A 57671-nucleotide genomic window follows, 5' to 3' on the forward strand; every position below is an offset into this window, starting at 1 on the left:
CATCGCGCGGTTCTCCGATAACAAGGTATTCCTGGAAGCCGGACAAACCTTCGTTCTCGACGCCAGCATGGACAAGAATGCCGGCAACGCAGAGCGGGTGGGCATCGACTACGAGCAACTGATTGAAGACGTTGCTCCGGGCGACATCCTGGTGCTGGACGACGGCCGCATCGAGATGGAAGTGATGTCGGTAGACGAGCACAGCATTACGTCCAAGGTGCTTATTGGCGGCCCATTATCCAACAACAAAGGCCTGAACAAGCGCGGCGGAGGGCTATCTGCCGAAGCACTGACCGAGAAAGACAAGCAGGACATTGTCACCGCCGCCAAACTGGGCGCGGACTATGTCGCCGTCTCATTCGTGCGCACCGCCGAAGATATGCACATCGCACGCAGACTGCTGAGCGAAGCCGGCTCGGAAGCAGGCCTGGTAGCCAAAATTGAGCGGGCGGAGCTGGCACACGACGACCAGGCTCTGGATGAGGTCATCCTCGCCTCAGACGCCGTCATGGTCGCTCGGGGCGACCTGGCGGTTGAGATTGGCGATGCCGAACTGGTAGCGGTTCAAAAGCACATCATCGCCCGCGCCCGGGTACTGAACCGGGCAGTAATCACCGCGACCCAGATGATGGAATCGATGATCACCAACCCGATGCCCACCCGGGCCGAGGTGTCCGACGTCGCGAATGCCGTAATGGACTACACCGACGCGGTCATGCTGTCGGCCGAAACGGCAGTAGGTGACTATCCGAAAGAAGCGGTAGAGGCCATGGTACGCATCTGCCTGGGCGCCGAACGGCATCCCTCCATGCACCAGTCCAAACACCGGATTCACGAGAGCATGGAGCGGGTCGACGAAGCCATCGCTTTGTCTGCCATGTACGCCGCCAACCACCTGCAGGGTGTGCGTGCCATCATCTGCATGACTGAAACGGGCGCCACTCCCAGACTGATGTCCCGCATCAAATCCAGCCTGCCGATCTTTGCTCTGTCGCGCCATCACTCCACCCAGCACCGGGTGGTTCTTTTCCGCGGCGTACAGACCATACCCTTCGATTCGGCCCGGATTGCCAATGAGCAGACCAATGCTGAGGCCGTGGAACAACTGCGCAGACGCGGCGTAGTCGGCGAAGGCGATCTGGTGGTGATTACCAAAGGGGATTACGTCAACGCTCAGGGCGGCACCAACACTATGAAAATCGTGCGCGTTGGCAGCGATATCCGCTAGCCGCCAAGCAGCGCTTGGCACAGCCTTCGGCCAGACAAACAAAACCCACCACGGCGGTGGGTTGTGTGTTTACCGGTTTAAAGGTCGCCCAGGCTTCCCCTGGCAATATCCGACACTGCCGGCCAGTCTTTACCGGCAATGGCCTCTGCCGGCGTGAGCCAGGACCCACCAACAGCACGGACATTCGGCAACGCCAGATAGTCTCTGGCTGTCTGCCGGCTAATGCCACCCGTCGGACAAAAGACGACGTCGGGAAATGGCCCGCTGAAGGCCTTAAGCGCAGGGATACCCCCTGCCACTTCCGCCGGGAAAAACTTGAACTCCCGATAGCCCAACGCATACCCCATCATCAGCTCGGACACCGTCGAAACCCCTGGCAACAGCGGTGCCTCGGAGGTAACACCGAACTCCAGAATGGCCTCAGTAACCCCGGGGGTAATCACAAACTGCGCACCAGCAGACTCCACCTGTCGATACTGGGCAATACTGGTAACCGTTCCTGCACCAACCCAGGCTTCGGGAATGGCTTTCCTGACCTTTTCAATGGCACGCACTCCATGCTCGGTGCGCAAGGTGATTTCAAGTACCCGGATACCTCCATCTACCAGCGCACGGCACAGCGGGATGGCATCGTCCGGGTCTTTGATCGCAATCACAGGCACCAGAGGTGAGGCTGCCAGAACGGCCTGCACCCGCTCGCGATGATAGTCCGACAATTGATTCATGGTGATCTCCTAAAGCAGTTAGCGGCGGGACCAGACAAGCAACGCGCCGTCACGGGCTCCAGAACACTTCCAGGCCGGGTTTCAGGAAGGCCCGCACCGGCATGGCAAATACATCATCCAGGGCCGAACACGCCCTTCTGAGTGTATCCAGCTTGTCCTCCCCTTTCAGGTGCAGCGCGGTAAAGCGCGCTTGCGCCAGTACCGCCCGGGTCAGCGTCACCCTGGGCTGAGGCTGGGATTCGGGTGTCATCGCCGCTACCAGACCAGTATTGAACTCATCCATGGCTTCAGGCAGCTCAGGCGCATCCGGAAACAGCGAAGCGGTATGACCGTCATTGCCCATTCCCAGAATCACCACATCCACCGGCAGAACCAGCACCGAAAGCGCCTGCCGAACTGCCTCCAATCCTTGATCCGGAATTTCCCCCGGCTGCTTCAGTGCCAGGTAACGGGCTTTCGCAGCCCTGCCCACTAACAGATTGTTTCTGACCAGGGTTGTGTTACTGGCAGGGTCGCCCTCCGGCACCCAGCGCTCGTCCGCCAGCACAACATCCACTCTGGACCAGTCCAGATCCGCGTCGGACAACGCCTTGAAGAAGGGTAAAGGCGTAGAGCCTCCGGACACCACCAGGCTGGCCCTGGACGCCTGCTCAAGACGACTGGCGAGCACATCAGCGACGGTCGAGGCCAAGGCCCGGGCCACGCGCCCGGCATTATCGTCGGCGTGGAACCCGACCCCCTCTGGCAAGCGAATGTCAGGCATCCTCATACCAGCTCCTCCCATCCCGCGTGATCATGGCAATGGAGGCAACCGGGCCCCAGGTGCCGGCGGCATATCGCTTGGGCGGTTCGCCACTGTCTCGCCAGTTAGCGATGATCTCGTCGACCCAGCGCCAGGCGTATTCCACCTCATCCCTGCGAACAAAAAGGTATTGATTACCTTTCATCACCTCCCACAGCAGACGCTCATAGGCATCCGGAATGCGCTCCGCTTCAAAGGTTTCGGAGAAGGTCAGCTCCAACGGCCCCTGCCGCAATCGCATCCCCTTATCCAGACCCTGATCCTTGGTGAGGATTTTCAGTGCCATTCCCTCATCTGGCTGCAAGCGGATAATCAGTTTGTTGTTGGCCAAATGCTTCTGGTCCGGGTCAAAAATGTAGTGAGGCGCGGGCTTGAAATGGATGATGATCTGGGAAAGCTTCTCCGGTAGTCGCTTGCCTGTGCGGATGTAAAATGGCACGCCAGACCAGCGCCAGTTGTCGATCTCAGCCTTCAGGGCCACGAAGGTTTCGGTGGCACTGCCCTTGTTGGCATCTTCCTCCTCCAGATAACCCGGAACCGGCTTGCCATTGCTGGTGCCTGCAGTGTACTGACCACGCACGACGTACCGGTCCATCATGTCCGGGGTAATCCGCTTCAGCGCCTTGAGTACCTTTACCTTCTCGTCCCGGATACTATCCGCTGACAGGTCGGCAGGCGGATCCATCGCCATCAGGCACAGCAACTGCAGCAGGTGATTCTGAATCATGTCGCGAATCTGACCGGCCTGATCAAAATAGCCCCAGCGCCCTTCTATACCGACGCTCTCCGCGACGGTAATTTCAACGTGAGAGATATGATTCTGGTCCCACTGGGAGGCAAACAGGTTGTTGGCGAATCTCAGGGCAATCAGGTTCTGCACGGTCTCCTTACCCAGATAGTGATCAATCCGGAACAACTGGTTTTCGTGGTAGACCTCTCCAAGCTCATCGTTGATGACCCGGGAAGACTCAAGGTCGTGGCCAATAGGCTTTTCCACCACCACCCGGGTTTTCTCATTACAACAACTGGTCGCTTTCATATTGCGGGCAATCACGCCATACATCGAAGGCGGCGTGGCCATATAGACGATGAGTTCGTTGTTGGGTTCATCCCGCCACTCACGCAGAGCCCCATAGCCCTCAGGATCTGTGAAATCCAGCAACAGGTAATCCACCCGCTGCAGAAATGCATTCGCAACACCAGCATCAAACTCACGGTCTTTCACATGATAGCGAAGCTTTTCAAACAGTTGCTCCCGGACGTCCGCTGTTGTTGCCTTCGTGCGCGCAATCGCCAGAATGCGACTGCCCTGCGCGAGCAAGCCCGCGCGCTCCAGCTGATACAACGCAGGGAAGAGTTTACGCTGAGCCAGGTCACCCAAGGCGCCAAAAAGCATCAGGTCACACGGGGCATTCGCGTTCTTTACCATGAGTCGCGCCCTCCATGATTTGCCGCTCCACTTCATTCACATTAACAGGAAGTAGTAGTTTTAGAAAAAAAACCGTCAAACTGCTGACTCCCAGCCCTCGGAAAACCACGTTATGACACGTTGACTACCGCAAACACACCAATAAAACGGTATACTCCCGAGTTCTTAGATGATTCGGCCCCCAAGAGATCAACGGAGCATCCATTCATGACAACCAGTCACGCGCACCGGGAAGAGAATCTGCTGGAAGATATTCAGGAACGCCTGGATAATCTGAACAAGTCCGAGCGCAAAGTGGCAGAAGCGATTCTTAAGGACCCCAGCGCTGCAACGCGGTACAGCATTGCAGCCCTGGCCCGGGCGGCCAATGTCAGCGAACCTACTGTAAACCGATTCTGTCGGAGTTTTTCAGCGACGGGCTTCCCGGATTTCAAGATCCGATTAGCACAGAGCATTGCGACAGGAACACCCTATGTCGGCCAGAATATAGAGCCCCACGACACCGTGGCTGAATTCGCTGACAAAATCATGCTCAGCACCATTGCCAACCTGGATAAGTCCCGCCAGTCACTCGATCACAAAGCGCTAGCTTCGGCCATCGACTATCTTATCCAGGCAAAACAGATCCACTTTTTTGGCATGGGCGGCTCCGCGTCGGTCGCACTCGATGCCCAGCACAAGTTTTTTCGATTCAACATTCCGGTAACCTCATACGACGACGCTCTCATGCAGAGAATGGTAGCGGCAGGGGCGCAGGTCGGAGATGTGATCGTGATGATCTCGTACACCGGCCGAACCAAGGAAAGCGTTGATATCGCCAGAGTGGCGCGAGAGAACGGCGCAACGGTTATTGGTATAACAAACCCGGAATCCCCTCTTGCGGAGTTCTGTACGGTGGTGGTTGGCGTCACAACCCCGGAAGACACAGAAGTGTATATGCCCATGTCTTCCAGAATTATTCATTTGACGGTCATCGACATCCTCGCAACCGGTGTAACGCTGAAACGTGGATCGGATTTTCTGGGCCATCTCAAGAAAATCAAGGAAAGTCTGAAAGCTACCCGATACCCGAAAGAATGAACCGCTCACAAAAAAGCCCCCGAAAGGGGGCTTTCTTTTGAGGTCTATAGCAAATCAGTTCCGCTCAACCTCAGCTGTATTGCGAAGGTACTGCTGGTAGGCGGTGTATTCACGCTGCCCCTCCAACTGTGCCAGGAAACGCATCAGCTGTTGGTATTCCGCACCTTCCTGATCAACCTCACCTTCGTTGACGCCGGTCAGGACAATGACAGCAGCCTGGTCGGCCGCTACGGCACGCCCAACGGTTGGCGTTTCACCATCCGGGCGAGCCATTGAAAACACTTCCTGAACCACGCGCGGGCTCAGGCCAGAGCCATTCCGGCCCTGATTCTCAAACTGCTGCCATTCACCGACGCCCAGATCCTCGGCACTGGTACCGGATTCAAGCTGAGCCACGAGCTCATCAACACGGGCTGCCAGCGCTTCCCGCGTTTCGGTTCTCTCCAGAATCCGACGAATTTCCGGCTCCACATCAGCCAACGCCAACTGGCGCGGTTCATGATACTCGCGCACCCGGGCAACTACCGATACGTTATCACCCACGTCGATCAGCTCGGTGTTGTAGCCACCCTCAAGTACATCTTCGGAGAACAGCTGACGTACCAGACCCGCATGATCAAAGGGTGCTGCACCTCCGTCCCTGCTGACACCTTCGACCACCCGAATTTCCAGACCCAGCTCTTCGGCCGGGCCGGCAAGATCGTCGGCAGCGTAGGCCGCATCAGCCAATTGCGAGCGAACTTCCGCAAAACGCTCACTGGCCTTGGTTCTGGCCAACTCCAGTCGCAGCTCTTCACGCAACTCACCAAACGCAGGCACATCGGAACGACGTACGTCTTCCAGTTTGATCAGGTGAATACCAAAGCTGGTCTCAACCGGGCCAGACACTTCGCCTTCATCCAGGGCAAACAGGGCTTCTTCAAAGGCTTCGTCGTAGACACCTCGGCCAGCAAAACCAAGATCACCACCTTCCTGCGCAGATACGGTGTCAACCGAATATTCCTCGGCCAGGGCTGCAAACGATTCACCGTCTGCAAGACGCTGCTGGATGGTTGCGAGAGTCTCCTGCCCGTCATCACCGGCCTCTACAAGAATGTGAGCGGCACGGCGCTCTTCCCGTGCGTATTCTTCAGCACGCTCCTCGTAATAGGCCCGCAATTCATCTTCGGCGACCTCAATGGACTCCGCCAACGCCCCCTGGGACAAGGTAATGTAGGCAGCATCCACCTGCTCTGGCTGACGAAACTGGTCACGGTTCTCGTCGTAGTACGCCTGTACCTCGGCCTCGGTCACATCCACCTGGTCCTGGACGCTGCTGCCATCGAGCATCAGCACGCGGAAGTCACGGGTCTGATTCTGAATGGCCAGCAAATGGGCTGCATTCTCAGGTGCTACAACACCAGTCTGGACGATCGCCGCACGAATCTGGTTGACCACGTAGTTCTTGCGCATGCTTTCGCGGAACTCGGCAACTCCCATACCCAGGTTGCGCACTGTGGCTACAAAACGGTCGCGATTGAACTGGCCGTCAATCTGAAACTGGGGCATCTGGGTTATCAGGGAATCGATGTCGGCATCGGTCAGCTCCAGCCCCTGGCTCTGGGCATCCTGGGTGAGCACGGCCTCCTGTATCAGCGCGTCCAGTACGTCACGACGAATCTGATCCTCATCCAGCAGGGATTGATCCGGATTTTCCATCTGCATCAGGCGCTGCTGACTTTCCATCTGTACGGTACGCAGAAACTCCCGCTCGGTGATGTCCTGGCCGTTAACCGTTGCCACTTCTGGCTCGCCAGTGAAGCCGCCAATGATGGCATCCATTCCCCAGATCGAGAGGGAAATAATCAATAGGCCAACGATAACCTTGGCGATCGTACTCTGGGCGTTATCCCGAATATCTTGAAGCATGTTGTTCTCGAATCCCTGTTCAAGGTTCTGCTGTTGGTAGTGGTGAGGCGAAAGCTGAGTGAGCCACCGTTAACACGCAAAAAGGCGCACCCTTACCGGAATGCGCCTTGAATTCTGATGGCAGCTCCCGAAACCGGGAACTGCCAGAGAAAGAACCGTTACTTAACGGCGTCTTTCAGGGCCTTGCCTGCCTTGAATCCAGGCACTTTAGAGGCCGGAATCTTGATTTCTGCACCAGTCTGCGGGTTGCGACCAGTACGGGCAGCACGCTCTTTCACAGAGAAGGTGCCAAAGCCGATCAGGGTAACCTGGTCGCCTTTCTTCAGTGCACCGGTGATTGAGTTGGTCATGGCATCCAGCGCACGGCCAGCTGCGGCTTTGGAGATGTCTGCGGACTCTGCAATTGCATCGATCAGTTCGGACTTGTTCACACTAAACCCCTTCGATTTCAGGTTGAAGATGTTATAGGTCGGTTTGTTTTTTCGCGGACGTTCTCGACTATCGCATAAGCGATGGGAGAATTCCATTCTTCAGTTTTTTTTTCCTTGCGGCATTAAACCGGTGTTCGGAATAGGCACTTACTGCGCGGGAGCCCTTGGTATTGGCTGCTTCACGGCGAAACAGTTATACCAACGGGCTCTCAGGCGTGTCAACAACTCATCCGGTGTTTAATGTGTATTTATGCGCTCTGCAGCGTCGCCGGAATCATCAGAAGTGGCCGATTTGCCGGTTTCCTTGTCAGCATTTTCAGCCCGGGGATCCGGCTGGTAAGCCAGCGCAATATCCAGAACCTCATCAATCCACTTGACCGGACGAATCTCCAGCGATTCTTTGATGTTGGCCGGTATCTCTTTGAGATCCCTGACATTTTCATCCGGGATAATGACAGTCTTGATGCCGCCGCGATGGGCTGCCAGCAGCTTTTCCTTCAAGCCGCCGATCGCCAGAACGCGACCTCGCAAGGTGATTTCACCGGTCATCGCCACATCCGCCCGAACGGGAATTCGGGTCAGTGCAGAAACCAGTGCTGTACACATGCCAATACCGGCACTCGGGCCATCTTTCGGGGTTGCCCCCTCTGGTACGTGCACGTGAAGATCGTGTTTTTCGTGGAAATCATCCGCCACACCCAGGCCGGCCGCCCTGCTCCGGACCACTGTAAGTGCCGTCTGAATGGATTCCTGCATAACGTCACCCAGCGAGCCGGTTTTAACGACACGACCCTTACCTGGCGTCAAAGCGCACTCGATGGTCAACAGCTCGCCCCCGACCTGGGTCCATGCCAGACCGGTCACCTGTCCGATCTGGTTGGTTTCTTCTGCCAGTCCGTATTTGAACTTTTTGACGCCTGAGTAATCCTCCAGAAGATCCGGCGTCAGGGTCACCGAGGCCTTGGTGCTGCTCTCTACGTGCTCACGCACCACCTTACGGCAGATCTTGGCGATTTCGCGCTCAAGACCCCGTACACCGGCTTCCCGAGTGTAGTAGCGGATCAGGTCCCGAATGGTCTCTTCCGGCAGTTTCAGTTCGTCCTTGCGCAGACCATTGGCCTTGAGCTGCTTGGGCAGAAGGTAACGCAACGCAATATTGACCTTCTCATCTTCGGTGTATCCGGGAATCCGGATGATCTCCATGCGGTCCAGCAGTGCCGGTGGAATATCCATGGAGTTGGAGGTACACACGAACATCACATCAGAGAGGTCGTAATCGACCTCCAGGTAGTGGTCATTGAACGTATGGTTCTGTTCCGGGTCCAACACCTCAAGCAGAGCCGAGGCCGGATCGCCACGATGGTCCATGCCCATCTTGTCGATTTCGTCGAACAGGAAAAGCGGGTTCTTCACACCCACCTTGGAAAGCTTCTGCAACAACTTGCCCGGCAGCGCGCCGATGTAAGTCTTACGGTGGCCTCGTATCTCGGCTTCGTCACGCACACCACCCAGCGCCATGCGGGTGTATTTGCGATTGGTAGCCTTGGCGATGGACTGGCCAAGGGAGGTCTTGCCAACCCCGGGAGGCCCTACCAGGCAAAGCACAGGCCCTTTCACCTTCTTGACCCGACTCTGAACCGCCAGATACTCCAGAATACGCTTCTTCACCTCGTCCAGGCCGTAGTGATCCCGGTCCAGGATTTCACGGGCCTTTTCAAGGTCGTGACGAACCCGACTGCGCTTCTTCCAAGGGACCGCCAGCATCCAGTCAATGTAGCCGCGCACCACGGTAGCTTCCGCGGACATCGGAGACATCATCTTGAGCTTGTTCAGCTCTGCTTCGGTTTTCTTCCGGGCCTCTTCCGGCAGACCGGCTTCCTCAAGCTTCTGCTCGAGTTCCTCGAAATCGTTATTACCCTCACCGAGCTGGCCCATTTCCTTCTGGATCGCTTTCATCTGCTCGTTCAGGTAATACTCGCGCTGACTGCGCTCCATCTGCTTTTTCACACGGCCACGGATGCGCTTCTCCACTTCGATCAGATCAATCTCACCGTCCAGCTTGCCCAGCAAAAGATCAACCCGCTTACGAACGTCCAGAGCTTCCAGCAACTCCTGTTTCTCGGGAATCCGCATCTCCAGATGCGCGGCCATGGTATCGACCAGACGCTCAATCTCGTGGATGCCGGTCAAGGCATTGGAAACCTCAGATGGCACCTTTTTGGACAGCTTCACGTACTTCTCGAATTCGTCCATCAGGGTCTTGGTGAGGACGTCTTCCTCGCGCTCCGGCAAGGATTCCTCATCCATCAGAATGGCCTGGCCGGACAGGTAATCGCCTTCCTCGATGTCAGAAATGCTGGCTCGGGAATTACCCTCTACCAGAACCTTGACGGTGCCATCCGGCAGCCGAAGCATCTGCAGCACGGTCGCCAGGGTGCCCATGGCAAACACATCCTTCGGGCCCGGCTCGTCGGTGGAGGCATCTTTCTGGGCTACCAGCAGGATTTCCTTGCTGCCCTCCATTGCCGCTTCCAGCGCCTGAATGGATTTTTCGCGGCCCACAAACAGCGGAACCACCATGTGCGGGAACACCACCACATCACGCAAAGGAAGCAGCGGGTATTCGTGCACAGTTTCATCAGGTATACGGGTCATGGGGAATCCTCTGACAGTATTTCTTTCAGCATATCACCCAACATTGGGGCGCTGACAAAAATTGCAATCTTTTTACGATGGGAAATATCAGGGAGCAAACGATATGGGCCTGAGATGAAAAAGGGGCGTTGAACGCCCCTTTTATATTACCCAGTATTCTACGCCCTGTGCCCGTTCAGTCTTCGGGCACCGCCTTGGCGTGATCGCTGCTGGCGTAGATCTTGAAGGGCTCTGAATCCCCCTTGATCACACTCTCATCGATCACCACCTTGGAGACATCATGCTCAGAGGGAATCTGATACATGGTATCCAGCAGGGTCGCTTCCATTATCGACCGCAGACCACGGGCACCGGTCTTGCGCTCCATGGCTTTTCTGGCCACTGCGCGCAGGGCGTCTTCCCGGAAGTCCAGCTCCACCCCTTCCATATCAAACAGCTTCTGATACTGCTTGGTCAGGGCGTTCTTGGGCTCGGTCAGAATCTGCACCAGTGCTTCTTCATCCAGTTCGGTCAACGTGGCCACCACAGGCAGACGGCCGACGAATTCCGGAATCAGGCCAAACTTCACCAGATCCTCGGTCTCGACTTCGCGAATGATATCGCCAGTGCTCTTGCTGTCGTCCTGGCTCTTGACTGTAGCCGAGAAGCCAATGGAACTGCGCTCAGAGCGTTCCTGGATAACCTTGTCGAGGCCGGCGAAGGCACCGCCACAGATAAACAGGATGTTACCGGTATCCACCTGCAGGAATTCCTGCTGGGGGTGTTTACGCCCACCCTGAGGAGGAACCGAAGCGACAGTACCCTCGATCAGCTTCAGCAAAGCCTGCTGAACACCCTCACCCGATACATCCCGGGTAATGGACGGGTTATCGGACTTGCGTGAAATCTTGTCGATCTCGTCGATGTAGACAATACCGCGCTGGGCCTTTTCGACATCGTAGTCGCACTTCTGCAGCAGTTTCTGGATGATGTTTTCAACATCTTCACCCACATAGCCTGCTTCGGTCAGCGTGGTCGCATCCGCGATGGTAAACGGAACATTCAGCATGCGCGCAAGGGTTTCCGCCAACAGGGTCTTACCGCTACCGGTGGGACCGATCAGCAGAATGTTGCTTTTGCCCAGCTCGACATCACTCTTGCCCTCGCCGTAGCGAAGGCGCTTGTAGTGGTTATACACCGCTACAGACAGAACGACCTTGGCGCGATCCTGGCCAATAACATATTCATTCAGAGTCTCACGGATCTCTGCCGGCGTGGGCAGGCGGTCGCTGGCCTCCTCCGGGGCGTTCTCCTGAATCTCTTCCCGGATAATGTCATTGCACAGATCAACGCACTCGTCGCAGATGAACACCGAGGGCCCTGCAATGAGCTTACGGACTTCATGCTGGCTCTTTCCACAAAACGAGCAGTAGAGCAACTTGCCGTTATCGTCGCCTCTGCCGTTTCTTTCATCTGCCATTGAAATACCTCTGTTCTTCGTTGGCCGGTGTCATCAGTGTGTACGCCGGCCGGTAGTGATGCGATGACTTTCAGTATTATTTATTCGATACGCGCTTATCAAGTATTGTATCGATCAACCCGTACTCTTTGGCCTGGGCAGGATCCATGAAATTATCACGGTCGGTATCCCGGGCGATGGTCTCGATGTCCTGACCCGTGTGCTCCGCAAGCAGCTCGTTGAGCGTGTTGCGGATTTTCAGGATCTCACGGGTATGGATCTCGATGTCCGTCGCCTGCCCCTGATAGCCGCCCAGCGGCTGATGAATCATTACACGGGAGTGTGGCAGGCAGGCACGCTTGCCCTTCGCGCCACCCGACAACAGGAAAGCACCCATGCTGGCTGCCTGACCGATGCAAAGCGTTGCTACGTCCGGCTTCACGAACTGCATGGTGTCGTAAATGGACATGCCGGCGGAAACGGAGCCACCCGGACTGTTGATATAAAGATGGATATCCTTGTCCGGATTTTCGGATTCCAGGAACAGCAACTGGGCAACCACGAGGTTTGCCATGTGATCTTCAACCGGGCCAACCAGAAAGATCACCCGCTCCTTGAGCAGACGGGAATAAATGTCGAACGAACGTTCGCCGCGTGCCGTCTGTTCAATAACAATCGGCACCAGGCCTGAGCTGGTTATCATTGTAGGGCCATCAAACGGTTTCTGCGTCATGTGCGCCTGAACTCCTTATGGACAATGGTTTGGACTCCTGCTTCAACGGGAGCCCGTTGTATTCCGGTACCCCATATACTCTGCCAGCAGATCGCCCAGATGAAAACAGCCGGACACGCCGGCTGCTTCCAGAACACGGCACCGGGCCAGAGCCCGGCGGCCATCAGCGCTGGGGCTGACCGGCCTGCACCGCTTCCTCGTACTTCATCTTCTTCTCTTTTACCTTGGCCGCGCCAAGCACAAAATCAACCACGGCATCTTCCAGCACAGAAGACTCAACCTGGGCCTTCTGATCCGGATTGCTGTTGAAGTGTGCAACAACCTCGTCCGGCTGTTCATACGTAGAAGCGATCTCCTGGATCTTTTCTTCCACTTTCGCTTCGTCAGCCTTCAGGTCATTTTTCTTGACCACTTCCTGGAACAGCAGACCCGTCTTCACGCGACGCTTCGCCTGCTCTTCGAAGATTTCCTTCGGCAATTGCTGGAAATCCACCTGCCCGCCAAAGCGCTGAACGGCGTCCTGACGCAGGCGATCAATTTCCTGGTCAACGAGAGCCGCAGGTACTTCCAGCTCGGTAGTCTCCAGCAGACCATCTACAACGTCGTTCTTGACCTTGTTGGATACTGCCTGCTTGAGCTCGCGCTCCATGTTCTTCTTCACTTCCTCGCGGAAAGCGACTTCGTCTTCAGCTTCGATGCCGAAACGCTTGAAGAATTCTTGATCCAGCTCCGGCAGCTGCGGCTCTTCTACCTTGTGGATAGTGATCGCGAACTTGGCATCTTTACCCGCCAGGTCTTCGTTATGGTAGTCCTCAGGGAAAGTGACATCGATTTCCAGCTCTTCGCCGGCTTTACCGCCCACGATGCCTTTCTCGAAACCGGGGATCATCTGGCCAGAGCCCAGGGTCAGACGATGGCCTTCAGCAGAGCCACCTTCGAATTCTTCACCGTCGATAGAGCCTTTGAAGTCGATAGTCACAATGTCCTTGTTCTTGGACTTGCGCTTGACCTCTTTCATGGTGGCCTGCTGGCGACGCAGGTTATCGATCATATTGTCGATATCCTTGTCGGCAACTTCAGACACCGGCTTCTCAACGTTGATCTTGCTCAGATCACCCAGCTCAATTTCCGGCAGAACCTCAAAAATCGCGACAAACTCGAGATCCTTGCCTTCTTCCATGGTCTTCGGCTCCAACTTGGGCCAACCAGCCGGATTGATATCCTGCTCCTGCAGCGCCTTGATGTAGTTGTCGCGCATAGCCTCGCCAACCACTTCCTGGCGGATGCTGTCACCAAAACGACGCTTGACCACGCTCATGGGAACCTTGCCAGGGCGGAAACCGTTCAGGCGCACGGTGCGAGCAGTTTCCTGCAGGCGTTTCTGAACCGCCTGGTCGATTTCCTGGGCGGGCACACCAATCGTCATGCGACGCTCGATGTTGGAGGTCGTTTCAACAGACACTTGCATGGAAGTTCCTCAAATTACAGATTCTGTAGGTGAATGAAAATTAAACCAAAATCCCGGCAGGAGCAGCTCACTCCAAAGGGACGCAAAATTAAAAGCCGGTAGTTTATCACGGTTTGCCCCGCCGAGAGAATCACCCGGCCACCCTGAATATGAGTTTGAGACGCGCCTGACAACGCGGTACGGGAACACAATGGGGACAAATCAGAAAAAAGAAAGGGTGGTGCGAGAGGAGAGACTTGAACTCTCACGGGTTGCCCCGCTGGAACCTAAATCCAGTGCGTCTACCAATTCCGCCACTCTCGCATATCCGGCGCAGCTCTGAACCATAACAGGGAATCAGGGTGCTCGGAAACAAACAAGGGGAAAAGTGGGGTGGACGAAGGGGTTCGAACCCTCGACCGCAGGAGTCACAATCCTGAGCTCTACCAACTGAGCTACGTCCACCACATCAGGGATGTGCCTATCGGCACACTACTGCTTACTTCAACTTTGCTGGTTCGGCGAGTCCGGTACCAATCTGCGATTAACGAGATGGCGCGCCCGGCAGGACTCGAACCTGCGACCATCCGCTTAGAAGGCGGATGCTCTATCCAGCTGAGCTACGGGCGCTTGACCGTTCGCCCACCTGAATATCCAGAAAGTGGTCGGGGTAGAGAGATTCGAACTCCCGACATCCTGCTCCCAAAGCAGGCGCGCTACCAGACTGCGCTATACCCCGTTAACTGAACAACAAGTGCCTCAGCAAAGTTGGCGCGCATATTACCGGCGCCGATCGCGTCCGTCAACACGGAATTGAAAATTCCTTGCCGAGACAGCTCTATAAGAGACCACTCGAAACCACAGGAGTTCCCGACCGCTCCCTCCACATTGGCGTTAACCCTGAAGCATGAGACAATGCCCGGCCTTCACTTCCTTACGCCCAAACCGACAAGACGGAAACATGAGCGCCAAACTGATTAATGGAAAAGAAATTGCTGCCCAGGTCCGGCAACAGGTGGCCGCCGGGGTCGAAGCCAGAAAACAGAAGGGCCTGAGAGCGCCAGGCCTGGCCGTGGTACTGGTCGGTCACGATCCGGCCTCCCAGGTATACGTTGGCAACAAACGCAAGGCCTGCGAACAGGCAGGCATCCTGTCGCTGTCCTATGATTTACCGGAAGACACCTCCCAGGCGGCACTGGAAGCGCTGGTTGACGAGCTGAACGAGAACCCCGCCGTTGACGGCATACTGGTTCAACTGCCCCTGCCCTCGCACCTGGATGCTGATCCGATTCTGGTAAAGATACGGCCCGACAAGGACGTAGATGGCTTTCACCCCTACAACATCGGCCGCCTGATGCAGCGCAAGCCTACCCTGCGGCCCTGCACACCGGCAGGCGTCATCACCCTGCTGGACTCCATTGGCACCCCCTACAAAGGCCAGCACGCAGTTATTGTCGGGGCCTCCAACATTGTCGGTCGCCCCATGAGCATGGAACTGCTGCTAAAAGGAGCCACGACAACGGTATGCCATCGATTTACCGACAATCTCGAGAAATTTGTCGGGGAAGCAGACATCCTGGTGGCCGCAGTGGGCAAACCGGGCATCATCAAGGGCGAGTGGGTCAAACCGGGCGCCACCGTCATTGATGTGGGCATTAACCGGATGGATGACGGCAAACTCTGTGGCGATGTCGATTTTGACGCTGCAGCAGAGCGTGCGGCTTACATCACCCCGGTACCGGGCGGCGTCGGCCCCATGACCATTGCCACCCTGCTGGAAAACACCCTTTACGCTGCCAACGTGCTGCACGCCGACACCTGACGCGCCATCCCGCGAATTCTTCGTCAGCGGGGGCAACCCCAATAAAAAACCCCGCCGAAGCGGGGTTTTTTATGGACGGGCGTTTTACTGCCCGTATTTGGCCTTGGCCTTCTGACGGTATGCGTGCAGCAGCGGCTCTGTGTAGCCGGCCGGCTGTTCGCGCCCCTTCAGAACCAGATCCACAGCGGCCTGGAAGGCAATGCTGTCGTCAAAGTTCGGAGCCATGTTGCGATACGCCGCATCACCAGCGTTCTGCTTATCAACAACCGCAGCCATGCGCTTCATGGTTTCCATGATCTGCTCTTCAGAGCAGATGCCGTGGTACAGCCAGTTGGTCAGCAGCTGCGAAGAAATACGCAGTGTCGCACGGTCTTCCATCAGGCCCACATCGTTGATGTCAGGCACCTTGGAGCAGCCCACACCCTGGTCGATCCAACGTACAACGTAGCCAAGGATACCCTGGGCGTTGTTGTCCAGTTCCTGCTGAATGTCCTCGGCGCTCAAGGACGACGGATCCTCCATCACCGGCACAGTCAGGATGTCGTCCAGAGACGCGCGCTGACGGTTAGCCAGCTCTTTCTGCACATCAAACACGTTCACCTGGTGGTAGTGAGTGGCATGCAGGGTAGCGGCTGTCGGAGACGGAACCCAGGCGGTGTTGGCACCAGCCTTCGGATGACCGATCTTGGCCTCCAGCATGCCTGCCATCAGATCCGGCATGGCCCACATACCCTTACCAATCTGGGCAACGCCAGACAGACCGGCTTCCAGGCCGATGTCAACGTTCCACTGCTCGTAAGCGTTGATCCAGGCAGCCTGCTTCATCGGCCCCTTACGGATGAAGGGACCCAACTCCATGGATGTATGAATCTCATCACCGGTGCGATCCAGGAAGCCGGTATTGATAAACACGGTGCGCTCTTTGGCAGCGTGGATGCAGGCCTTCAGGTTCACGGTGGTGCGACGCTCTTCGTCCATGATGCCCACTTTCAGGGTGAAGCGCGGCAGACCAAGAGCGTCTTCAACACGACCGAAGAATTCATTGGTGAACGCCACTTCTTCCGGGCCGTGCTGCTTGGGCTTAACAATGTACACAGAACCCTTGGTGCTGTTCTGGAATTTGCCGTCGCCCTTCAGGTCGTGGATGGCGATCAGGGATGTTACCAGGCCGTCCATCAGACCCTCGGGGATTTCGCTACCATCCTTCAGCAGAATGGCCGGGTTAGTCATCAGGTGGCCAACGTTACGAACGAACAGCAGGCTGCGGCCCTTGAGGGTCAGCTCGCTGCCATCGGCGCCAGTGTAGGTGCGGTCGCCATTCATGCGACGAGTCATCATCTGGCCGCCCTTCTCGAAGGACTCTTCCAGATCGCCCTTCATCAGGCCAAGCCAATTCTTGTAGGCGACAACCTTGTCATCAGCATCTACCGCGGCAACGGAGTCTTCGCAGTCCATGATGGTGGTCAGGGCCGATTCCATCAGAACGTCTTTAACGTGGGCACCGTCATCCTTGCCGATCGGATGGCTGGCATCAATCTGGATTTCGAAATGCATGCCATTCTTCACCAGCAAAACGCCAGTGGGGGCATCGGCAGCGCCGGTGTAACCCACAAAACCGGACTCGTCTTTCAGACCGGTCACGTCACCGTTCTGAAGTTTAACCGCCAGCTTGCCGCCGTCGATATAGTATTTTGCGGCGTCTTTATGGCTACCGGAAGCCAGAGGCGCAGAGCCATCCAGCAGGTTGCGGGCCCACTCAATCACCTTGGCGCCACGAACCGGGTTGTAGCCACGGCCCTTCTCAGCACCGTTTTCCTCAGAAATAGCGTCGGTACCGTACAGGGCATCGTACAGGCTACCCCAGCGAGCGTTAGCCGCGTTCAGGGCGAAACGGGCATTCATGACCGGCACAACCAGCTGCGGGCCGGCCATGGTGGCGATTTCCGGATCCACATTGGAGGTGGAGATTTTGAAATCCGCCGGCTCATCTACCAGGTAGCCGATGTCTTTCAGAAACGCCTTGTACTCGGCCATGTCCAGTTTCTGGCCCTTGTGCTCGCGGTTCCAGGTATCCATTTTTTCCTGGATTTCGTCACGCTTGAGCAGCAGCTCGCGATTGCGCGGAGCGAGCTCGTTCACGATCTTGTCGAACTCGGCCCAGAACTTGTCAGCTTCAATACCGGTGCCCGGAATCGCTTCGTTATTTACAAAATCGTACAGATTCTTGGCGATCTGGATGCCGCCAACTTGAACGCGTTCTGTCATCGTTGCTTGCCTCAATGGGTTTGTAGTTCCCGACTCCCCTGATGGCGCCGATAGCGCGGGGACGTTCTGATTAGAGCGCCGCATTGTACGTGAAATTCCCTACAAGGTCATTCCCACCGGCACAATGCGACATTGCGCGAATCAACTCAGTCCTGGCTCCGGCGCCAGGTGGTTCCTTCACGGCTGTCATCCAGGATAATGCCCTTCTCCAGCAGATCATCGCGAATGCGATCGGCCTCCGCAAAGTCTTTGGCTTTACGGGCATCGGCACGGGCCTGAATCATGGCCTCGATGTCCTCGGCGGTCAGCTCACTGCCGGTATCCGCCTGGAAGAAGGCTTCCGGGTTCTGCTGCAGCAGACCGAGCACAGCACCCAGCCGCACCAGAACGGCCGCGCTGCGCTTGGCGGCTTCTTCATCACCTTCCCGGCGGTAATGATTGATGTCATTCGCCACTGCATGCAGCACGGCAATGGCGCCAGCAGTATTGAAATCATCATCCATTACCTCGGCAAAACGACGGTCGTGGTCCGTTTCCGCTACATCCGCTTCTTTCGCCGGCACGATACCCCGCAGGGCATGATAGAGCTTGGTCAAGGTTCGCCCGGCCTCCGCCAGGTTATCCTCGGAATAGTCCACCTGGCTCCGGTAGTGGCTGGACACCAGGAAATAGCGAACCACTTCCGCCGGGTACTTTTCCAGAATCTCGCGAATGGTAAAAAAGTTGCCCAGCGACTTGGACATCTTTTCCTTGTTCACTCGAATGGCGCCGGCGTGCATCCAGGTGTGCACAAAGGTGTGGCCGGTGGCACATTCCGACTGGGCGATTTCGTTTTCATGGTGCGGGAACAGCAGATCCGGCCCGCCACCGTGAATATCAAAGGTGTCACCCAGGCACTTGGTAGACATGGCGGAGCACTCAATATGCCACCCGGGGCGACCTTCGCCCCACGGCGACTGCCAGCTCACCTCGCCCGGTTTGGCGGCCTTCCAGAGCGCAAAGTCCGCGGGGCTGCGCTTGGCCTCCTGGACATCCACTCGAGCACCGGCCACCAGATCTTCCAGCTTTTTCTTGCTCAGTTTGCCGTAATCCGGGAATGACTCCACAGCAAAGTACACGTCGCCATTATCGGCAGCATATGCGTGGCCGCCAGCGATCAGCTTCTGGATCATGGCAATGATGTCGTCGATAAAGGCAGTCGCCCGGGGCTCCTCATTGGGTGACAGCACGCCGAGCTTTGCCTCATCCTCGTGCATGGCCCGGATCATCCGGTCGGTCAGGTCGGTATACACCTCACCGTTTTCATCAGCCCGGCGCAGGATCTTGTCGTCGATATCGGTAATGTTGCGCACGTAGTGTACGTCGTACCCGCGATGCCGCAGATACCGAGTCACCACGTCAAACGCCACCAGCACCCGAGCATGCCCCAGATGGCAATAGTCGTAGACAGTCATGCCGCACACGTACATACGAACCTTGCCAGGCTCCAGGGTTTTGAACGCTTCCTTTTGCTGTGTCAGCGTATTGTAGATACGCATTACTTGCCTCCCTTACCCCAGGAATCCCGCAGCGTTACGGTACGATTGAACACCGGCTTGCCAGACTTTTCAGTCAGTTCCTGGTCGCAGAAAAAGTATCCCTCGCGCTCGAACTGGTACGGCAGATCGGTACGGGGCTGAGCCAGACTTTTCTCAACGCGGGCACCTTTGAGAACGACCAGAGATTCCGGGTTCAGATGATCCAGAAAATCGCCTTCCTTGTCGCTGTCCGGAGATTCGTGGTTGAACAGGCGGTCGTAAAGATTGATATCCGTCTCCACGCTGTCGCTGGCCGACACCCAGTGAATCACGCCATTGGGTTTGTAGCCCTCCGGGTTCACGCCCAGGGTATTCGGATCGTATTCGCACTTGAGCTCGACAATCTCGCCGCTGCCGTCACGCACAACCGCTTTGCAGGTCATCACGTAACCACCGCGCAGCCGCACCGCCTGGTCCGGGGCCAGCCGCTTCCACTTACGCGGCGGCTCTACCTCGAAATCTTCCCGGTCAATAAACAGGGTCTGACTCCAGGTCACTTCCCGCTCGCCCATATCCGGATTCTGCGGATGCACTGGCAGAGTGAGGGTTTCCGTCTGGTCAGCCGGATAGTTGGTCAGGGTGACCTTGAGCGGACGCATCACGCACATGGCGCGGGGCGCACGGTTATTCAGATCTTCTCGGATAGCGTGCTCCAGCATACCGACATCCACGGTGCCACCGGCCTTGTTCACGCCGATCATGTCGCAGAAGTTGCGAATGGACTCCGGTGTGTAACCACGACGGCGCATGCCGGAAATCGTCGGCATCCGGGGATCGTTCCAGCCGTCCACCACGTTTTCATCCACCAGCCGCTTCAGTTTGCGCTTGCTGGTAATGGTGTAGTTCAGATTCAGCCGGGCAAATTCGATCTGGCGCGGATGACAGGGGATGGTGATATTGTCCAGCACCCAGTCGTAAAGCGGCCGGTGATCCTCGAATTCCAGGGTACACAGGGAATGGGTAATCCCTTCCAGAGCATCGGAGATCGGATGGGTAAAGTCATACATCGGATAGATGCACCACTTGCTGCCGGTCTGGTGATGATCCGCGTAGCGAATCCGGTACAGAATCGGGTCCCGCAGGTTGATATTCGGGGATGCCATATCAATCTTGGCCCGCAACACCAGCTCACCGTTCTGGAACTTGCCGTCGCGCATGTCCCGGAACAGCTGCAGGCTTTCCTCTACCGGGCGATCCCGGTATGGACTGTTCTTGCCGGGCTCTTTCAGGGAACCCCGGTACTCGGCCATCTGTTCAGCGTTAAGAGCACAGACATAAGCCTTATCGTTCTGAATAAGCTCTTCGGCAAAGGCATAGAGCTGATCAAAGTAATCCGACGCGTAACACACCTCGCCGGCCCACTCATAGCCCAGCCACTCCACGTCCTGCTTGATAGCGTCGATATACTCCTGGTTTTCCTTTTCCGGGTTGGTGTCGTCAAAGCGCAGGTTGCACTCACCGTTAAAGGTTTCGGCAATGCCAAAGTTCAAACAGATGGATTTGGCATGGCCAATGTGCAGATAGCCATTGGGCTCCGGGGGAAAACGGGTGACCACCTTGCCGGTGTGCTCCCCTTTGGCAATGGCGTCTTCAATAAGGCTCTGGATAAAGTTGTGGGCTTTCTTCGACTCGGCGCTCATACAATCTCTGTTAACAGGGAATGAATCATGGGAGCTGTCCGGATGCTCCGTTTAAACCGCCTATTATACTCACAAATCCATGCCGGACTCATGCACCGGACGAAACTCTTGAGTACAATAGCCACTTTCAACATTCCGATCCCAAAATACAGGAAACCCTGATGATTCTGCTGCAGACAAACTTCGGTGATATCAAACTGGAACTGGACTACGAAAAAGCCCCGGAAACCGCCAAAAACTTCGAACAGTACGTTCGCGACGGCTTCTACGATGGCCTGATTTTTCACCGCGTTATCAGCAACTTCATGATTCAGGGCGGCGGCTTTGAGCCTGGCATGACGCCGCGCAAAACCCGCGAACCTATCCAGAACGAGGCTGACAACGGCCTGAGCAACATGGTCGGCACCATTGCCATGGCCCGCACCATGGACCCCCACTCCGCCACCGCCCAGTTCTTCATCAACGTTGAGAACAACGGTTTTCTGGACCACACCGCCAAGAACGCCGAGGGCTGGGGCTACTGCGTATTCGGCAAGGTGGCCGAGGGCATGGATACCGTCAACAAGATCCGCGCCGTTCGCACCACCATGCGCGCCGGCCACCAGGACGTCCCGTTTGAGGACGTAGTGATTGAAAAAGCCGAGGTTCTGGAGGACGCGTGACCACGCTGTTTATCTCGGATCTGCACCTGGAAGAATCGCGCCCGGATATTACGGGTGCGTTTCTGACCTTCCTCAGAGACAAGGCTCTGGGCGTTGAGCGTCTTTACATTCTCGGCGACTTTTTTGAAGCCTGGATTGGAGATGACGAGCGCACCCCGCTGCAGGAACAGGTGGCGGCGGCTTTGCGGGAGGTGCGGGACACCGGCACCGACATCTACCTGATGCACGGCAACCGGGACTTTCTAATCGGCGAAGACTTCTGCACGCGCGCCGGCGCCACCCTGCTGGATGATCCGACGGTAGTGGATCTGTATGGCACACCTGCCCTACTGATGCACGGTGACAGCCTCTGCACGGCTGATGTGGAATATCAGAAGTTCCGGGCCAACATGCGTAACCCGCAAACGGTGAAGATGCTTCTCTCCCGCCCACTCAAAGATCGTCAGCTGATGGCACGGCAACTGCGGGAAATCTCCATGGCGAAGAATCAGGGCAAGGCTGAGACCATCATGGATGTCACCCCCGAGGAAGTGGTGAAAGAACTGGAAGCCCATAACGTTCAACTGATGATTCACGGCCACACCCATCGCCCCGCCATTCATGAGCTCGAAGCTAATGGCAAGCGCGCCCGCAGGGTTGTACTGGGAGACTGGGATAAAAACATCTGGTGGCTGGAAGCTCGCCCGGGACAGGAACCCGAGCTGCTCAAGACGCCGTTGTAGCCATCTGGTCTGTGGCGGGCTCCCGGTAGGTTTCCAGCCGTTTTAGCCAACCGGGCAGCCAGCGCTCCCGCTCAATCGGATTTTCGGCATTTCGGGCGCGGCGGGTCAACACCTCCCCCGCCGCTTCCCGGAAAGCGTCAAGAGTCGATTGCCCCGGCTCCGGCTCCATGGCCAGAAGCACCTGCAACAACCCCCAACCCTCACCGTCGTAGCGCTCGGATTCAGCGAGCCCTTCGCCCTTGAAATTGACATAATCCATCAGTGCATAGACGCCACCCGGGGTGGCACTCAGCTCCTCAAGATGACGTTGAACGATTTCCTGACGATGATCGGGAACATCATCCAGAATAGAGCCCAGCGACGCCTGGGCACGGCGAAAAATGAACTCGGCCTGCAAACCCTGCGTGCCTGCCAGAAACTCCCGAAGTTCAGCAACGCGGACAGAATCCTGCATCTTCATAAAGGCCGCACGATCCGGCCAGGGAGCATCCAGCGGATCAAGCCCGCGCAACCAGTCCGGAACCGGCGCCTGGCGCTGATTCATATAGGTAATCAACTGCGGAAAGCTCTCGACAAAACGGCCGTCAACCCCCTCCGGATACCAGATAAAGTGGCCGATCCCCAGAGACGGGAAGGCTTCTCCCTCGTTCCAGTGCACCAGGCACTGGAACCGCCCCGCGCATTCATTCTTGAAAATCCTCTGGCCGACCCAGTCCAGTTGAGCCGGCTCCAGGGCCAGGGAAATATCCACAACCGAAACCGCCCGCCGGGAGGAACCCGAGGGATCATCGGGCGCACCCTGCTCTTCCCCGGAATCACAGCCGGCCAGCAGCAGAGAGCCGGACAGCGCCATCGCCAGACAAGAAAGCCTTGAGGTCACAGCTCCTCCATTGACGGCACCATTACGCCGCATCCTTGACCTTATGTTCAGCCAACTCTGCCTTGATGGCCTCGGGGATGGGAACAGACTTTTCGTTTTCGTAATCGAAGTGAATCAATGTCGCGACACCACGGGCGATCTGCTTGCCATTCTGCCAGGCCTCCTGAACCACCTGGAACGAGCTGTTACCAATATTGCCCACGCCGGTTCTGATCTCAACGGGCATGTGCCAGTAACTCTGGGCCAACAGGTCGATCTCCAGCCGGGCAATGATCAGCGGCCAGGTTTTTACGTCCAGCGACGGATGGAAAATGCGAAAGATCGGAGTACGCCCCTGCTCGAACCAAACCGGCAACGAGGTATTGCTGATATGGCCAAGCGCGTCTGTATCACTGAAGCGAGGCTGAATGTCGAGGGTAAACATGGGCATAGTCCTGCTGTAAAAGAGCGCAAACTATACACACAAATCTTGTCGCAAAAAAAATCCTGTGGCGTTAACCACAGGATTTTCTGCTAGTACTTTAGTCGCAGTTACTGCTCCACAAAAGCCCGCTCAATCACATAGTGGCCCATGTCGCCACCACGGGCTTCGCGGAAGCCCATGTTATCGAGAATGGCGCAGGTGTCTTTCAGCATGCTCGGGCTGCCACAGATCATGAAGCGATCCTGCTCCACGTCGAAATCCGGCAACCCGAGATCCCGTGTGATCTTGCCGGTTTCCATGGCATCCGTCAGCCGGCCCTGGTTGCGGAAGGGCTCCCGGGTCACGGTCGGGTAATACACCAGCTTGCCACTGACCATCTCACCAAAGAATTCGTTCTCCGGCAGCTCTTCAATCTCACTCTGGTAAGCCAGTTCCGAGATATAGCGTACACCGTGGGTCAGAATCACCTTGTCAAAGGCCTCATAAACTTCCGGATCCTTGATGATGCTCATGAACGGTGCCAGCCCGGTGCCGGTGCTGATCAGCCAGAGATTTCGGCCCGGCAGAAGATTATCCAGCACCAGCGTACCCGTCGGCTTGCGGCTGACCAGAATCTCGTCACCCACTTTGATCTGTTGCAGGCGCGAGGTCAGCGGGCCATCAGGAACCTTGATCGAGAAAAACTCCAGCTCTTCTTCATAGTTCGCACTGGCGATACTGTAGGCGCGCATCAAAGGCTTACCGTCCGTCTCCAGACCAATCATCACAAAATGACCATTCTTGAAACGGAAGCCGGGATCCCGACTGGTCTTGAAGCTGAACAGCGTGTCGTTCCAGTGGTGCACACTGGTTACGGTTTCTTTCATCAGGTTGCTCATGGGAGCCCTCGCCTATTAACGTCAGTCCATCAGGAATTGAGAATAGTTTAACCTTTTGCTTGAAATCGACAAAACGGGCTGTTTTCATAAGGCTATTCGATTTTTCCGATAAACAGCTTCCAACGGAAGACGCCTTATGAAATACAGCTTTCGTCAGCTCGAAGTTTTCCTGGCCGCCGCCCATTTCCAGAACATCACCCGGGCTGCCGAATCGCTGGCCATGTCCCAGTCTGCCGCCAGCAGCGCCCTGAAAGAACTGGAGAGTCAGTTCGATATCCAGCTCTTTGACCGCGTGGGCAAACGGCTGCAATTGAACGAACTCGGCCGACTCTACCGCCCCAAGGCAGAGTCCCTGCTGGCGCAGGCTACGGAACTGGAGCAGGCCTTCAGTAAACATTCAGAAGTCGGCGCCCTTAAAGTCGGCGCTACTCTGACTATAGGGAACTATCTGGCCGTGGGCGTGATGGCCAAATACATGAATACCCCTACCCGCCCGAAAGTTTCACTGGAGGTGGCCAACACCAGCGCCATCGCCCGTCGGGTTCGGGATTTCGAACTGGATATCGGTCTGATTGAAGGCGAACTGCAGTCCCCGGAGCTGGAGGTGATTCCCTGGCGGGAAGACGAACTGACGGTATTCTGCTCCCCGACCCACCCCCTGGCCCGGAAGAAATCCCTGACCGACGATGACCTTCGTCAGGCGGTCTGGATTATGAGGGAACAGGGGTCTGGCACACGGCAGAGCTTCGAAAGGGGGATGCACGGCCTGTTACCAGACCTCAACATCCTGCTGGAACTGGAACACACCGAGGCCATCAAACGGGCGGTCGAGGCAGACCTGGGCATTGGATGCCTGTCAAAAGTCGTCCTGGCCGATGCCTTCAAGCGCGGCAGCCTGGTCCCCCTGAGTGTGCCCGACTATCGGAAATTCGACCGCCAGTTCTACTTCATTCTGCACAAACAGAAATACCGCAGCGCCGGAATCGCCCGCTGGATGTCACTTTGCCAGGAGCTTCAGCCTGCCGAAACCGGGCCGCTGTGAAAGCGGAACTCGGAATCCGGGGATTCGATCAGCGTTTGCTCGATGGCCAGGAACTCCGCGACGCGGTCATCCACCGGGCCACCATTGGCCTGCTCGGCCAGCTTCAGGTAATCCTGGTAATGACGCGCCTCGGATTTGAGCAGGCTGTTGTAGAACTCAGCCAGTTTTTCATCCAGCGACGGAGCCAGCGCGGCAAAACGCTCACAGGATCTGGCCTCAATAATGGCACCGACGATCAACACATCTACCAGCCGCCCCGGATCTTCTGTTCGCACCGCTTCCCGCAGGCCGGCGGCATACCGCGCCGGTGACAGGTGGGTATAGGTAACCCCGCGCTTTTTCATGATCGCCAGTACCTGCTCGAAGTGCCTCAGTTCCTCACGGGCCAGACGCGACATCTTGTTGAGCAACTCGGTGTTGTCCACGTAGCGATACATCAGACTCAGCGCGGTGGACGCCGCCTTCTTTTCACAATGCGCATGGTCGATCAGCAGCAGGTCCTGGTTCGCCAGGGCGCTGTCAATCCAGGTTTGCGGGGTACGGCACGGTAGGAAATCGTGAATTTCTTGCAGGGCGTCGTTCATATCGCGGTTCAGGCTGAAAATTCGGGAGGCCGGAGTATAGCGCACTTAACAGATTCCTCCGACCTCTGTCCAACTTAACTTTATAAGGGGTTTCCTATAGAATGCAGCGCCAGATCAAGGAGTCTCTGAATAAATCCTGAAACCCCATCAGTGATTTGAGGCGTTATTCAGAGGCTCCTGCGGCCTTTTCGCCAAAAAACTCCCGCCGGGCATCACGCCCACAGCGCGGAACATTCCAACTGATGAGGGTCCATATCGTGTTAGAAGCCTATCGTGAACACGTTGCCGAACGTGAAGCCCTGGGTATTCCCCCCAAGCCCCTGAACGCCGAGCAGACCGCCGCCCTGGTTGACCTGCTGAAGAACCCGCCGGCCGGTGAAGAAGAAACCCTGGTTTACCTGCTGGAAAACCGCATTCCGCCGGGCGTAGACGAAGCTGCCTACGTTAAGGCCGCTTTCCTGTCTGCCATCGCCAAGGGCGAAGCGACTTCCCCGCTGGTCAGCAAAGAATACTCTGTGAAGCTGCTGGGCATGATGCAGGGCGGTTACAACATCGAGACCCTGGTTGAGCTGCTGGACAACAGCGAGCTGGCCGAACTGGCCGGTGAGCAGCTGAAGAAAACCCTGCTGATGTTCGACGCCTTCAACGACGTGAAGGAAAAGATGGACGCCGGCAACGCCGTCGCCAAGTCTGTGGTTGAGTCCTGGGCCAACGCCGAATGGTTCACCAACAAGAAGAAGGTTCCCGAGAGCACCAAGATGGTGGTGTTCAAGGTTACCGGCGAAACCAACACCGACGACCTGTCTCCGGCCCCGGATGCCTGGTCCCGCCCGGACATCCCGCTGCACGCCCGCGCTGCCTATAAAATGGAACGTGACGGCCTGAAGCCGGAAGAGCCCGGCGTAACTGGCCCGATGAGCCAGATCGACGAAATCAAATCCAAAGGCCTGCCCGTTGCCTTCGTTGGTGACGTAGTTGGTACCGGTTCTTCCCGTAAGTCTGCCACCAACTCTGTTCTGTGGTTCTTCGGTGAAGATATCCCGGGCGTGCCGAACAAGCGTGCCGGCGGTGTCTGTATCGGTAACAAGGTTGCCCCGATCTTCTTCAACACCATGGAAGATGCTGGCGCCCTGGTATTCGAGGCCCCGGTTGACAACATGAACATGGGCGACGTCATCGAAATCCGCCCGTACGAAGGCAAGATCCTGAACGAAGCCGGCGAAACCATCTCCGAGTTCAAGTTCAAATCTGATGTGATCCTGGACGAAGTTCAGGCCGGCGGCCGTATTCCGCTGATCATCGGCCGTGGTCTGACCAACAAGGCCCGCCAGGCTCTGGGCATGGGCGCTACCGACATTTTCCGTCTGCCGAAGGATCCTGAAGCTGGCGACAAGGGTTTCACCCTGGCCCAGAAGATGGTTGGCAAGGCTTGTGGTCTGCCGGAAGGCAAAGGCGTTCGTCCGAACACCTACTGTGAGCCGCACATGACGACCGTAGGCTCCCAGGACACCACTGGCCCAATGACCCGTGACGAGCTGAAAGACCTGGCGTGTCTGGGCTTCCAGGCAGACCTGGTGATGCAGTCCTTCTGTCACACCGCCGCTTATCCGAAGCCGGTTGACGTTGAAATGCAGCACACCCTGCCGGACTTCATCCGCACCCGTGGCGGTGTTTCCCTGCGTCCGGGCGACGGCATCATCCATTCCTGGCTGAACCGCATGCTTCTGCCGGACACCGTAGGTACCGGTGGTGACTCCCACACCCGTTTCCCGATGGGCATCTCCTTCCCGGCCGGTTCTGGCCTGGTGGCATTTGCCGCTGCAACCGGCGTTATGCCGCTGGATATGCCGGAATCGGTTCTGGTTCGCTTCAAAGGCGAAATGCAGCCGGGCATCACCCTGCGTGACCTGGTACATGCCATCCCGCTGTACGGCATCAAGCAGGGCATGCTGACTGTTGAGAAGAAGGGCAAGATCAACGAATTCTCCGGCCGTATCCTGGAGATCGAAGGTCTGGAGCACCTGACTGTCGAGCAGGCGTTCGAACTGTCTGACGCCTCTGCCGAGCGTTCCGCTGCCGGTTGTACCATCAACCTGTCGGAAGACTCCGTGGCTGAGTACCTGCGCTCCAACATCGTTATGCTGCGCTGGATGATTGCTGAGGGTTACGGCGATCCGCGTACCCTGGAGCGTCGCGCCCAGCAGATGGAAGAGTGGCTGAAAGATCCGAAGTTGATGCGTGCTGATAAAGACGCAGAATACGCCCACGTGATCGAAATCGATCTGGCTGACATCAAAGAGCCGATCGTGTGCTGCCCGAACGACCCGGACGATGCCAAGTTCCTGTCCGAAGTGGCTGGTGACAAGGTAGACGAAGTGTTCATCGGTTCCTGCATGACCAACATTGGTCACTTCCGTGCCGCTGGTAAGCTGCTGGAGCAACACAAGGGCGCCCTGAGCACCCGTCTGTGGATGTCTCCGCCCACCAAGATGGATCAGCAGCAGCTGATGGAAGAAGGCTACTTCAACACCTACGGCACCGCCGGTGTTCGCACCGAGATGCCGGGCTGCTCCCTGTGCATGGGTAACCAGGCACGTGTAGCACCGAAGTCAACGGTTCTGTCTACCTCTACCCGTAACTTCCCGAACCGTCTGGGTGATGGTGCCAACGTGTACCTGACCTCCGCGGAACTGGCAGCTGTGGGCGCGGTACTGGGCAAACTCCCGACTCCGGCGGAGTACATGGAGTACGCCAAGGACCTGAACAGCATGTCCAAAGAGATCTACAAGTATCTCAACTTCGACCAGATGGAAGAGTACACTCAGAAGGCGTCTGAGGCTTCCGTAGCCTGAGATCTTCTGAGGTAGCCTACCTCTGATCTGAAAACGCCAGCCTTCGGGCTGGCGTTTTTTTTGGTCCTGACACACAAACCCATGACCAGCGACACTCCATTATTCAAGGACAAAAAAAGGGCTCCCGAAGGAGCCCCTTATTCAGTGCAGGTGAATTATCACCGTTCGATGTGCTGGTACTCACCGGCATCAGAAGTGGCTAGAGTCACCACAACGATAGCGACAAACGCTGCAATGAAGCCCGGAATAATCTCGTACACACCGGGGCCACCCATGAACTCACCGTTCCAGCCCAGAGAGATCCAGATCATCACGGTGGCTGCACCCACAATCAGGCCAGCCAGTGCGCCTGCACCGTTGGTACGCGGCCAGGTCAGAGCCAGAATGATCAGCGGACCAAAGGCAGCACCGAAGCCCGCCCAGGCGTTACTGACCAGTCCCAGAACCTGGGAATCCGGATCAGACGCGATAAAGGCTGCCACCAGGCCAACCGCCACAACACAGGCCCGGCCAACATTGACACACTCTTTATCCGTGGCTTCCTTGCGCAGGAACAGACGGTAGAAGTCTTCGGTCAGCGAGGCGGAGGAAACCAGCAACTGACTGGAGATGGTACTCATGACTGCCGCCAGCAGCGCGGCGTACAGGAAACCGGTAATCAGCGGGTGGAACAGCAGATCTGACAGAACAATGAAAATGGTTTCCGGATCAGCAACGTCCAGGCCATTACGTACAGCGTAGGCACGGCCAAACACACCCAGCGCGATCGCGCCAATCAGGGAGATGCCCATCCAGGACATACCGATATTACGGGCAGTCCCTACCTCACCCACGGTACGGATAGCCATGAAACGTACGATGATGTGCGGCTGGCCGAAATAGCCGAGCCCCCAGGTAACTGCCGACAACCAGCCAATCACCGTGAGCCCTTCCGTCCACGACAGGAGCGTTGGATCCACACTGTTCAGGGTCTCGGAAGCCTGGGCGAAACCACCACCGCCTTCGCCGAACAGCACTACTGCAGGCATGATGACCAGAGCGAGCATCATGATGCAGCCCTGCACGAAGTCCGTCATGCTCACCGCGAGGAAGCCGCCGACCACGGTGTACGCCAGCACCACACCCAGGGTGATCACAATACCGGCGGCGTAGTCGCTCATGCCACCGAAGTTAAAGATACCAGCGAAGGCGCTTTCAAACAGCTTGCCGCCGGCAACCAGGCCAGAGGCGGTATAAACCGCGAAGAACAGCACGATAACGATGGCGGATACTGTGCGCAGCGGCAGAGCCTTGGTTGGGAAACGGTTGGCCAGAAACGCCGGGATGGTGAGTGCATTGCCATAATGCACGGTCTGCTCCCGCAGCCGGGGTGCAACCACAACCCAGTTAATGAAAGCACCAACAAACAGACCGATACCAATCCAGGCCGAGGCCAGACCGGTAACATAGAGGGCGCCGGGCAAACCCAGCAGCAACCACCCACTCATATCTGATGCGCCGGCTGACAACGCCGCAACTTTAGGACTGAGGGCACGGCCCCCCAGCATGTAATCCTCAGCAGTGGCTGATGATGTGCGCATGGCCCAGAGGCCAATTACGATCATCAGGGCGAAATACGCAAATAGACTGATCCAAACTCCAATAGCCATATGGCTCCTCCGGTTTTATGAGTCGGATAAGATCCGCTCGATTGGCACAACACCAGATCAAAGATCGGCACTGTGTGCCGTTTTTTTGTATGTCTCGGATTCGTCAGACCTGTAGCAAGAATCAACTTGCCGGGATTCCTCATTGAATATAGCTGATCGCCAGATCTTTGCGACCAGCCAGCTCAGCTCCGGAGCCTCGGTCCTCGGGCGATATAAATTAGTATTACTACGGATTCGAGGCTTACAAAATCCTACGATTATTTTGCAGAATCCTACGGGACTGACGTCAAAACCTACGAATCCACGCCTGAATCAGGCCACATGTTCATTCAGTTGTAGCCTGGAAGGTGTAATGCCCCGATGTTTTCTGAGCGCGTTGGTCAGCGCACTTTGCGATGAAAAGCCGGTGCGGTAGCTGATTTCAGAAACCGAAAGCGAGGTCGAGGAGAGTAGTCCAACCGCCTGATCGAGCCGGGTTTGCAGCAGAAACTGATGCGGCGTTGTCCCGGTAACCTGCCGGAAAATCTCATGAAACCGGCTCACACTCAGGCATGCGACACCGGCCAGATCCTGAACGGTTATCTTGCGGTGAAGATTGCCGACGATATAGCGGCGGATGTCCTCGGGATTGAGACTGTTTCTGTTACTGGAAACGGGGGGCCGGTCGACGATGCGCTCAGCCATGCAATGAAGAATACTGGCGGCGAGGTGCTGATGCAGCGCCCGGTTATCCGGTGAACGGTCGAATTCACCGGCGGCAAACTGGACCAACCCCTGAATACGGTTATCCATCTGTACCGTACGCGGCTTCTCAAACAGCCGCATCAACTTGTCGTAGTCCGAGTGCAGTGGTGTCGACAGTGCTGCGCAGAAGGGATCAACATTGATGACCAGCACGTGGTTTTGCTGATCACCACAATAATCGTGGCGCGCCTCTGTAGGTACCAGACAGGCTTTCCAGGTGTCGAGGCAGGCACCGGATCCATCAATGCTCAGCTCCGCCTGCCCGCGCACACCGACCACGATCTGGTGGTGTTCATGGTGATGCTGTTGGGCAGCCGTGGGTAGCTTCAAAAGTTTCGCGTTGAGCATTACTACTGAAAGCCGTTATCGAGAATGTTCCTCAATTAAAGCAGAACATTACAAAAAGTGCACGAAAACACCGGGATTCGCCAGCGATCTGTCTGCTGTCAGTCAGAAACCGGCAGTTTTGCCAGTGCGGTCAGGAGGGCTGATACACTCTCGGATACCTGCTCGAGGGGTAAGGCGGCGTTTACCACATGGTAGCGCCCGGGCATTTCCGTCGCGCGCTCCAGATAGGTTTCCCGTATCCGCTGAAAAAATGCCTGCGCCTCCCGCTCAAACCGGTCAAGCTCACCGCGCTTTCGAGCACGAGCCATACCGGTTTCCACAGGTGCATCCAGCAGGATAACGTGGTCCGGACGCATCTCACCCTGAACCAGAGCCTCAAGCAACGCAATCCGTTCTCTGGAGACGCCACGGCCACCTCCCTGATAGGCGAAGGTGGCATCGGTAAACCGGTCACAGAGAACCCACTTACCGGCGGAAAGTGCCGGGAGGATTCTGTTATGGAGGTGCTGAGCCCTGGCGGCAAACATCAGCAGCAGCTCGGTGGTTTCGTGTACTGACTCCTCTCTGGGGGCCAGCAACAGCTCACGGATGCTTTCTGCCATAGGGGTGCCACCTGGCTCACGGGTCACAATGTAATCAATACCAAGCCGTTCCAGGGTTTTCGCAGCGTTATCCAGCTGTGTTGACTTGCCAACCCCTTCGGTACCCTCGAATGTAATGAATCGCCCTCTGGCCAAAATCATTGCTCTCCGTTACTGCTGGTTTCTGAATCCGGGGCCGGGAATGAACGGTAATCTTCCCGGCGGTTCAGCTGGAACTCACGCACGGCTTTCTGGTGCTCGGCAAGCGTACGGGAAAACTTGTGACTGCCATCCCCCCGGGCGACAAAGTACAGGGCATCGCCGTCATCCGGATGCAACGCGGCATGAATGGATTCTCGTCCCGGTAACGCAATAGGCGTTGGCGGCAGGCCATCAATGCGATACGTGTTATAGGGTGTCCAGGTACGAAGATCACTGCGACCAATCCGGCCCCGATATTTGTCACCCATACCGTAAATAACCGTTGGGTCCGTCTGCAGGCGCATACCCTTCTTCAGGCGCCGGACGAACACACCCGCCACCTGTTGTCGCTCGCCGGCCACTCCGGTTTCACGCTCCACAATCGACGCCATGATCAGTGCCTCATAGGCGTTGTCGTACGGAAGCCCTTCCTCACGGTTCTGCCATTCCTCCTCAAGGACCTCGGTCATGATGTTGTAGGCCCTTTTGAGAATATCGAGATCGGTTTCACCACCGTGAAACAGGTAGGTATCCGGGAAAAACCAGCCCTCGGGATGCTGCCCTTCGGCTCCCAGAGCCGCCATGATCTCCTCATCCGTCCAATCGGTGGTCTGCCTGGTGAGCCTGTCGGTGCGCGCCAGCGCTGCCCGCATCTCGGCAAAGGTCCAGCCCTCGATAAACTGCACGGACCAGAGCTTGACCTTACCTTCTACCATCTGGTTGATCATGTCGACCGGGGTCATACCAGAGGTGAACTCGTAGTCCCCAGCCTTGATCAGAGTCTGCTCCGGGTTCAGGCGCCCGTGAATCCGCAGCCAGAGCGGATCATCCACAAATCCTTTCGCAGCCAGCTCCCGCGCAACGCGACCAAACGCCGTACCGGGCTCGACAGAAAACAGAGTGGGCTCGTCAAGGACAACCGGGGTCTCAAGTGTTTTCAAACCCTGCCAGAGCCAGAGACCACTGCCGGTAACCGCCAGAACAGCAAGAGCAACAATACCTACGAGTAGCTTTTTGAACACGCGCATCAATCCGGTCGCTTATGAGGATCGCAAATTGTCGCAAGCCGGTTGCCCACAGGCAAATCAAGGCCCGCCAGATTGCGAACCGGAACAACTCCAAGCACGCTGTTGGTCAGGTACAGACCCTGGCATTCGCGGCCCAGCAGGTCCTCCACCTGCAGTTCACATTCCCGGAACGGCTCACCCGCCGCGAGCAGGCATTCGATCACCTTTCGGCGCATCACACCGGAAACCGCCAACGAGGCCGCCGGAGGTGTTCTCCAACCATCAGGGCCATGCAGGAATAAATTGGTTCTGGTACCTTCAACTACATGCCCTGCCGCGTTGGTCATCAGCAATTCAAACGTTGGATCCTTCATTTCACGGGCCGCCATTACCTGCTCCAGCCGATTGAGGCTCTTGATGCCAGACAGGAGTGGATTGACCGTCAACGGTACCCGGGAGAAGTCCACCATAACCCCGGTTTCGGGCGGTAGCGGAGGAAGAACAGAATGGAACAGATACAGATGGGGGCTGACATCAGCTGCCGGCCGATATCCGCGGCCACCGCTGCCACGGGTTACCACCAGCTTGAGCACCCAGTGGCTGATGCCATGAATGGCGCCATAGCGCTTCATTGCATGGGCAACCGCTGACTCCAGTTCGGGCCGACTCAGCCGAATACCCAGGCGCCCGGCATCCCGCATCAACCGGTCAAGGTGATAGACCAGCAAAGGCGCGGAATCCCCGTTCACACTGATGGTTTCGAACAGGCCATCTCCATATGCCAGCCCCCGGTCACCAGGGAGCAGGCAGTCGTCGTCTGCCCAGTAGAGCTTCAACACCCGGGCTCAACCCTCGTAGCGGCTGACGATCAGGGTCCCGTTGGTGCCGCCAAAGCCGAACGAATTCGACAACGCGACCTTCACATCGGCATCTCTGGATTTGTGCGCCACAAAGTCCAGATCACAACCTTCATCCGGATGATCAAGGTTGATGGTGGGCGGCAACACCCCGTCCCGGACTGCCAATACCGAGAATATAGCCTCAACGGCACCCGCGGCGCCCAGCAGGTGTCCGGTCATGGATTTGGTGCTGCTCATGGCCAGTTTTTCCGCATGGCTGCCAAACACCGATTTGACTGCAGCCACCTCAGCCACATCGCCAACCTGAGTGGAGGTTCCATGGGCATTGATGTATCCGACCAGATCCGGGCTGATGCCGGCATCGCGGATGGCATTTCGCATGGAGCGCGCCGCACCCTCACCATCGGCCGGGGGGGCCGTGATGTGATGGGCGTCATCGCTCATACCAAAGCCGATGACTTCGCCGTAAATGGTTGCTCCTCGCGCCCTGGCGTGTTCCAGCTCTTCCAGAACCACAACGCCGGCGCCATCACTGAGTACAAAGCCGTCACGGTCACGATCCCAGGGGCGACTGGCCTTTTCCGGCTCATCATTGCGGGTCGACAGGGCCCGGGCGGAGGAAAATGCCGCCACGCCGCTGCGTGTGGTCGCCATTTCAGAGCCGCCGGCCAGCATGACATCGGCATCGCCGTAGGCGATGGTTCTGGCGGCATAGCCGATATTGTGTGTTCCAGTGGTACAGGCGGTCACGATCGCAATATTCGGCCCCTTGTAGCCGAAACGGATCGCCGCATTACCGGAAATCATATTGATGACGGATGCCGGCACAAAAAACGGCGAAACCTTGCGCGGGCCGGCCTTATCCATCTGAAGAACGTTCTTTTCGATGTATTCCAGGCCACCGATACCTGAACCTATGGCAATCCCTACCCGCTCCTTGTCGAGCTTGCTGTATTGCTCAAGGCCGCTGTCATCTACCGCCTGCTGCGCTGCAATCAGGCCATAGTGAATAAAGGCATCCAGCTTTCGCGCTTCCTTGCTGGACAACCAGGGCTCGATATCAAGATCCTTGACGGCACCGCCAATGCGAGTGGTGTACTCGGACGCGTCAAAGCGGTCAATCAGTCCGATGCCACTGCGTCCGGCACGAATGGCTTCCCAGGAAGACGTCACATCATTCCCCACCGGAGAAAGCATACCCATTCCCGTGATGACAACCCGTCGCTTGCTCATATCCCCAATCACCCGATTGTTCCGTCTCTGATGGTTCACTGCTGGCCAATGTCCGACCAATAAAAAAGCCGTCCTTCAATAAGCCCAAAGGACGGCTTTTGCCTGGCTATCTGATTCGCAGGGTATCAGGTGTGCGCGACAATGTAGTCGATCGCGTCCTGAACGGTGCCCAGCTTTTCGGCCTCTTCGTCAGGAATCTCTGTCTCGAATTCCTCTTCCAGGGCCATAACCAGCTCAACAGTGTCCAGTGAGTCAGCGCCAAGATCCTCTACAAAAGAAGATGTGTTCTGAACTTCGGACTCTTTCACGCCCAACTGCTCACAAACAATCTTCTTAACGCGCTCTTCAACTGTACTCATAATGTCCTCACTTTATGTGTCAACCAAGCAACTCTATGGCTGCCAGTTTAGTTTAAACCCCACCTGCAAACAAGCAGGGATTCTGTCAAACATGTTGTGCGACAAGGGGTTGCACACCAGCCCGGAACGGACTTAACCCATGTACATGCCGCCATTCACATGAATGGTTTCTCCGGTTACGTAAGCGGCGCCGTCCGATGCCAGGAAAGCCACCACAGCGGCAACCTCCTCCGGCGACCCCAGGCGACCAGCCGGTATGATTTCCAGCATAGCCTCACGCTGCTTATCGTCCAGTTTTTTGGTCATGTCTGTGTCAATAAAACCAGGTGCCACGCAGTTCGCCGTGATACCGCGGTTAGACATTTCCTTGGCCAGGCTACGGGTAAAACCCTCAACACCGGCCTTCGCCGCACAGTAATTGCCCTGCCCGGGATTTCCCATACCAGCAACCACTGAGCTGATATTGATGATTCTGCCCCAACGGGCTTTCGCCATACCACGCAATACCGCCTTGCTGGTGCGATAGACGCTGGACAGGTTGGTTTCCAGAACCTCAGACCAGTCATCGTCTTTCAAGCGCATCAGAAGGTTATCACGGGTGATGCCGGCATTATTGACCAGAATCAGGGGCGCACCTGATTGCTCGGCAAGCTGCTTGAGGCCAGCCTCGATGCTCTCGGGCTCTGCCACATTCATAACAATGCCATAGCCACTGAAACCCGCTTCTTTCAGGCCATCGGTAATGGCCTGGGCCCCCTCGGCACTGGTCGCGGTACCCACCACTTCGGCTCCCTGCCGGGCAAGTTCATGAGCAATGGCTTTGCCAATGCCTCGACTGGCGCCGGTTACCAATGCAACTTTGCCTTCCAAAGACATAATTCACTCCGTGTAATCAGGACTGACCAAAGGCCTTAAGGGCTTCAGCCAGAGAATCAGGACTCTCGATGCCGTGAACCGGCAGAGAACGATCGATACGTTTGATCAAACCGGCCAGTACCTTGCCGGCGCCACACTCAACAGCCACACCCACCCCTTCGGTAGACAGCCGCTGTACCGAGTTTGTCCACAGCACCGGTGAGTATAGCTGCTTGAGCAGATTAGCTTTCAGCACCTCTGCATCCCTTGCCGGCTCAGCATTGACATTCTGGACAACGGGAATGACAGCATCGTTAAACCGAATATCCTCAAGGGCTTCAGCCAACTGTTCCGCCGCCCCCTTCATGAGCGCACAGTGGGAGGGAACCGAAACCGGCAACGGCATGGCCTTGCGGGCACCTTTGGCTTTGCAGGCTTCAATGGCCCTTTCAACGGCCGCTGCGCTACCGGCAATAACCACCTGGCCCGGCGCGTTAAAATTCACTGCGGCAACCACATCACCTTCAGCAGACTCCTCACACGCCGACACCACATCCGAGTCCTCAAGACCCAGAATGGCCGCCATACGCCCCTGCCCTTCAGGCACGGCATCCTGCATCAGTTCACCGCGCAGCTGAACCAGCTTTACAGCTTCAATAAAATCCAGGCTTTCCGCCGCCACCAGGGCGCTGTATTCACCCAGACTGTGGCCAGCAACAAAATCCGGCCGGGGGCCGTCAGATACACACCACTGCCGCCACAGCCCAACACTTGCGGTCAGCAGAGCAGGCTGAGTAACCATGGTTTTATTGAGCTCTTCGGCGGGGCCATGCTGACAAAGATGCCACAGGTCATAGCCAAGAACGTTGGACGCCTCGTCAAACGTTTCGGTGATCATCGGCCACGCTTCAGCGGCAGCAGATAACATGCCGAGTGACTGGGAGCCTTGTCCGGGAAAAACAAACGCTGATTTCATAAGCGGAATCTTATCGTCATTGAAGGGTTACTGAAGATTAGCCAATAGTACAATCAGGGCCAATTATCCGCGAATAAGAGCCGGGATGCGGGACGACTTTAGTCGCGCTCCCGGTAACGAGGAGGGATCATAACATCAGATCATCGAGTCTTTCGTTGATCCTTCGTGGCACTTCCAGCTGAACCTCACGAACGGCCTGCCGGATCGCCGCCAGCATCGCCCGCTCATTGGCGTTGCCGTGACTCTTGATGACCACACCCTGCAACCCGAGCAGACTGGCGCCATTGTGCCTGGAAGGGTCCATCAATTGCAGAAGTCGCCCGATAATCGGCCTGGCCAGCAAGCCCACAAAACGACCGTACATGGAGCGTGTGAATGCCTGCTCCAGCAATTCGATCAACAGGCCGGCAACCCCCTCTCCGGTCTTGAGGGCTATATTGCCCACGAAACCGTCACACACTACAACATCGGCGACATCGCGAAAAAGGTCACTTCCCTCGACATAACCGATGTAGTTGATGGTGTCGCACTGGGCCAGCATGTGTGATGCGAGCCGGACCTGTTCATTACCCTTGATTTCTTCCTCACCGACATTCAGCAGTGCCACCCGTGGCTCGGACTGGCGGCAGATAGCGGATGCCATCAGGGACCCCATCAGGGCGTACTGGTAGAGATTCTCCGCTGTGGAATCGACGTTGGCACCAAGATCCAGGACATGGCAACGGCCACGCAGAGAGGGGATCAGCTTTGCGATGGCAGGACGTTCAATCCCGGGATACATCCGAATGATCGAGCGACCGAATGCCATCAGCGCACCGGTATTTCCGGCACTGACACAGCCCTGCGCTTCTCCGTCCCGCACGAGACTGAGCGCAATGGCCATAGAGGAGTTTTTCTTGTGGCGGAGGGCATGGGAAGGCCGCTCGTTCATACGAACGACGTCGGCAGCCTCAACAATGCGAATACGGGCATGCCCCTCATGCAACAAAGCCTCGAGCTCGCTCCGGATTCCCACCAGAACAAGACTCAAGGCTTCGTTTTCACGCACTGCTTCCAGCGCAGCATGGACGACAACCGCGGCACCGCGATCACCGCTCATAGCATCAATGGCAATGGTGACCGGCGTGTTCACCACTCGTCCATGCGGCACAGGTCAGAAGAAATTCCCGACGAATTACTCGTCGCGAGCCTCAACCACCTGCTTGCCACGGTAGAAACCGTCTGGAGACACGTGATGGCGACGATGAACTTCACCAGTTGTTGCGTCGGTAGACAGAGCAGCAGCACTCAGTGCGTCGTGTGAACGGCGCATGCCACGCTTTGAACGAGTTTTGCGATTTTGCTGTACAGCCATGGTTATGCTCCTGACCTATTTTCGAATACGTTAATGCTTTGTCGTCTTAAGTCCCGCCAGAACACTGAACGGGTTCTCTTTTCTTTGCTCTGTCTCGGGCTCTTCGGCAGCCTCGGGCTCTTCGAGCGCTTCAAGATCTTCTTTTGCCGGACACTCCTCCCGCTCGTGGAGCGGAAATGGCGGCAGCACCAGAAGCAACTCGTCTTCCACCATTGCCCAGAGATCGGCGTTGAAATCTTCTACCAGAAATGGCTCCAACGCTTTCGGCAACCGCTGCGCCTGCTCATCACTGATGACCAGACCGAGATCAAAACGGGATTCCAGAGTCACCTGCATGTCACCCATGCAGCGCTGGCATTCCAGAATGACCGGCGCAGACAACTCACCCGACACTATCCGGCGACGCTCCCCATCCCGATAGAAAGACAGCTTTACGCTGCACTCACCATCTTCTGGCAGTCCCGGCACAGCTTCACGAAAACGAGAAAGCCCCCTGAAAGGAATCACCCCTTCAAGCGTTGTGTTCTGCTCTGCCAACTTGTTTGGGTCGACAGATCTGGGCAGTTCGACGATCGGCGCTTTGGACATAGGCGCGCAATTTTAGGGGCGAGACCCGCCTCTGTCAAAGACTTAATCGACTTTCTACCGGGCCTTTCGCCCGGAATAGGGGTATTTTACGATATCAGCCCGAAAGAACTCCCATATCCAACCGACCGGACCTGAAACCCTATGCTTCCTCCCAAGCTGCTACTGGCCTCTTCCTCACCCTACCGAAAGCAATTGCTGGCCCGGCTCAACCTTGCGTTCGACACTGCCAGCCCCGACATCGACGAAACACCCATTCCAGGAGAAGCAGCCGAAGCCCTGGCCGTCCGACTTGCAGAAAGCAAAGCAAAAGCTCTCGCCCCGCGCTTTCAGGACCATATCATCATCGGCTCCGACCAGGTGGCGGCATTACCGGATGGCAGCCTCCTGAGCAAACCCGGCCGCTACGACACAGCAAAACAGCAATTGATGCGAAGCAGTGGCAACCGGGTGCGCTTTCTCACCGGTCTGGCAGTTCTGGATACCCGAAGCGGCAACCTTCAAACTCACTGCGAACCGTTTGAGGTGCACTTCAGGGACTTACAGGAAGAGGAAATTGAAGGCTACCTGCAGAAAGAGCAGCCTTACGACTGCGCGGGCAGCTTCAAGATGGAAGGTCTTGGCATCGCCCTTTTCAGCCGCCTTCAGGGCGACGATCCCAACAGCCTGATCGGCCTACCGCTGATTGCGCTCACCCGTATACTGAGAGAGCTGGGCATCAATCCATTGCTGGACTGATGCCCGAGGCAACTTATCGGAGCTCCAGTCGTGACTCCATCAACCGGGTTGCGACACCTTCACCAACGGCCACCCCCAGCTGATCCACAAACTCCTGAAAAGGAGAACGGCTGCGACTGTAATCGACAAGCTCCTCTTCGCCCACCAACTGGCGCGCGACCCAGGATGAACTGCCCAGACCATCTACAAGCCCCAGCTCTACCGCCTGCTCACCACTCCAGACCAGGCCACTGAACAGCCTGGGGTCATCCGCCAGGCGATCGCCACGTCCCTGCCTGACCGCTTCGATGAACTGCTTGTGGGTGTTTTCAAGCACACTCTGCCAGAACGCAACCTCTTCCTCCTGCTCCGGCGAGAACGGGTCCAGGAAAGCCTTGTTGTCACCTGCGGTATAGAGACGACGATCCACGCCAATCTTTTCCATCGCCTCAGTGAAGCCAAAACCACCGGCCACTACACCAATCGATCCGACCAGACTGGCCCGGTTGGCGTATATCTCATCGGCTGCTGCGGCAATGTAATAAGCACCCGATGCACCAATATCAGAAATCACCGCGTAGATCTTTTTGTCGGGATACTCCTCCCTCAACCGCTTGATCTCATCATAGACATAGCCGGACTGCACCGGACTGCCGCCCGGACTGTTAATCCGCAGCACAACCGCCTTCGAGCTCTCGGCCTCAAACGCGGCACGCAATGCCCCGACCAGGTTATCTGCACTGGCCAGCTCATCAGCAGCAATCGGGCCATTCACCTCTACCAGCGCGGTATGGCTTCCCACTGTGGCCCCGACGCCTTCTCCGAAGGGCGCACGAATCATGAACAGCAGCGCAAACAGATATCCGAACGTGAGCAGCTTGAAGAAAATACCCCAACGACGACTGCGTCGCTGCTCCGCCTGCAAGGACATCACCAGCTTTTCAATCAGACGCCAATCACGCCCCGTCTCCGGCGGCATCGACGGCTTCCTGCTGCCAAACAAGCCACCTCGGGCGCCCCGGGCTTCTGGCTCAACGGGCTTGTCGCCCCACTCCGACTGCTTATCCGAATCCCACTCGCTCATTCGTATTCCTTACTTGCAACGTCCTGCTGTTAGCGCAGACCCAACACCTTCCGGAGGTCCGCCACTGAATTCACCACCGCATGAGGATCATAGGCCTCAAGCACATCACGCTTATGCACCCCCCACTCCACACCGATGGAGGGCATGCCAATACGCTGAGCCATCTCCAGATCGTAACGGGTATCGCCAATCATCACAGCCTCTTCCGGTTCATAGCCGTAGAACGCCAGGATTTCCTCCAGCATCAACGGATGCGGCTTGGACCGGGTTTCATCCGCACAGCGCGTGATATCAAAATGCGACCCCAGACCACTGGAGGTCAACGCCAATTCAAGACCCCTCCGACTCTTGCCAGTAGCCACCGAACACCCACGCCCGGAACCCCGGAGATCGGCAACCACATCGGCCATGCCGTCGAACACATTCTGGGGCGTGGTCACTTTTTTGAAGAAGTAACCCGCATAGCCCTCACGAATACGAACCATCTCTTCACGACTCAGACCCGGATACAATTTTTCCAACGCCTCGATCATGCCCAGACCAATGATGTCGCGATAGGCTTCTCGCTCCAGCTCGGGATACCCAAGTTCCGTTGCCGCCTGATGCAGACTGTCAGCAATATGGTCCACCGAATCAATCAGCGTTCCGTCCCAGTCAAAAATAACTACCTTTACCTTCATTACGACCGTTTCCCGCTTCGCTTGGCCAATTCTTCGAGCACCCCGGAAAAGGGCTCGTCGTATGATGCTTCCAGCCGCATGGGCTCGCCCGAACCCGGAAGCGAAAACTCAAGAGCCCTGGCATGCAACATCAAGCGCTGCCCACCAATGGCCCGGAAAGCTTTCAGACTGGCATCATCCATATACTTGTCGTCGCCGGCAATCGGATGACCCGCCCAGGCACTGTGCACCCGAATCTGGTGGGTTCTGCCAGTCACCGGAGACGCCTCAACAAGACTATACCCCTGAAACCGCTGTAAACAGGCATATAAAGTCAGGGAGCTCTTACCCTCTTCGCTGACCCGAACCCGGCGCTCGCCATTAGGCATCTCAAAACGCAACAGCGGCTCGGCAACACGATCAACGCCTTCCGGCCAGCTGCCGACCACCAGGGCGTGGTAATACTTGCGAATCCGCTTTTGCCGCAGTTCATCCTGCAAAAACCGCAGGGCTGAACGCTTTTTTGCCACCATCACCAGGCCCGAGGTATCCCGATCCAGACGGTGGACCAACTCCAGGAACCTGGCTTCCGGCCGGGCCGACCGCAACACTTCAATCAACCCGAAACTCAACCCACTTCCGCCATGGACCGCTATACCGGAGGGTTTGTTCACCACCAACATCTCGTCGTTCTCGAAAACGATCGCAGCCTCCATAACCCCCTGCACCCGACTGCCGGGCTTGGGCTGTTCGGCTTTGGCCTGCTGCATCAGGGGCGGAATTCGAACCACATCACCCGGATTAAGGCGGGTATCGGGCTTCACACGCCCTTTGTTCACGCGCACTTCACCCTTTCTGACAATGCGGTAGACAATGCTTTTGGGCACCCCTCTCAACCGCGCCATCAGAAAATTATCCACCCGCTGCCCCGCCATATCCTCATCTACACTAATCCACTGAACCTCTGTCGCCACAGATCCAGGAGCACGTTCAGGCCTCGCTTTGACAGCAGTTTTTCCGACACCACGGGCCTTGCCTATGGCGGGGCGACGGCCCTTTGACTTGCGGGAATCGGAGGTGCGCGACATGAAAATCCTTGTGTTGATGGATTGCGGTGCCGTATGCCCGCCCCGTGAGCCGGGACAGACGCAATTTGGGAGTTGTCTGGCTACGCTGTACCTGTTATATTCCGGCGTGCTCTGCCGTTTGTCTACGGCCTGACGAACTCTGGTCAGAAGCCGGAGCGGCAGCAGTATACCGATACTGATTAAGAGTTTGAACGCTGCAAAACCAATCATTAACGGATGCAGCGGGAAACAGACTCCCGGAACCACAGGCCAGACCGAGAAAGGCTGCGACCTGCTCCGGGAGAGGAAAACCGACTGGAAAACCGTCGGGCGACATCGCGAAGAATCATTGCCACGCAAACCCGGGCCGTCCAGCAAACCAATACGACGTGAGACCCAGGGGCTTGTGTGAACCTGAAACGGATATTATGCGTCAACAGACTCTCACCCTATTCGACCTCGACCTGCCCACCGGCAGGCGGAATGTCGGCGGTGGTCTCAGACACCCAGGATTGCACCCCATAAGGGTTTGATCCGTCTGGCCGCCGGCCTGCCTGCTGTAAAGGGCCCGCGGCACGCAAATCCTGCTTCGCTGATGCGAATCCCCCCGGTTTTCTGTCACCAACAAACGACAGGAACCCTTTCTTTCCATGAAAAGAATGCTGATCAATGCAACTCATCCCGAAGAGTTGCGCGTCGCGCTGGTTGACGGCCAACGGCTGTTCGACCTCGATATCGAATCCAGTACCCGCGAGCAGAAAAAGGCCAACATCTACAAGGGCCGCATTACCCGGGTAGAACCCAGCCTTGAAGCGGCTTTCGTTGACTTTGGCGCAGAGCGCCACGGCTTCCTGCCCCTGAAGGAAATCTCCAAAGAGTATTTCAAGAAGTCGCCCGGGCAGATTGAGGGCAAAATCAACATCAAGGATGTTGTCTCCGAAGGCCAGGAAGTCATTGTTCAGGTCGACAAGGAAGAGCGTGGCAACAAGGGCGCCGCCCTGACCACCTTTATCTCCCTGGCAGGTCGCTACCTGGTGCTGATGCCCAACAACCCCCGCGCCGGTGGCATTTCGCGCCGCATTGAAGGCGAAGAACGGGCCCAGCTCAAAGAAGCGATGAACGGCGTTCAGGTGCCGAAGTCCATGGGCATTATTGTGCGTACGGCCGGCATTGGCCGCACCACCGAAGAGCTCCAGTGGGACCTCGACTACCTGGTACAGTTCTGGGAAGCCATCACCCAGGCGGCTGGCGAGCGCAAAGCGCCTTTCCTGATCCACCAGGAAAGCAATGTCATCATCCGCGCCGTGCGCGATTACCTCCGCCAGGATATCGGCGAAGTCCTGATCGATGCCGATAACGTTTACGAAGACGTGTTGAGCTTCGTTCGTGCGGTCATGCCCACCTTCGAAAACAAGATCAAGCTGTATAAAGACGAGATCCCCCTGTTCAGCCGCTACCAGATCGAAGGCCAGATCGAAACAGCCTTCCAGCGCGAAGTGAAACTGCCATCCGGCGGCTCCATTGTCATCGACCCGACCGAAGCCCTGGTGTCGATCGACATCAACTCTTCCCGGGCTACCAAGGGCCAGGACATTGAAGAAACGGCCCTGCAAACCAATCTTGAAGCGGCTGAGGAAATCGCACGGCAACTGCGCCTGCGTGACATGGGCGGCCTGATCGTTATCGACTTCATCGACATGACCCCGGCCAAGCACCAGCGTGAAGTCGAACAGAAAATGCGCGAAGCCCTGGAAATCGACCGGGCCCGCGTTCAGGTTGGCAAGATATCCCGCTTCGGCCTGCTGGAAATGTCACGTCAGCGCCTGCGTCCCTCCCTGGGCGAGACCCGCAGCGAGGTTTGCCCGCGCTGTGAGGGCCAGGGCACCATCCGAGGTATCGAATCTCTGGCGCTGAGCATCATGCGCCTGATCTACGAAGAATCCTCCAAGGAGAAGACCGCAGAAGTACGCGCCATGGTGCCGGTTTCTGTGGCCACCTTCCTGCTGAACGAAAAGCGCAAGCAGCTGGCTGACATTGAAGCCCGCCAGGGTGTAGCTGTGGTGGTCGCACCTGTGCCCAACATGGAAACACCGCACTTCGAGATTCTGCGCCTGCGTCAGGACGAAACCTCTCCGGAGCATGTCTCCAGTCATCAGGTAGCGCAACAGTACAGCGAGCGCGAGGAAGAGGCAGCGGTAGAAGTTGCAAGTGCCGAGAAACCGGTGCGCGAGCAGGCTGCCGTGAAAGCCATCCGCCCCTCCGCGCCAGCCCCCGCACCAACAGCTGCTGCGCCAACGGCTGCGGCTGAGCAGGAAGAAGGTCTGTTCCGCAAACTGGGCAAGAAGATCGCGTGCTTCTTCCGGGGTGAAGAACCGGAGCAGGAAGCCAGCCGTGACACCAACCGCAACCGGAGTGAAGAGCGTCGCAATCAGGCGCGCCAGGATCGCCGCAAATCCCGCGTTGCCCGCGATGACCAACGCTCCGGCGGCAACCGCAGCGGCAATGATCGCCGTCAGGGTAGCCAGCAGAGCCGTGGCGACGACAACCGGGGCCGCAATCGTGGTGGCCGTGGTGACGATCAGAATCGTGGTGAACGCGGTGGCCAGAACCGTTCCAACCGGGACGACCGCTCTGGCGACAGCAAGGGCAATGAGAACCGCCGGGACAACCGCAAGGACTCCCAGGGCCGCGGCCAGAACCGGAATCGTCCTCAGCGTGACCAGAAAGGCCAGCAGGATAACCGGGAACAGCAGGAGTCCCAGAAGAGCCCTGCCAGCGACAAGCAAGGCGGAGACGACAAGCAGCGCAAACCGCGCCGGCAACGTAACCGGGATGGCTCACCCGCCGAGGCTCCGGTATCTACGCCGGCCGAACGCAAAGCGGAACGCAGCGAGAAGCACCAGAAAGATACCCAGCCGGAAAAAGCGGCTGACAAGACAGCTCCAGTGGATGCTAAATCCGGTGAGCTGCGCGTAGAAAAAGCCGAGCAACCGGCCGCAGCAACGCCGGAAACCAAAACTGCGCCAGAGAGCCGCAAGCCTGAACAACAGGAAAAGGCCGACCAGCCGGAAGCCAAAACCGAACAGCCAGAGCAGAAAGAGGCTCCGTCAGCAGAAGACAAGCCTGAGGCGAAGGAAGATGGCAGCCGCAAAGAGAAGTCTGACGGCCGCAGAGGCCGTAGCTCCGGCCGCCAGCGCAAGCCTCGCTCTGCCGATAGCGTTGAGAAGTCAGCTGCTGCTGAAGACCAGGGCGAAAAGGAGAGCTTGCCGGCAACAGCCGAGCAGAAACAGGCTGTCAAGCCTGAGTCTGCCGAGCAGGTAACCGGAAAGGACGCCGAAAAGCCTGCAGAAAAAGCCAGCGCTGAACCTGCCAAAGACGAGGAAAAAGAACCGGCGAAGGCAGAGCCCAAGGCACCCCAGCAAGCTAAGGCTGAAGTACCGAAGACCGCTGAGCCGAAAACCGGTGCAGCTTCTGACCAGAAGAAGCCTGCCGAGGGCAAAACCGACAAAGCGCCGGAACAGAAGGCCGAGGCCGCGAAACCCGAGCCAAAAGCGGAGACTGCGCCGGAAAAACAGGCCGAATCCGCCAGCGAAAAACCCGCTGACAAACCAGAGCAGCCTTCGGAGCCCGCAAAAGCCAAGCCAGCTCCGGCTAGCGAAAAGCCAGCGGAGCAGAAAGAAGAGGCTCAGGAAGCCAGTGCACCGGAAGGTATCCCGGTGACTCCGGGCCGGGCCTATAATGACCCAAGAGAGGTCCGCAAGCGCCAACGCGCGGCCGAAGAAGCCAAAAAGGCAGAAGAGGCCAAGCAGGCCGGGAGCAACTGATCATGCTGAGCAACTCGGACATCGAAGCGCTGGAAGACATTCTGTTCGCAGAACCCTGGGGTGATCATGCCCTGGACTTTTTCGGGTTCCACGGCGTGGTGTGTGCCAGCGTGATCGGGCCGGTCAGCCTGAAGGCGGAAGATCTCTTCCGCCTTGCCACAGGCACAGATCAGCTGCCGGATACCGGCATTCCTGACACCTTTACCCATTGTGTGAACGAGCTTGCACGCGATATGGCCCACGCCCTGGATATGGGCCAGCCACTGGAGCTGCCAGAGCCGGAAGACGGTGACCCGATGAACGCTCTGGAAAACTGGTGCGCGGGCTTTGTCGATACCTTCCTCGAGCACGAGGAGGCCTGGCTGCAAGCTGCGGATGAGGATGAAGTGGCGGACCTTATGGTGCCGATGCTGACACTGTCCGGCCTGTTTGAGGACGAGGACTTCCAGAAAGTCCGGAATGACGAGAAGCTGTCAGCCAAGATGGCAGAGGCCATCCCGGACTCTCTGACCGATCTCTACCTGCTGTTCCACGCGCCGGACTGAAGCCTCAGGCTTCAATCGGTTGCCGGAAGTGATGCCAGACGGGCTCCAGCCCCTCTGGCATTTTCATTATCCGCCCCAGCTCACACCACGGAGCCCCGGGAAAGTGAAAATCACTGCCCTGCGAGGCCCAGAGTTTTTCCCGCCGCGCCAGCTCGGCCACAAAACCCAGATCGCCGCTGGACTGGCCTGATACTGACACCTCAATGCCCTGCCCTCCGGCACGGCCGAAATCCGCAGTCAGCGCCCTTAAACGGGTTGCGGTAAGACGGTATTTTCTGGGGTGGGCCAGCACAGCAATTCCGCCGGCCGACACAATCCATTGCACCACCTCCGACAACTCCGGCCAACACGCCTTCACATCTCCTGGCTTGCCTGTACCCAGATACCGTTTGAACGCATGCGCCACCTTGGGTACGACACCGTCTTCTACCAGTACCTCGGCAAAATGCGGGCGCCCGGGCACCTCCCCACCGGCCACTTTCGTTGCCCGCTCAAGAAGCTGGTCCACGTTCAGGCGGCTTAGCCTGTCGGCAATCATGTGAGCCCGCTGCCAGCGGTTCTCGTTCTGACGCTCAAGTGCTGAGAGAAACGCAGGATCACGTTCGTCAAAATCGAGCCCAACCACATGAATGGTATGACTGCGCCAGACACAGGAAAGCTCCACGCCGTTAATCAGGGACAAACCGGAACCTGACGTCGCACTTCTCGCCACCTCGAGACCTGCGATGGTGTCATGATCGGTCAATGCCAGATGGCTAACCCCCTGCTCAACGGCTCTGGCTATCAGGGCCTCTGGAGACAGCGCGCCATCGGATGCCGTGCTATGGCAATGCAAATCAATGCACGTTCTGGAGTCTTGGGGTATAGTCACGAACATTCCTGATTAACGAAACGGGCACCAGTGTAGCAGCCTTCAGGCAGTGCCCCTAACCTCAACTGATCACCGATCGGAGAACTCATGTATTACGCCATCATCAGCGAAGACATTGCCAACAGCCTGCCCTTGCGCAAAGAAGCCCGACCCGCGCACCTGGCCCGGCTGGAACAGCTCAAGGCCGAAGGTCGGTTACTGGTAGCCGGCCCCCATCCCGCCATTGATTCGCCCGATCCTGGAGAAGCAGGCTTCAGTGGCAGCCTGGTCATCGCCGAGTTTGAATCGCTGGAGAAGGCTCAGGCCTGGGCCGATGCAGACCCCTACGTCGATGCGGGCGTGTATGAAAAGGTAATCGTCAAACCCTACAAGGTGGTGCTGCCCTGAACGCAGCAGCCGCCAGCATGAGCGGATTGTAACGCTGAGGTGCTTGAATAGCGGCCACCTTGTGACAGAATTGCGGGTTTAAATCATCAGTAATAACACTATCAGGGAACGTACTCCGTGACACCGCTCCGCCTCCTTTTCAGCCTTGTGCTTATTGTCAGCTCCGTTTCCGTTGCGCAGGCGCGCACCGTCTGGGTCGATGATCAGCTTTACCTGCCTGTGCGCTCGGGCGCTGGCAGCCAGTACCGGATCATCGAAAACGCGGTTCCCAGCGGCACGCCACTGGAAGTTCTCGAAACCGGTGAGAGCTATACCCGCGTACGCACCCCGAAAGGCACCGAAGGCTGGGTATCGAGCCAATACCTGAGCAATGAACCCATCGCCGCAGACCAACTACGAAGAGTCAGCCAGCAGCTGGATACGGCACGGGCCGAGCTGACCGAAACACGGCAGCAGCTGGCAACCGTTACCGAAGAACGAAACGCTCTGCAGAATGCCGAGAATAATCTTTCCAATCGGGCGGAAGACCTGCAGACTGAATTGCAACGCATCAAGAATATTGCAGCAGACTCCATCAATCTTGAGCGCCGGAACCGGGAATTACGAGAAGAAAACCAGAAACTGCGTAACGATCTGGAAGTACTGACAGCAGAAAACGAGCGTCTTGAAGCGAGCAAGGAATCCGATTTCATGCTTCTGGGCGCGGGCCTTGTGTTTGGAGGCGTACTGCTGGCCCTGATCATTCCCATGCTCAAACCAACAAGAAAAACCGACAACTGGGCGTAAAGGTGATGAAAGATTACTCTGAGAAGCGCGACTTCCATCGAATGCAGGTGAACAGCACCATCACGATTACCGGCAACGATGGTGAAACCCACACCGGTATCTGCCGGGATCTCAGTGCCGCCGGCATGCAAGTGGCGGTGGAACGGTCGTTCGAGATTGGCGAAGAACTGAGAACCCGAATAGAGTCCGCAGGGGATCACTTTCCGCCCCTGGAGACACTCTGTGAAGTGGTACGCTGCGAGCCGGATGGCGATGGCTATCTGCTCGGAATCAACATCATAGAAGTGACCCAATAAAAAACGGCGGCCCTAGAGCCGCCGTTTTTGTCTGTGCCGAACCCGTTGGTTAAACCAGCGGCTTCTCAGAGACGATGATGCCGTTGTTATCGGCATACACGTACTGCCCCGGCTTGAATGTCACACCGTGGAAAGTCACGGGAATATTCAGATCGCCAATACCGCGCTTTTCAGTCTTGCGCGGCACAGTACCCAGGGCCTGGACGCCCAGATTGGTCTGGCCAATCTCGTCCACATCCCGGATGCAGCCATAAATGATCAGGCCGGCCCAACCGTTTTCTGCGGCTTTCTCGGCCAGCATATCACCCAGCAGTGCGTTGCGCTTGGAAGCACCACCGTCGACGACCATCACGCGGCCATTGCCGGGCAGACCAACCTGCTCTTTCACCACCGAGTTGTCTTCAAAGCACTTCACGGTCACGATCTCACCGCCGAACTGGCGCACGCCACCGTAATTATTGAAGCCAGGCTCTACCACCTGCACTTCCGGAAATTCGTCACATAGATCCGGAGTAATAATCTTGCTCACGTTGTCGCTCTCCTTTTCCCAAAGTGTTGGTGATCAGTCGATCTTCTCGTCGGCCAGGAAGAACCAGGTATCGAGTACCGAATCGGGGTTCAGAGACACGGTATCAATGCCCTCATCCATCAGCCACTTGGCCAGATCCGGATGATCCGACGGACCCTGACCACAGATACCGATGTACTTACCGGTTTTCTTGCAGGCCTGGATAGCGTTGGACAACAGCGCCTTCACCGCATCGTTACGCTCATCGAACAGGTGGGCAATGATACCGGAATCCCGATCAAGACCGAGCGTCAACTGAGTCAGATCGTTGGAACCGATGGAGAAGCCATCAAAGTGCTCCAGGAACTGCTCCGCCAGAATGGCATTGGCCGGCAGTTCACACATCATGATGACCCGCAGGCCGTTCTCACCGCGCTTCAGGCCGTTTTCCGCCAGCAGGTTCACCACCTGTTCGGCTTCGCCGACAGTCCGTACGAACGGCACCATCACTTCAACGTTGGTCAGGCCCATTTCATTACGGACCTTCTTCAGAGCCCGACACTCAAGCTCGAAACAGTCGCGGAAGGTATCGGAGATATAGCGCGATGCACCACGGAAGCCCAGCATCGGGTTTTCTTCGTCCGGCTCGTACAGGGTGCCACCAATCAGATTGGCGTACTCATTGGATTTGAAGTCGGACAAACGCACAATCACTTTCTTCGGAGCGAACGCCGCTGCCAGGGTGGAAATACCTTCCACCAGCTTGTCCACGTAGAAATCCACCGGTGAGGCATAGCCGGAAATGCGCTTTTCCACGGTCTGTTTGATGTCACGGGGCAGACCGTCGAAGTTCAACAGCGCTTTCGGGTGCACGCCAATCATCCGGTTAATGATGAACTCAAGGCGGGCCAGGCCCACACCTTCATTGGGCAGCGCCTGGAAGTCAAAGGCGCGGTCCGGGTTGCCCACGTTCATCATGATCTTGAACGGAATGTTGGGCATGGAGTCCACGGTATTCTCACGCAGCTCGAAGTCCAGGGCACCCTCGTAGATCATACCGGTGTCACCTTCGGCACAGGAGACGGTCACGTCCTGACCATCCTTGAGCACCTCGGTGGCATCGCCACAGCCCACAACCGCCGGAATACCCAACTCCCGGGCAATAATGGCGGCGTGGCAGGTACGGCCGCCACGGTCGGTAACAATGGCCGAAGCCCGCTTCATCACCGGCTCCCAGTCCGGGTCGGTCATATCGGTGACGAGCACGTCGCCGGCCTGTACCCGGTCCATTTCGTTAATGCTGGTGATGATCTTCACCGGGCCACTGCCGATCTTGTGGCCGATACTGCGACCTTCCACCAGTACTTTGCCGGTTTCCTTCAGCAGGTAACGTTCCATCACATTGGCAGCTGCACGACTCTTGACCGTTTCCGGCCGGGCCTGAACGATGTAGATCTTGCCGTCATCACCATCTTTGGCCCACTCAATGTCCATCGGGCGCTGGTAATGCTTTTCAATAATCATGGCCTGCTTGGCCAGTTCTTCCACTTCCGCATCGGTGATGGAAAAACGATTACGGTCTTCCTGCTCTACCTTCACGGTTTCAACAAACTTACCTTCACCCGGTTCGGAATGGTAAACCATCTTGATGGCCTTGCTGCCGAGGTTACGGCGCAATACCGACGGACGTCCGGCTTCCAGGGTCGGCTTGTGTACGTAGAATTCGTCAGGGTTCACGGCACCCTGCACCACGGTTTCACCGAGGCCGTATGAGGAGGTAATAAACACGACATCGCGGAAACCGGACTCGGTATCCAGGGTGAACATAACACCGCTGGAAGCGGTTTCACTGCGAACCATCTTCTGGATACCGGCAGACAACGCTACCAGCTTGTGATCAAAACCATGGTGCACGCGATAGGAGATCGCCCGGTCATTGAACAGCGAGGCAAACACCTCTTTCACCGAGGTACGAACCTGCTCCAGGCCCACCACGTTCAGGAAGGTTTCCTGCTGGCCGGCGAAAGAGGCATCAGGAAGGTCCTCCGCGGTGGCGGAGGAACGCACCGCGACAGCCATCTGGTCATTACCGGCCTGAAGCTTGGCATAAGCTTCTTTCAAGGCGTTATCCAGCACTTCCGGAAACGCGGTGTCGATTACCCACTGGCGAATCTGGGAGCCAACCCGCGCCAGTTCGTTAACGTCGTTGACATCCAGGGCATCCAGGGCTTCGTCAATGCGGTCTTTCAGGCCGTCGGTGGCCAGGAATTCACGGTAAGCATGAGCAGTGGTAGCGAAACCGCCAGGGACGGTAACACCAGCATTGGCGAGATTACTGATCATTTCACCGAGGGAAGCATTCTTGCCTCCAACCCGGTCTACGTCGGACATTCCCAGGTGGTCAAACCAGATAATGTAATCTTCCAAAGCGTGTCTCCCTTGAGTCTGTGTAGCGCGGAGTCTCGAATCTGGCGTGTATGATACTGTAAGCTGCGGAAATTACCTAGGGAGGCAACCAAAGACTCCCGGGAAAAAGTTCAAACCAGACCGGATACGACCATGAAAAGAACGGCGTTTTTTATCTCTGATGGCACTGGCCTTACGGCAGAAGCGCTCGGCCATGCCCTTTTGGCGCAGTTTGAAAAAATCGAGTTTGAGCGGGTTACCGTGCCCTATATCGACGATGAGGAGAAGGCCCGGGATCTTGTCAGCCGCATCAACAAAGCGTCGGAAATCGATGGGGAACGGCCGCTGGTATTCGACACCATCGTTAATGGCGGCATCAGGGAAATTATCAGCCGGGCAGACGGCTTTATGGTAGATATCTTCGGAACCTTCCTGAACCCTCTGGAGCAGGAACTCAACTCGTCGTCCTCCTACTCCGTAGGCAAATCCCACTCCATCAATAACGCGGGCAGCTACGAGCGCCGGATCCACGCAGTCAACTTCGCGCTGGACAATGACGACGGTGCCCGCACCCGGCATTACGATGAGGCCGACCTGATTCTGATCGGGGCATCCCGGAGCGGTAAAACGCCCACCTGCCTGTACCTGGCCCTGCAGTACGGCATCAAGGCCGCCAACTATCCGATTACCGAAGAAGATCTGGACGACCAGAAGATGCCCGCCGCGCTCCGGCCCCATAAGGAAAAACTGTTTGGCCTGACCATCGAACCGGAACGCCTTGCCACCATTCGTAACGAGCGCCGACCGAACTCCCGCTACTCATCGCTGCAGCAATGCATGCATGAGATTGAAGAAATCGAATTAATGTACAAGCGGGAGCGGATTCCCTATCTGAATACTACGGCGTATTCCGTTGAGGAAATCTCGACCAGAATCATGGTGACAACGGGCCTGAAGCGGCACCGCTGAGGCAGGAAACCCGGCAGAGAGCCAATGGCCCTCTGCCGGTCAGATCAAAGTTCCTGAATGTCCATGCCAAGCCCTTCCACAACCGCACGGTTGTCGGGGCTTGTCACGACGGCCACATTGGCCTTTTCAGGCGCAAGCCAGGTCTTGGCCACGCGCTGAAGCTCGTCCAGAGTGACACCAAGAACCCTCTCACGGAAACGTGCGCGCTGCTCCGGCGTACGCCCGAACAGCCTGTTGTGGTAAGCATGGCGAGCCGCTCCGGCTGGCGAGCGGGGGCGGTCGAGTTGGCCGATCACACCCAGGATAGCCTCTTCCAGAGCCTGGTGCTCATGCGCTTCGCTGTATAACCAGTTCAGCGCTGCATCGAAGTCATCCAGGGTTTCCGCAAGGCGGGGATCGCGATAGGAGAAGAACCGGAAAACACCATTCACGCTGTCCTGGCCGGCGCCACCACCGTAGGCCCCGCCTTTTTCACGGATGGCCCGGTGCAGATAACCGTTCCGGAGAAAGCCTCCCAGTACCGTCAGCGCAGCCGCATCGGGATGATCCACCGCAACCGTCGGGTAGGCTTTGGCACAGAAATTGACCTGGGTAGATGTCAGCCAGGCCTCCCGGGTGTTGTAACTGACCGGCTCCATGGACCAGTTACCCTCACCCTCTGCAGACACTCCGCTCCAGCAAGTGCCCAACTCATCCAGCATGGGCGACAACTGGTCGTCCTCACCAATCAGCAGGAACTGGCGGTTCTGGCTGCGAATACGGTTGTGCAGCGCGGCCAGCTTGCCACAGAAATCGGCCAGGCCGGCTTCATCTTTGAGCTGCTGATCAAGCTCCTTGGTACCACGAATTCCAGCCAGACCACCCAGACGGTACGACAACCAGGCACCGGAACTGACGCCCTGAGCCGCTGCGCCCATGGCCAGGGCATGCCCGCTGCCCGTCACCGCCTGCTCACGGCGAGCCCGGATCTGGGCAATGATCTCACGAACACGCTCTTTTTCGTCAAAACGGGCCCCGGTGTAGACATCCTTCAGCAGGCGGGTCAGCGCTTTGCTGTTGCGGCTCAGCGCCTTGCCACTGAAAATCAGATAGCCGGTCATAGCCTGAACATCATCAATCTGCCCCTTGGCAGTAAAAGAAGCGCCGATGCCGCCAGATTCCGCAGAAATACGATCCTGCATTTGCAAGTAATCCAGCTCTCCACACCCCACTTCGGAAATCAGAGTGGTGTAATAAGGCAACAGCAACAGTTCGTCTTTGCTCAGAGCCGGCAGCGGTAGCACCACCTGCTGATACACCAGGCCATTAGTGCCTCGGGAATAAACGGTCGCACCGGTTTCGGCATCGTACCGTCCCTCCGGCTCCGGCATCTGCAGCGGCACATCATCCAGCCCAACCTTGGGCAGTATGGAATCATCATCCTTGCGCATCTGGCGCTCTTCCAGTGCCTGAGCACGCTGCACAATATGGCTGATATCATCGTCGGACAGCTCCGCCTTGCGCCGGGCAAGGGCTTCCTTGATGGCCTGCTGACGACGGCCTTCGAGTTTTTCATCCGGGCGCAAGGTCAGGGTTACCCGGTGCGGGTTCTCCAGCAACTTGCGCCGGATCAGCCCGGGCACATACTCGGGATCCTTGATCTTTTCCCTCAATGTGGCCAATACCGGCTCGAGATCCAGCAGTTCCACCGGATCACCACCATGAACCATGGGGGCAATCGCGCTCATGATCAGTTGCAAGCCGTAGGGGAACTGGTCTCCGGCAATCTCCCGCTGGTGCAGTTCCAACTGATGCAGGATGGCCTCGAGGCGCTCCTGGCTGACACCGTCATCCACCACCTTCTGCAGCGTAGACTCAATCAGCTGTTCCAGATCCGCCCTGCGCTCCGGCTCGCTGCCCTCAATACCGCAAACGAAGGTCATTTCCCGGTTGGAATCCTCCAGCCCGCACATGGGAGACGGCGCATGGCCCAGGTCTGTGGTTTCCAGCGCCCGCATCAACGGCGATGCGCTGTTTTCCAGCAAGACGGCAGACAATAACTGGCCTTCAAGATTTTCCTGCAGGTCGAAGCTGTGGCCCAGCAACCACCCCATCACAATGTGGGTCTTGTTGTCGGTGCTCTCACCTTCATTTACCGCATAGCCCTGCTCTACCCGGACCGGCGCGAACATGCGCTTCTCGTCTTTCACCGGCAGTTCAATATCCAGCCGATCGAACCGTTTCAGCGCCAGCTCTTCAAACTTCTCGTGGTGTTCCCGGGCCGGGATATTGCCGTAGGTCGCAAAAATCGCATTGCTCGGGTGGTAGTGGTGGCGATAGAACTTCACCAGGTCGTCATAACTCAGATCGACAATATGGTCCGGCTCGCCGCCGCTGTTGTAGTGATAAGTCGTGGTCGGGAACAGATGGCTGGTCAGGTTCTGCCAGAGCTGGGAGGTAGGTGCACTCATCGCCCCTTTCATCTCGTTGTAGACCACACCCCGGTAGACCAGGTCGCTGGATGGGTCATCCGGCTTGTCAAATTCCAGGCGATGACCTTCCTGTGCAAAATCCAGCGGGTCCAGCTTGGAGAAGAACACGGAATCCAGGTACACCGACAGCAGATTATCGAAGTCCTTGCGGTTCATGCTGGCAAAGGGATAAGCAGTCCAGTCGCTGCTGGTGAACGCGTTCATGAAAGTGTTCAGGGAGCGGCGAATCATCATGAAGAACGGATCACGCACCGGGTAACGCTCACTGCCGCACAGGGCGGTATGCTCCAGGATGTGGGCGACACCGGTCGAATCCATCGGGAACGTTCGCAAAGCAACGAAGAATACGTTCTCGTCGTTATCCGCCGCCAGGTGAAGATGGCGTGCACCGGTCTTTTTGTGGCGATACTCCTCAACCTCAAGGTTCAGGGTGCCGATCCGGTGACTGCGAAGTTTCTCAAAAGCCGGATGGATTGCGTTGTCAGTCACTGCAGCCATTAAAAAATCCTGTGTATAGAACAATTGGAGAATTACAGGGTAACACGTAGTATCGGATATCATGCACGGAACGGACTCAACAAGGTAGCCTGCCAATCCATGACAGACCGCAGCCCAGACAAATCCCACATCGACGCCCCTGAAGTTGCCGCCTGGTGGGCCGAACGACGCCAGTATCTCGAGCGAATCCGCAAAGTTCCCGAGATTCGACAGCGATTCTGGCGGGAAGTTGCTATCTACCTGTTACGGCGTGTGCTGTGGTCTTACGGCTTCTTCCCCATCTTCATTGCCTTCTGGCTGCCCTTTGTCCTGGCCAGCTTCAACCCGGTAGTCATGGCCGGTGACCTGATCCCGATGCTGCAGGAGTTCGTCAACTCGAATCCGGAGGAACAGGCCACGACCATCAGCACCCTGACGATCGCCTGGCTGTCGATCGGCTCCTTTTTCCTGATATTCGATTTTGTTCTGACCCCGTTCCGGTCTCCCTATCAATATGAAGCCGATGTTTACATGAAGTCCTGGGAGCAACTTAACCATGATCGGCTTCCGGACAAAATGTGATACGACCGGCATTCTGATCAAGTTCAGACACTTTCTGTTACATAAC

The 57671-nt window shown here is 57.0% G+C and carries 50 protein-coding genes and 4 tRNA genes (1 of these 54 running past the window's edge); 15 read left to right on the forward strand and 39 right to left on the reverse strand.

What is annotated here, in order from left to right; genetic code table 11:
* Positions 1-1228: the 3' portion of a pyruvate kinase gene (pyk, locus tag Q675_RS21630; RefSeq protein ID WP_011785310.1), read on the forward strand. 221 nt of this gene lie to the left of the window's left edge; 1228 of the gene's 1449 nt are visible here — the last part of the coding sequence; the start codon falls outside the window, past its left edge; it ends in the stop codon at positions 1226-1228.
* 77 nt (positions 1229-1305) lie between these two features.
* Here pyk and Q675_RS21635 read toward each other — a convergent pair whose 3' ends face one another.
* Genes Q675_RS21635 through zwf form a run of 3 tightly spaced genes read right to left on the reverse strand, consistent with a single transcriptional unit; the run spans position 1306 to position 4184 of the window.
* A complete protein-coding gene (locus tag Q675_RS21635; RefSeq protein ID WP_011785311.1) occupies positions 1306-1953 on the reverse strand; it encodes a bifunctional 4-hydroxy-2-oxoglutarate aldolase/2-dehydro-3-deoxy-phosphogluconate aldolase in 648 nt (215 codons plus the stop codon).
* Positions 1954-2002: 49 nt separating this feature from the next.
* Complete coding sequence (gene pgl / locus Q675_RS21640) at positions 2003-2716, reverse strand: 6-phosphogluconolactonase (RefSeq protein ID WP_011785312.1); 714 nt, start codon at positions 2714-2716, stop codon at positions 2003-2005.
* Positions 2709-4184, reverse strand: a complete 1476-nt coding sequence (gene zwf / locus Q675_RS21645) for a glucose-6-phosphate dehydrogenase (protein ID WP_023010458.1) — start codon at positions 4182-4184, stop codon at positions 2709-2711. The genes pgl and zwf overlap by 8 nt, the downstream gene beginning before the upstream one ends.
* A 207-nt stretch (positions 4185-4391) precedes the next feature.
* On the opposite strand from zwf, the gene Q675_RS21650 reads away from it, so the two are divergent.
* Positions 4392-5264, forward strand: coding sequence for a MurR/RpiR family transcriptional regulator (locus tag Q675_RS21650; RefSeq protein WP_023010459.1), 873 nt, complete (start codon positions 4392-4394; stop codon positions 5262-5264).
* A 54-nt stretch (positions 5265-5318) separates the two neighbouring features.
* Here Q675_RS21650 and Q675_RS21655 read toward each other — a convergent pair whose 3' ends face one another.
* The 10 genes from Q675_RS21655 to Q675_RS21695 form a co-directional block, all read right to left on the reverse strand.
* On the reverse strand, positions 5319-7172 hold the full coding sequence (locus tag Q675_RS21655; protein ID WP_023010460.1) for a SurA N-terminal domain-containing protein: 1854 nt from the start codon (positions 7170-7172) through the stop codon (positions 5319-5321).
* A gap of 158 nt (positions 7173-7330) precedes the next feature.
* Complete coding sequence (locus Q675_RS0118955; protein ID WP_008174603.1) at positions 7331-7603, reverse strand: HU family DNA-binding protein; 273 nt, start codon at positions 7601-7603, stop codon at positions 7331-7333.
* Positions 7604-7840: 237 nt separating this feature from the next.
* Positions 7841-10258 (reverse strand): endopeptidase La, encoded by a 2418-nt coding sequence (gene lon / locus Q675_RS21660; RefSeq protein ID WP_023010462.1) that lies wholly within the window; start codon positions 10256-10258, stop codon positions 7841-7843.
* 175 nt (positions 10259-10433) lie between these two features.
* Entirely contained in the window at positions 10434-11717 is a 1284-nt protein-coding gene (gene clpX / locus Q675_RS21665) for an ATP-dependent Clp protease ATP-binding subunit ClpX (RefSeq protein ID WP_011785317.1), read from the reverse strand.
* 76 nt (positions 11718-11793) lie between these two features.
* Positions 11794-12429, reverse strand: a complete 636-nt coding sequence (clpP, locus tag Q675_RS21670) for an ATP-dependent Clp endopeptidase proteolytic subunit ClpP (protein ID WP_011785318.1) — start codon at positions 12427-12429, stop codon at positions 11794-11796.
* Between the two features lie 163 nt (positions 12430-12592).
* The gene (tig, locus tag Q675_RS21675) at positions 12593-13897 is read right to left on the reverse strand and encodes a trigger factor (protein WP_023010464.1); all 1305 of its coding nucleotides are present in this window, start codon (positions 13895-13897) and stop codon (positions 12593-12595) included.
* A 218-nt stretch (positions 13898-14115) separates the two neighbouring features.
* A tRNA-Leu gene (locus Q675_RS21680) sits at positions 14116-14200 on the reverse strand.
* Between the two features lie 65 nt (positions 14201-14265).
* Positions 14266-14341 (reverse strand) — tRNA-His (locus tag Q675_RS21685).
* 88 nt (positions 14342-14429) lie between these two features.
* Positions 14430-14506: transfer RNA gene (locus Q675_RS21690), tRNA-Arg, on the reverse strand.
* Positions 14507-14538: 32 nt separating this feature from the next.
* Positions 14539-14615: transfer RNA gene (locus tag Q675_RS21695), tRNA-Pro, on the reverse strand.
* Positions 14616-14837: 222 nt separating this feature from the next.
* Between Q675_RS21695 and folD the strand changes: the two genes are divergently transcribed.
* A complete protein-coding gene (gene folD / locus Q675_RS21700) occupies positions 14838-15698 on the forward strand; it encodes a bifunctional methylenetetrahydrofolate dehydrogenase/methenyltetrahydrofolate cyclohydrolase FolD (protein WP_014421154.1) in 861 nt (286 codons plus the stop codon).
* Positions 15699-15782: 84 nt separating this feature from the next.
* Here folD and Q675_RS21705 read toward each other — a convergent pair whose 3' ends face one another.
* The 3 genes from Q675_RS21705 to Q675_RS21715 all read right to left on the reverse strand — a co-directional run bounded on the left by Q675_RS21705 (position 15783) and on the right by Q675_RS21715 (position 21180).
* Complete coding sequence (locus tag Q675_RS21705) at positions 15783-17963, reverse strand: malate synthase G (RefSeq protein ID WP_011785321.1); 2181 nt, start codon at positions 17961-17963, stop codon at positions 15783-15785.
* 146 nt (positions 17964-18109) lie between these two features.
* Entirely contained in the window at positions 18110-19501 is a 1392-nt protein-coding gene (gene cysS / locus Q675_RS21710; RefSeq protein WP_011785322.1) for a cysteine--tRNA ligase, read from the reverse strand.
* Positions 19501-21180, reverse strand: a complete 1680-nt coding sequence (locus Q675_RS21715) for a glutamine--tRNA ligase/YqeY domain fusion protein (protein ID WP_022991775.1) — start codon at positions 21178-21180, stop codon at positions 19501-19503. The genes cysS and Q675_RS21715 overlap by 1 nt, the downstream gene beginning before the upstream one ends.
* Positions 21181-21341: 161 nt before the next feature.
* Here Q675_RS21715 and Q675_RS21720 point away from each other — a divergent pair, with 161 nt between their 5' ends.
* The gene (locus Q675_RS21720) at positions 21342-21842 is read left to right on the forward strand and encodes a peptidylprolyl isomerase (RefSeq protein WP_011785324.1); all 501 of its coding nucleotides are present in this window, start codon (positions 21342-21344) and stop codon (positions 21840-21842) included.
* Positions 21839-22564 carry a UDP-2,3-diacylglucosamine diphosphatase gene (gene lpxH / locus Q675_RS21725; RefSeq protein ID WP_023010465.1) on the forward strand — a complete coding sequence of 242 codons (726 nt, stop codon included), beginning with the start codon at positions 21839-21841 and terminating at the stop codon, positions 22562-22564. The genes Q675_RS21720 and lpxH overlap by 4 nt, the downstream gene beginning before the upstream one ends.
* On the opposite strand, the gene Q675_RS21730 is transcribed toward lpxH, so the two are convergent.
* From Q675_RS21730 to Q675_RS21740, 3 genes are all read right to left on the reverse strand, one after another.
* Positions 22548-23417, reverse strand: coding sequence for a hypothetical protein (locus Q675_RS21730; RefSeq protein WP_023010466.1), 870 nt, complete (start codon positions 23415-23417; stop codon positions 22548-22550). The genes lpxH and Q675_RS21730 overlap by 17 nt on opposite strands.
* 49 nt (positions 23418-23466) lie before the next feature.
* A complete protein-coding gene (locus Q675_RS21735; protein ID WP_023010467.1) occupies positions 23467-23868 on the reverse strand; it encodes an acyl-CoA thioesterase in 402 nt (133 codons plus the stop codon).
* A gap of 107 nt (positions 23869-23975) precedes the next feature.
* Complete coding sequence (locus tag Q675_RS21740) at positions 23976-24746, reverse strand: ferredoxin--NADP reductase (protein WP_031210976.1); 771 nt, start codon at positions 24744-24746, stop codon at positions 23976-23978.
* Between the two features lie 136 nt (positions 24747-24882).
* Here Q675_RS21740 and Q675_RS21745 point away from each other — a divergent pair, with 136 nt between their 5' ends.
* A complete protein-coding gene (locus Q675_RS21745; RefSeq protein WP_023010469.1) occupies positions 24883-25788 on the forward strand; it encodes a LysR family transcriptional regulator in 906 nt (301 codons plus the stop codon).
* Here Q675_RS21745 and Q675_RS21750 read toward each other — a convergent pair.
* Positions 25761-26372 (reverse strand): tRNA-(ms[2]io[6]A)-hydroxylase, encoded by a 612-nt coding sequence (locus Q675_RS21750; protein WP_031210977.1) that lies wholly within the window; start codon positions 26370-26372, stop codon positions 25761-25763. The two genes, Q675_RS21745 and Q675_RS21750, sit on opposite strands and share 28 nt — an antisense overlap.
* A gap of 257 nt (positions 26373-26629) precedes the next feature.
* Between Q675_RS21750 and Q675_RS21755 the strand changes: the two genes are divergently transcribed.
* Positions 26630-29224, forward strand: coding sequence for a bifunctional aconitate hydratase 2/2-methylisocitrate dehydratase (locus tag Q675_RS21755; RefSeq protein ID WP_031210978.1), 2595 nt, complete (start codon positions 26630-26632; stop codon positions 29222-29224).
* 158 nt (positions 29225-29382) lie between these two features.
* Here Q675_RS21755 and putP read toward each other — a convergent pair whose 3' ends face one another.
* The 12 genes from putP to Q675_RS21815 form a co-directional block, all read right to left on the reverse strand.
* Positions 29383-30873 carry a sodium/proline symporter PutP gene (gene putP, locus Q675_RS21760; protein ID WP_011785336.1) on the reverse strand — a complete coding sequence of 497 codons (1491 nt, stop codon included), beginning with the start codon at positions 30871-30873 and terminating at the stop codon, positions 29383-29385.
* A 312-nt stretch (positions 30874-31185) separates the two neighbouring features.
* Positions 31186-31965 carry an AraC family transcriptional regulator gene (locus Q675_RS21765; protein WP_011785337.1) on the reverse strand — a complete coding sequence of 260 codons (780 nt, stop codon included), beginning with the start codon at positions 31963-31965 and terminating at the stop codon, positions 31186-31188.
* A 98-nt stretch (positions 31966-32063) separates the two neighbouring features.
* Complete coding sequence (gene tmk, locus Q675_RS21770; protein WP_011785338.1) at positions 32064-32708, reverse strand: dTMP kinase; 645 nt, start codon at positions 32706-32708, stop codon at positions 32064-32066.
* Positions 32705-33775 (reverse strand): endolytic transglycosylase MltG, encoded by a 1071-nt coding sequence (gene mltG / locus Q675_RS21775; protein WP_011785339.1) that lies wholly within the window; start codon positions 33773-33775, stop codon positions 32705-32707. Before mltG ends, tmk begins: the two co-directional genes overlap by 4 nt.
* Entirely contained in the window at positions 33775-34593 is an 819-nt protein-coding gene (gene pabC, locus Q675_RS21780) for an aminodeoxychorismate lyase (protein ID WP_023010472.1), read from the reverse strand. Before pabC ends, mltG begins: the two co-directional genes overlap by 1 nt.
* 6 nt (positions 34594-34599) lie before the next feature.
* Positions 34600-35847, reverse strand: a complete 1248-nt coding sequence (fabF, locus tag Q675_RS21785) for a beta-ketoacyl-ACP synthase II (RefSeq protein ID WP_011785341.1) — start codon at positions 35845-35847, stop codon at positions 34600-34602.
* Between the two features lie 125 nt (positions 35848-35972).
* Positions 35973-36206, reverse strand: coding sequence for an acyl carrier protein (gene acpP / locus Q675_RS21790; RefSeq protein WP_008938713.1), 234 nt, complete (start codon positions 36204-36206; stop codon positions 35973-35975).
* 132 nt (positions 36207-36338) lie between these two features.
* Positions 36339-37082 (reverse strand): 3-oxoacyl-ACP reductase FabG, encoded by a 744-nt coding sequence (gene fabG, locus Q675_RS21795; RefSeq protein ID WP_011785342.1) that lies wholly within the window; start codon positions 37080-37082, stop codon positions 36339-36341.
* A gap of 16 nt (positions 37083-37098) precedes the next feature.
* Positions 37099-38037: an ACP S-malonyltransferase gene (fabD, locus tag Q675_RS21800; protein ID WP_011785343.1), complete on the reverse strand. Its 939-nt coding sequence runs from the start codon at positions 38035-38037 to the stop codon at positions 37099-37101.
* Between the two features lie 127 nt (positions 38038-38164).
* Positions 38165-39169, reverse strand: coding sequence for a phosphate acyltransferase PlsX (plsX, locus tag Q675_RS21805; RefSeq protein WP_014421134.1), 1005 nt, complete (start codon positions 39167-39169; stop codon positions 38165-38167).
* Positions 39170-39211: 42 nt separating this feature from the next.
* Positions 39212-39391, reverse strand: coding sequence for a 50S ribosomal protein L32 (gene rpmF, locus Q675_RS21810; RefSeq protein ID WP_011785345.1), 180 nt, complete (start codon positions 39389-39391; stop codon positions 39212-39214).
* A 30-nt stretch (positions 39392-39421) separates the two neighbouring features.
* Positions 39422-39979, reverse strand: coding sequence for a YceD family protein (locus Q675_RS21815; RefSeq protein WP_011785346.1), 558 nt, complete (start codon positions 39977-39979; stop codon positions 39422-39424).
* Positions 39980-40120: 141 nt separating this feature from the next.
* Between Q675_RS21815 and Q675_RS21820 the strand changes: the two genes are divergently transcribed.
* A complete protein-coding gene (locus Q675_RS21820; protein ID WP_011785347.1) occupies positions 40121-40714 on the forward strand; it encodes a Maf family protein in 594 nt (197 codons plus the stop codon).
* Positions 40715-40727: 13 nt separating this feature from the next.
* On the opposite strand, the gene Q675_RS21825 is transcribed toward Q675_RS21820, so the two are convergent.
* Genes Q675_RS21825 through rluC form a run of 3 tightly spaced genes read right to left on the reverse strand, consistent with a single transcriptional unit; the run spans position 40728 to position 43524 of the window.
* Positions 40728-41777, reverse strand: a complete 1050-nt coding sequence (locus Q675_RS21825) for a S49 family peptidase (protein ID WP_011785348.1) — start codon at positions 41775-41777, stop codon at positions 40728-40730.
* 29 nt (positions 41778-41806) lie between these two features.
* Entirely contained in the window at positions 41807-42457 is a 651-nt protein-coding gene (locus Q675_RS21830) for an HAD family hydrolase (protein ID WP_011785349.1), read from the reverse strand.
* Positions 42457-43524 carry a 23S rRNA pseudouridine(955/2504/2580) synthase RluC gene (gene rluC / locus Q675_RS21835; RefSeq protein WP_227499486.1) on the reverse strand — a complete coding sequence of 356 codons (1068 nt, stop codon included), beginning with the start codon at positions 43522-43524 and terminating at the stop codon, positions 42457-42459. Before rluC ends, Q675_RS21830 begins: the two co-directional genes overlap by 1 nt.
* Positions 43525-44153: 629 nt before the next feature.
* Here rluC and rne point away from each other — a divergent pair.
* Entirely contained in the window at positions 44154-47327 is a 3174-nt protein-coding gene (gene rne, locus Q675_RS21840) for a ribonuclease E (RefSeq protein ID WP_023010475.1), read from the forward strand.
* A 2-nt stretch (positions 47328-47329) separates the two neighbouring features.
* Positions 47330-47872 (forward strand): YecA family protein, encoded by a 543-nt coding sequence (locus tag Q675_RS21845; RefSeq protein WP_014421126.1) that lies wholly within the window; start codon positions 47330-47332, stop codon positions 47870-47872.
* 4 nt (positions 47873-47876) lie between these two features.
* Here Q675_RS21845 and Q675_RS0118960 read toward each other — a convergent pair whose 3' ends face one another.
* Positions 47877-48743, reverse strand: a complete 867-nt coding sequence (locus Q675_RS0118960; RefSeq protein ID WP_031210980.1) for a PHP domain-containing protein — start codon at positions 48741-48743, stop codon at positions 47877-47879.
* An 87-nt stretch (positions 48744-48830) separates the two neighbouring features.
* Between Q675_RS0118960 and Q675_RS21850 the strand changes: the two genes are divergently transcribed.
* The 3 genes from Q675_RS21850 to Q675_RS21860 all read left to right on the forward strand — a co-directional run bounded on the left by Q675_RS21850 (position 48831) and on the right by Q675_RS21860 (position 50212).
* Positions 48831-49130 carry a YciI family protein gene (locus Q675_RS21850; RefSeq protein ID WP_011785354.1) on the forward strand — a complete coding sequence of 100 codons (300 nt, stop codon included), beginning with the start codon at positions 48831-48833 and terminating at the stop codon, positions 49128-49130.
* Positions 49131-49247: 117 nt separating this feature from the next.
* The gene (locus Q675_RS21855) at positions 49248-49916 is read left to right on the forward strand and encodes a TIGR04211 family SH3 domain-containing protein (RefSeq protein WP_023010477.1); all 669 of its coding nucleotides are present in this window, start codon (positions 49248-49250) and stop codon (positions 49914-49916) included.
* Between the two features lie 5 nt (positions 49917-49921).
* On the forward strand, positions 49922-50212 hold the full coding sequence (locus Q675_RS21860) for a PilZ domain-containing protein (RefSeq protein ID WP_023010478.1): 291 nt from the start codon (positions 49922-49924) through the stop codon (positions 50210-50212).
* A 49-nt stretch (positions 50213-50261) separates the two neighbouring features.
* On the opposite strand, the gene rraA is transcribed toward Q675_RS21860, so the two are convergent.
* Both rraA and ppsA read right to left on the reverse strand, forming a co-directional pair.
* Positions 50262-50741, reverse strand: coding sequence for a ribonuclease E activity regulator RraA (gene rraA, locus Q675_RS21865; protein ID WP_023009926.1), 480 nt, complete (start codon positions 50739-50741; stop codon positions 50262-50264).
* Positions 50742-50774: 33 nt separating this feature from the next.
* Positions 50775-53147: a phosphoenolpyruvate synthase gene (ppsA, locus tag Q675_RS21870; protein ID WP_014421120.1), complete on the reverse strand. Its 2373-nt coding sequence runs from the start codon at positions 53145-53147 to the stop codon at positions 50775-50777.
* 132 nt (positions 53148-53279) lie between these two features.
* Here ppsA and Q675_RS21875 point away from each other — a divergent pair, with 132 nt between their 5' ends.
* On the forward strand, positions 53280-54095 hold the full coding sequence (locus tag Q675_RS21875) for a pyruvate, water dikinase regulatory protein (protein ID WP_011785359.1): 816 nt from the start codon (positions 53280-53282) through the stop codon (positions 54093-54095).
* Between the two features lie 44 nt (positions 54096-54139).
* Here the strand turns inward: Q675_RS21875 and Q675_RS21880 are convergent, their stop codons facing one another.
* Complete coding sequence (locus tag Q675_RS21880) at positions 54140-57064, reverse strand: insulinase family protein (protein WP_023010479.1); 2925 nt, start codon at positions 57062-57064, stop codon at positions 54140-54142.
* A gap of 99 nt (positions 57065-57163) precedes the next feature.
* Here Q675_RS21880 and Q675_RS21885 point away from each other — a divergent pair, with 99 nt between their 5' ends.
* Positions 57164-57625 carry a hypothetical protein gene (locus Q675_RS21885; RefSeq protein ID WP_023010480.1) on the forward strand — a complete coding sequence of 154 codons (462 nt, stop codon included), beginning with the start codon at positions 57164-57166 and terminating at the stop codon, positions 57623-57625.
* Positions 57626-57671 lie beyond the last annotated feature (46 nt).

It is taken from the genome of Marinobacter sp. EN3 (assembly GCF_000475315.1).
GTDB lineage: Bacteria > Pseudomonadota > Gammaproteobacteria > Pseudomonadales > Oleiphilaceae > Marinobacter > Marinobacter nauticus.

Excerpts from the sequence above, each read along its gene's own strand:
- fabG (WP_011785342.1), bottom strand. The coding sequence starts at position 37,082 with ATGTCTTTGGAAGGCAAAGTTGCATTGGTAACCGGCGCCAGTCGAGGC.
- Q675_RS21750 (WP_031210977.1), bottom strand. The coding sequence starts at position 26,372 with ATGAACGACGCCCTGCAAGAAATTCACGATTTCCTACCGTGCCGTACC.
- Q675_RS21720 (WP_011785324.1), top strand. The coding sequence starts at position 21,342 with ATGATTCTGCTGCAGACAAACTTCGGTGATATCAAACTGGAACTGGAC.
- clpX (WP_011785317.1), bottom strand. The coding sequence starts at position 11,717 with ATGGCAGATGAAAGAAACGGCAGAGGCGACGATAACGGCAAGTTGCTC.
- Q675_RS21860 (WP_023010478.1), top strand. The coding sequence starts at position 49,922 with ATGAAAGATTACTCTGAGAAGCGCGACTTCCATCGAATGCAGGTGAAC.
- Q675_RS21650 (WP_023010459.1), top strand. The coding sequence starts at position 4,392 with ATGACAACCAGTCACGCGCACCGGGAAGAGAATCTGCTGGAAGATATT.
- Q675_RS21715 (WP_022991775.1), bottom strand. The coding sequence starts at position 21,180 with ATGAGCGCCGAGTCGAAGAAAGCCCACAACTTTATCCAGAGCCTTATT.
- Q675_RS21745 (WP_023010469.1), top strand. The coding sequence starts at position 24,883 with ATGAAATACAGCTTTCGTCAGCTCGAAGTTTTCCTGGCCGCCGCCCAT.
- Q675_RS21635 (WP_011785311.1), bottom strand. The coding sequence starts at position 1,953 with ATGAATCAATTGTCGGACTATCATCGCGAGCGGGTGCAGGCCGTTCTG.
- Q675_RS21825 (WP_011785348.1), bottom strand. The coding sequence starts at position 41,777 with ATGAGCGAGTGGGATTCGGATAAGCAGTCGGAGTGGGGCGACAAGCCC.
- rpmF (WP_011785345.1), bottom strand. The coding sequence starts at position 39,391 with ATGGCTGTACAGCAAAATCGCAAAACTCGTTCAAAGCGTGGCATGCGC.
- Q675_RS21740 (WP_031210976.1), bottom strand. The coding sequence starts at position 24,746 with ATGAGCAACCTGATGAAAGAAACCGTAACCAGTGTGCACCACTGGAAC.
- Q675_RS21885 (WP_023010480.1), top strand. The coding sequence starts at position 57,164 with ATGACAGACCGCAGCCCAGACAAATCCCACATCGACGCCCCTGAAGTT.
- clpP (WP_011785318.1), bottom strand. The coding sequence starts at position 12,429 with ATGACGCAGAAACCGTTTGATGGCCCTACAATGATAACCAGCTCAGGC.
- mltG (WP_011785339.1), bottom strand. The coding sequence starts at position 33,775 with ATGCGCGTGTTCAAAAAGCTACTCGTAGGTATTGTTGCTCTTGCTGTT.
- acpP (WP_008938713.1), bottom strand. The coding sequence starts at position 36,206 with ATGAGTACAGTTGAAGAGCGCGTTAAGAAGATTGTTTGTGAGCAGTTG.
- Q675_RS21875 (WP_011785359.1), top strand. The coding sequence starts at position 53,280 with ATGAAAAGAACGGCGTTTTTTATCTCTGATGGCACTGGCCTTACGGCA.
- folD (WP_014421154.1), top strand. The coding sequence starts at position 14,838 with ATGAGCGCCAAACTGATTAATGGAAAAGAAATTGCTGCCCAGGTCCGG.
- Q675_RS21830 (WP_011785349.1), bottom strand. The coding sequence starts at position 42,457 with ATGAAGGTAAAGGTAGTTATTTTTGACTGGGACGGAACGCTGATTGAT.
- Q675_RS21845 (WP_014421126.1), top strand. The coding sequence starts at position 47,330 with ATGCTGAGCAACTCGGACATCGAAGCGCTGGAAGACATTCTGTTCGCA.
- rluC (WP_227499486.1), bottom strand. The coding sequence starts at position 43,524 with ATGTCGCGCACCTCCGATTCCCGCAAGTCAAAGGGCCGTCGCCCCGCC.
- tig (WP_023010464.1), bottom strand. The coding sequence starts at position 13,897 with ATGCAAGTGTCTGTTGAAACGACCTCCAACATCGAGCGTCGCATGACG.
- Q675_RS21815 (WP_011785346.1), bottom strand. The coding sequence starts at position 39,979 with ATGTCCAAAGCGCCGATCGTCGAACTGCCCAGATCTGTCGACCCAAAC.
- Q675_RS21880 (WP_023010479.1), bottom strand. The coding sequence starts at position 57,064 with ATGGCTGCAGTGACTGACAACGCAATCCATCCGGCTTTTGAGAAACTT.
- Q675_RS21820 (WP_011785347.1), top strand. The coding sequence starts at position 40,121 with ATGCTTCCTCCCAAGCTGCTACTGGCCTCTTCCTCACCCTACCGAAAG.
- Q675_RS21850 (WP_011785354.1), top strand. The coding sequence starts at position 48,831 with ATGTATTACGCCATCATCAGCGAAGACATTGCCAACAGCCTGCCCTTG.
- fabF (WP_011785341.1), bottom strand. The coding sequence starts at position 35,847 with ATGAGCAAGCGACGGGTTGTCATCACGGGAATGGGTATGCTTTCTCCG.
- Q675_RS21705 (WP_011785321.1), bottom strand. The coding sequence starts at position 17,963 with ATGACAGAACGCGTTCAAGTTGGCGGCATCCAGATCGCCAAGAATCTG.
- putP (WP_011785336.1), bottom strand. The coding sequence starts at position 30,873 with ATGGCTATTGGAGTTTGGATCAGTCTATTTGCGTATTTCGCCCTGATG.
- cysS (WP_011785322.1), bottom strand. The coding sequence starts at position 19,501 with ATGCGTATCTACAATACGCTGACACAGCAAAAGGAAGCGTTCAAAACC.
- zwf (WP_023010458.1), bottom strand. The coding sequence starts at position 4,184 with ATGGTAAAGAACGCGAATGCCCCGTGTGACCTGATGCTTTTTGGCGCC.
- Q675_RS21730 (WP_023010466.1), bottom strand. The coding sequence starts at position 23,417 with ATGGCGCTGTCCGGCTCTCTGCTGCTGGCCGGCTGTGATTCCGGGGAA.
- lon (WP_023010462.1), bottom strand. The coding sequence starts at position 10,258 with ATGACCCGTATACCTGATGAAACTGTGCACGAATACCCGCTGCTTCCT.
- Q675_RS21735 (WP_023010467.1), bottom strand. The coding sequence starts at position 23,868 with ATGTTTACCCTCGACATTCAGCCTCGCTTCAGTGATACAGACGCGCTT.
- Q675_RS21655 (WP_023010460.1), bottom strand. The coding sequence starts at position 7,172 with ATGCTTCAAGATATTCGGGATAACGCCCAGAGTACGATCGCCAAGGTT.
- Q675_RS21765 (WP_011785337.1), bottom strand. The coding sequence starts at position 31,965 with ATGCTCAACGCGAAACTTTTGAAGCTACCCACGGCTGCCCAACAGCAT.
- pgl (WP_011785312.1), bottom strand. The coding sequence starts at position 2,716 with ATGCCTGACATTCGCTTGCCAGAGGGGGTCGGGTTCCACGCCGACGAT.
- tmk (WP_011785338.1), bottom strand. The coding sequence starts at position 32,708 with ATGATTTTGGCCAGAGGGCGATTCATTACATTCGAGGGTACCGAAGGG.
- rne (WP_023010475.1), top strand. The coding sequence starts at position 44,154 with ATGAAAAGAATGCTGATCAATGCAACTCATCCCGAAGAGTTGCGCGTC.
- fabD (WP_011785343.1), bottom strand. The coding sequence starts at position 38,037 with ATGAAATCAGCGTTTGTTTTTCCCGGACAAGGCTCCCAGTCACTCGGC.